Origin of the sequence: Streptomyces marincola, assembly GCF_020410765.1 — a bacterium.
Classification (GTDB): domain Bacteria; phylum Actinomycetota; class Actinomycetes; order Streptomycetales; family Streptomycetaceae; genus Streptomyces; species Streptomyces marincola.
Genome location: NZ_CP084541.1, coordinates 2,470,530 through 2,528,200, shown reverse-complemented (window position 1 = coordinate 2,528,200; position 57,671 = coordinate 2,470,530). Strand labels below are relative to the sequence as shown.

At 74.3% G+C, this 57,671-nt stretch carries 43 protein-coding genes and 1 other RNA gene (2 of these 44 cut by a window edge); 34 read left to right on the top strand and 10 right to left on the bottom strand.

What is annotated here, in order from left to right; genetic code table 11:
* The 3 genes from LC193_RS10615 to LC193_RS10605 form a co-directional block, all read left to right on the top strand.
* Positions 1–41, top strand: partial view of a DUF6912 family protein gene (locus tag LC193_RS10615; RefSeq protein WP_226073592.1) — the end only. The gene continues 463 nt to the left of window position 1, outside the view; only the last 41 of its 504 coding nucleotides appear in the window; its start codon lies off the left edge, out of view; the stop codon is at positions 39–41.
* 34 nt (positions 42–75) lie between these two features.
* Positions 76–801 (top strand): HAD family hydrolase, encoded by a 726-nt coding sequence (locus LC193_RS10610; RefSeq protein WP_226073591.1) that lies wholly within the window; start codon positions 76–78, stop codon positions 799–801.
* 269 nt (positions 802–1,070) lie between these two features.
* A complete protein-coding gene (locus tag LC193_RS10605; RefSeq protein ID WP_226073590.1) occupies positions 1,071–6,035 on the top strand; it encodes an NAD-glutamate dehydrogenase in 4,965 nt (1,654 codons plus the stop codon).
* Between the two features lie 97 nt (positions 6,036–6,132).
* On the opposite strand, the gene LC193_RS10600 is transcribed toward LC193_RS10605, so the two are convergent.
* On the bottom strand, positions 6,133–6,738 hold the full coding sequence (locus tag LC193_RS10600) for a helix-turn-helix domain-containing protein (protein WP_226073589.1): 606 nt from the start codon (positions 6,736–6,738) through the stop codon (positions 6,133–6,135).
* Between the two features lie 191 nt (positions 6,739–6,929).
* Here LC193_RS10600 and LC193_RS10595 point away from each other — a divergent pair, with 191 nt between their 5' ends.
* Positions 6,930–7,904 (top strand): class I SAM-dependent methyltransferase, encoded by a 975-nt coding sequence (locus LC193_RS10595; RefSeq protein ID WP_226073588.1) that lies wholly within the window; start codon positions 6,930–6,932, stop codon positions 7,902–7,904.
* 50 nt (positions 7,905–7,954) lie between these two features.
* Here LC193_RS10595 and LC193_RS10590 read toward each other — a convergent pair whose 3' ends face one another.
* The 4 genes from LC193_RS10590 to LC193_RS10575 form a co-directional block, all read right to left on the bottom strand.
* Entirely contained in the window at positions 7,955–8,884 is a 930-nt protein-coding gene (locus LC193_RS10590) for a carbohydrate ABC transporter permease (RefSeq protein ID WP_404819386.1), read from the bottom strand.
* On the bottom strand, positions 8,881–10,182 hold the full coding sequence (locus tag LC193_RS10585) for an ABC transporter permease (protein ID WP_226073586.1): 1,302 nt from the start codon (positions 10,180–10,182) through the stop codon (positions 8,881–8,883). The genes LC193_RS10590 and LC193_RS10585 overlap by 4 nt, the downstream gene beginning before the upstream one ends.
* A 6-nt stretch (positions 10,183–10,188) precedes the next feature.
* On the bottom strand, positions 10,189–11,574 hold the full coding sequence (locus tag LC193_RS10580) for an ABC transporter substrate-binding protein (protein WP_226073585.1): 1,386 nt from the start codon (positions 11,572–11,574) through the stop codon (positions 10,189–10,191).
* Between the two features lie 522 nt (positions 11,575–12,096).
* Entirely contained in the window at positions 12,097–14,664 is a 2,568-nt protein-coding gene (locus LC193_RS10575) for an FtsK/SpoIIIE domain-containing protein (protein WP_226073584.1), read from the bottom strand.
* 409 nt (positions 14,665–15,073) lie between these two features.
* Between LC193_RS10575 and LC193_RS10570 the strand changes: the two genes are divergently transcribed.
* The 4 genes from LC193_RS10570 (at position 15,074) to LC193_RS10555 (ending at position 20,401) form a co-directional block, all read left to right on the top strand.
* Complete coding sequence (locus tag LC193_RS10570) at positions 15,074–16,828, top strand: serine/threonine-protein kinase (protein ID WP_226073583.1); 1,755 nt, start codon at positions 15,074–15,076, stop codon at positions 16,826–16,828.
* 115 nt (positions 16,829–16,943) lie between these two features.
* Entirely contained in the window at positions 16,944–18,224 is a 1,281-nt protein-coding gene (locus tag LC193_RS10565) for a serine/threonine-protein kinase (RefSeq protein ID WP_226073582.1), read from the top strand.
* A 23-nt stretch (positions 18,225–18,247) separates the two neighbouring features.
* A complete protein-coding gene (prfB, locus tag LC193_RS10560; RefSeq protein ID WP_226073581.1) occupies positions 18,248–19,354 on the top strand; it encodes a peptide chain release factor 2 in 1,107 nt (368 codons plus the stop codon).
* A 258-nt stretch (positions 19,355–19,612) separates the two neighbouring features.
* Positions 19,613–20,401 (top strand): LPXTG cell wall anchor domain-containing protein, encoded by a 789-nt coding sequence (locus LC193_RS10555; RefSeq protein WP_226073580.1) that lies wholly within the window; start codon positions 19,613–19,615, stop codon positions 20,399–20,401.
* Between the two features lie 103 nt (positions 20,402–20,504).
* Here the strand turns inward: LC193_RS10555 and LC193_RS10550 are convergent, their stop codons facing one another.
* Positions 20,505–20,699 (bottom strand): hypothetical protein, encoded by a 195-nt coding sequence (locus tag LC193_RS10550; protein ID WP_086160266.1) that lies wholly within the window; start codon positions 20,697–20,699, stop codon positions 20,505–20,507.
* A 189-nt stretch (positions 20,700–20,888) separates the two neighbouring features.
* Here LC193_RS10550 and ftsE point away from each other — a divergent pair, with 189 nt between their 5' ends.
* The 6 genes from ftsE (at position 20,889) to LC193_RS10520 (ending at position 27,188) form a co-directional block, all read left to right on the top strand.
* Positions 20,889–21,578 (top strand): cell division ATP-binding protein FtsE, encoded by a 690-nt coding sequence (gene ftsE, locus LC193_RS10545; protein ID WP_086160267.1) that lies wholly within the window; start codon positions 20,889–20,891, stop codon positions 21,576–21,578.
* A 72-nt stretch (positions 21,579–21,650) separates the two neighbouring features.
* Positions 21,651–22,565, top strand: a complete 915-nt coding sequence (ftsX, locus tag LC193_RS10540) for a permease-like cell division protein FtsX (RefSeq protein ID WP_086160268.1) — start codon at positions 21,651–21,653, stop codon at positions 22,563–22,565.
* A 79-nt stretch (positions 22,566–22,644) separates the two neighbouring features.
* Positions 22,645–23,763: a S41 family peptidase gene (locus LC193_RS10535; protein ID WP_226073579.1), complete on the top strand. Its 1,119-nt coding sequence runs from the start codon at positions 22,645–22,647 to the stop codon at positions 23,761–23,763.
* A 43-nt stretch (positions 23,764–23,806) separates the two neighbouring features.
* Positions 23,807–24,292 carry an SsrA-binding protein SmpB gene (gene smpB / locus LC193_RS10530; protein ID WP_086160270.1) on the top strand — a complete coding sequence of 162 codons (486 nt, stop codon included), beginning with the start codon at positions 23,807–23,809 and terminating at the stop codon, positions 24,290–24,292.
* A 77-nt stretch (positions 24,293–24,369) separates the two neighbouring features.
* Positions 24,370–24,740, top strand: a transfer-messenger RNA (tmRNA) gene (gene ssrA / locus LC193_RS10525).
* 546 nt (positions 24,741–25,286) lie between these two features.
* Positions 25,287–27,188: a penicillin-binding transpeptidase domain-containing protein gene (locus tag LC193_RS10520; RefSeq protein WP_226073578.1), complete on the top strand. Its 1,902-nt coding sequence runs from the start codon at positions 25,287–25,289 to the stop codon at positions 27,186–27,188.
* On the opposite strand, the gene LC193_RS10515 is transcribed toward LC193_RS10520, so the two are convergent.
* Positions 27,175–28,533, bottom strand: a complete 1,359-nt coding sequence (locus LC193_RS10515; protein WP_226073577.1) for an MFS transporter — start codon at positions 28,531–28,533, stop codon at positions 27,175–27,177. The genes LC193_RS10520 and LC193_RS10515 overlap by 14 nt on opposite strands.
* Before the next feature lie 222 nt (positions 28,534–28,755).
* Here LC193_RS10515 and LC193_RS10510 point away from each other — a divergent pair, with 222 nt between their 5' ends.
* On the top strand, positions 28,756–29,715 hold the full coding sequence (locus LC193_RS10510) for a LysR family transcriptional regulator (RefSeq protein WP_226073576.1): 960 nt from the start codon (positions 28,756–28,758) through the stop codon (positions 29,713–29,715).
* 15 nt (positions 29,716–29,730) lie between these two features.
* On the opposite strand, the gene LC193_RS10505 is transcribed toward LC193_RS10510, so the two are convergent.
* Both LC193_RS10505 and LC193_RS10500 read right to left on the bottom strand, forming a co-directional pair.
* The gene (locus LC193_RS10505; RefSeq protein ID WP_226073575.1) at positions 29,731–30,945 is read right to left on the bottom strand and encodes a helix-turn-helix domain-containing protein; all 1,215 of its coding nucleotides are present in this window, start codon (positions 30,943–30,945) and stop codon (positions 29,731–29,733) included.
* A gap of 23 nt (positions 30,946–30,968) precedes the next feature.
* On the bottom strand, positions 30,969–31,895 hold the full coding sequence (locus LC193_RS10500; protein ID WP_226073574.1) for a helix-turn-helix domain-containing protein: 927 nt from the start codon (positions 31,893–31,895) through the stop codon (positions 30,969–30,971).
* 214 nt (positions 31,896–32,109) lie between these two features.
* Here LC193_RS10500 and LC193_RS28970 point away from each other — a divergent pair, with 214 nt between their 5' ends.
* The 8 genes from LC193_RS28970 to LC193_RS10465 all read left to right on the top strand — a co-directional run bounded on the left by LC193_RS28970 (position 32,110) and on the right by LC193_RS10465 (position 42,801).
* Positions 32,110–32,244: a hypothetical protein gene (locus LC193_RS28970; protein WP_264086266.1), complete on the top strand. Its 135-nt coding sequence runs from the start codon at positions 32,110–32,112 to the stop codon at positions 32,242–32,244.
* Positions 32,245–32,277: 33 nt separating this feature from the next.
* The gene (locus LC193_RS10495; RefSeq protein WP_226073572.1) at positions 32,278–33,519 is read left to right on the top strand and encodes an ATP-grasp domain-containing protein; all 1,242 of its coding nucleotides are present in this window, start codon (positions 32,278–32,280) and stop codon (positions 33,517–33,519) included.
* Between the two features lie 70 nt (positions 33,520–33,589).
* A complete protein-coding gene (locus tag LC193_RS10490) occupies positions 33,590–34,543 on the top strand; it encodes a DUF1015 family protein (RefSeq protein WP_226073570.1) in 954 nt (317 codons plus the stop codon).
* A gap of 339 nt (positions 34,544–34,882) precedes the next feature.
* A complete protein-coding gene (locus LC193_RS10485) occupies positions 34,883–36,280 on the top strand; it encodes a nitrate/nitrite transporter (protein WP_226073568.1) in 1,398 nt (465 codons plus the stop codon).
* 109 nt (positions 36,281–36,389) lie between these two features.
* Positions 36,390–37,703 (top strand): uroporphyrinogen-III synthase, encoded by a 1,314-nt coding sequence (locus LC193_RS10480; RefSeq protein WP_226073565.1) that lies wholly within the window; start codon positions 36,390–36,392, stop codon positions 37,701–37,703.
* 218 nt (positions 37,704–37,921) lie between these two features.
* Entirely contained in the window at positions 37,922–40,285 is a 2,364-nt protein-coding gene (locus LC193_RS10475; protein ID WP_226073562.1) for a HelD family protein, read from the top strand.
* A 374-nt stretch (positions 40,286–40,659) separates the two neighbouring features.
* Positions 40,660–42,063 (top strand): NAD-dependent malic enzyme, encoded by a 1,404-nt coding sequence (locus LC193_RS10470; RefSeq protein WP_226073560.1) that lies wholly within the window; start codon positions 40,660–40,662, stop codon positions 42,061–42,063.
* 456 nt (positions 42,064–42,519) lie between these two features.
* Positions 42,520–42,801: an HU family DNA-binding protein gene (locus LC193_RS10465; protein ID WP_077061107.1), complete on the top strand. Its 282-nt coding sequence runs from the start codon at positions 42,520–42,522 to the stop codon at positions 42,799–42,801.
* 135 nt (positions 42,802–42,936) lie between these two features.
* Here the strand turns inward: LC193_RS10465 and murA are convergent, their stop codons facing one another.
* A complete protein-coding gene (gene murA / locus LC193_RS10460) occupies positions 42,937–44,256 on the bottom strand; it encodes a UDP-N-acetylglucosamine 1-carboxyvinyltransferase (RefSeq protein ID WP_226073558.1) in 1,320 nt (439 codons plus the stop codon).
* Between the two features lie 128 nt (positions 44,257–44,384).
* On the opposite strand from murA, the gene LC193_RS10455 reads away from it, so the two are divergent.
* The 11 genes from LC193_RS10455 to LC193_RS28965 form a co-directional block, all read left to right on the top strand.
* A complete protein-coding gene (locus LC193_RS10455; RefSeq protein ID WP_226073556.1) occupies positions 44,385–44,942 on the top strand; it encodes a YqgE/AlgH family protein in 558 nt (185 codons plus the stop codon).
* A gap of 11 nt (positions 44,943–44,953) precedes the next feature.
* Positions 44,954–45,244, top strand: coding sequence for a DUF3039 domain-containing protein (locus LC193_RS10450; RefSeq protein WP_086160282.1), 291 nt, complete (start codon positions 44,954–44,956; stop codon positions 45,242–45,244).
* 244 nt (positions 45,245–45,488) lie between these two features.
* The gene (locus tag LC193_RS10445; RefSeq protein ID WP_226073554.1) at positions 45,489–46,394 is read left to right on the top strand and encodes an FAD binding domain-containing protein; all 906 of its coding nucleotides are present in this window, start codon (positions 45,489–45,491) and stop codon (positions 46,392–46,394) included.
* Positions 46,391–47,677: a (2Fe-2S)-binding protein gene (locus LC193_RS10440; protein ID WP_226073552.1), complete on the top strand. Its 1,287-nt coding sequence runs from the start codon at positions 46,391–46,393 to the stop codon at positions 47,675–47,677. Before LC193_RS10445 ends, LC193_RS10440 begins: the two co-directional genes overlap by 4 nt.
* 35 nt (positions 47,678–47,712) lie before the next feature.
* Positions 47,713–50,022 carry a xanthine dehydrogenase family protein molybdopterin-binding subunit gene (locus tag LC193_RS10435; RefSeq protein ID WP_226078544.1) on the top strand — a complete coding sequence of 770 codons (2,310 nt, stop codon included), beginning with the start codon at positions 47,713–47,715 and terminating at the stop codon, positions 50,020–50,022.
* Positions 50,023–50,203: 181 nt separating this feature from the next.
* Complete coding sequence (locus LC193_RS10430; protein ID WP_226073551.1) at positions 50,204–51,703, top strand: MFS transporter; 1,500 nt, start codon at positions 50,204–50,206, stop codon at positions 51,701–51,703.
* A gap of 169 nt (positions 51,704–51,872) precedes the next feature.
* Positions 51,873–53,675, top strand: coding sequence for a DEAD/DEAH box helicase (locus tag LC193_RS10425; protein ID WP_226073550.1), 1,803 nt, complete (start codon positions 51,873–51,875; stop codon positions 53,673–53,675).
* Positions 53,676–54,114: 439 nt separating this feature from the next.
* On the top strand, positions 54,115–54,759 hold the full coding sequence (locus LC193_RS10420; RefSeq protein WP_226073548.1) for an IclR family transcriptional regulator: 645 nt from the start codon (positions 54,115–54,117) through the stop codon (positions 54,757–54,759).
* A gap of 9 nt (positions 54,760–54,768) precedes the next feature.
* A complete protein-coding gene (locus tag LC193_RS10415; protein WP_226073546.1) occupies positions 54,769–55,599 on the top strand; it encodes a S16 family serine protease in 831 nt (276 codons plus the stop codon).
* 451 nt (positions 55,600–56,050) lie between these two features.
* Positions 56,051–56,587 (top strand): Lrp/AsnC family transcriptional regulator, encoded by a 537-nt coding sequence (locus LC193_RS10410; protein WP_226073544.1) that lies wholly within the window; start codon positions 56,051–56,053, stop codon positions 56,585–56,587.
* A gap of 376 nt (positions 56,588–56,963) precedes the next feature.
* Positions 56,964–57,671, top strand: the start of a protein-coding gene (locus tag LC193_RS28965; protein WP_264086265.1) for an RDD family protein. The gene runs 1,044 nt beyond the window's last position; 708 of the gene's 1,752 nt are visible here — the first part of the coding sequence; the start codon lies at positions 56,964–56,966; the stop codon falls past the right edge of the window.

Below are 57,671 nucleotides of genomic sequence, written 5' to 3'. Positions count from 1 at the left end.
TCCTCTGGTATGGCGTGCAGGAGATCGACGGCCTGGTCTGAGCCGTTGTCGGCGGCGGCGCGTACCGTTCTGCTTATGGGCGCGCACATCGTCTGGGACTGGAACGGGACCCTGCTGCACGACATCGACGTGGTGATCGAGGCCACCAACGCCTCGTTCGCCGAGATCGGCATGCCGGCGATCACGCTGGAGCGGTACCGGGACCTGTACTGCGTGCCGATACCCCGCTTCTACGAGCGGCTGCTGGGGCGGCTGCCCACCGACGAGGAGTGGGTCGTCATGGACAGCACGTTCCACCGGCACTACTTCGCGCGGGCGGACACGGCGGCGCTCGCGGACGGCGCGGCGGGGCTGCTCGCGGACTGGCAGGCCGCGGGGCGCACGCAGTCGGTGTGCTCCCTCGCGCCGCACGAGCGGCTGCTGCCCTGGGTGACGCGCCTGGGCATCCACGCCCGGTTCCTGCGGATCGACGGCAACACGGGCGACAGCATCGTCACCGGCAAGGCGGAGCAGATGGCCAGGCACCTCGCCGCGTTGCCCGGTGTCGACCGCGAGCGCGTGATCGTGATCGGGGACGCGGTCGACGACGCGGTCGCCGCGGCGCACGCCGGGGCGCGCGCGGTGCTGTACACCGGCGGTTCGCACAGCAGGCGCAGCCTGCTCACGGCGGGTGTGCCGGTGGTCGACACGCTCGCGGAGGCCGTCGCCGTGGCCGCGGAGCTGGCGGGGGCGCTCGCGCCGGACAGCACGCCGGGGGCGGCCGCCGGGAGCCGCGCGGAGCCGCCGGACGACGCGCGGTGAGCGGTGGTGACCGGGGCGAGCGGACAGTCCGTTTTTCATCTGGTGATGACCCCGAGGACAAACGCCGCGGGTAGCCTTGCCTCGTGATCAGTGCGATACCGGCCGCGGAGAAGGCCGGAGGCAGCGCCGCCTCCGCTGTGGAGCCGGTGCCTTCCGGGCCGGCCACGCCACTGGTCCGTCCAGCCGGGCGCGACCGGCCCACCGCCGGTGCGGCCCGGTGACCGTTTCTCGACGTCACGCAACGGCGCGCGACACAGGAGCCAGGGGACATGCACAGCAAGCCGGATGAGGCCAAGTCCGAACTACTGACACGGGCCGCCCACGTGGCGGAGCAGAGCACGGTGGGAGGACCGCCCGGGCACGGCATGGACGCCTCGGCGGTCCGGGCCTACCTGGAGCGCTACTACCTCTACGTGCCGTTGGAGGATCTCGACGGCAGGGACCCGGTGGACATCTACGGCGCCGCGATGGCGCACCACCGGCTCGCCGCCAAACGACCGCAGGGCACGGCCGCGGTCCGCGTACTGACCCCGACCGTCGAGGAGTTCGGCTGGGCGTGCAGCCACACGGTGGTCGAGGTGATCACCGACGACATGCCGTTCCTCGTCGACTCCGTCACCGGTGAGCTGTCCCGGCAGGGGCGCGGCATCCACCTCGTCATCCACCCGCAGATCATCGTGCGGCGCGACGTCACGGGACGCCTCGTCGAGGTCCTCGACGCCGGCCGCGACCCGTTCGGCCCCACGGCCACCACGCACGAGCCCGAGGACCTGCCGGACGACGCGGTCGTCGAGAGCTGGATCCACGTCGAGATCGACCGCGAGACCGACCGCGAGGACCTGCTGCAGATCGAGGCCGACCTGCGGCGCGTCCTCGGCGATGTCCGCGAGGCCGTCGAGGACTGGCAGAAGATGCGCGGCACGGCGCTGCGCATCGCGGGCGACCTGCCCGGCGAGCCGCTGCCCGAGCGCATGCGGCGCGAGGAGATCGAGGAGGCGGGGGAGCTGCTGCGGTGGCTCGCCGACGACCACTTCACGTTCCTCGGCTACCGCGAGTACGAGCTGGCCCGCGAGGACAACGGCGGCGAGGGCGACACGCTGCGCGCCGTGCCGGGCACCGGTCTCGGCATCCTGCGCTCCGACCCCAGGCCCGAGGGGGACACCGACGACCCGGCCGCCTCCGCGGCGTTCGGCCGCCTGGCCCCCTCCGCCCGCGCCAAGGCGCGCGAGCCGCGCCTGCTCGTGCTCACCAAGGCCAACAGCCGCGCCACCGTGCACCGCAGGTCCTACCTGGACTACATCGGCGTCAAGCGGTTCGACGCCGAGGGCCGGGTCGTGGGCGAACGCCGGTTCCTCGGGCTGTTCTCCGCCGCCGCGTACACCGGCTCGGTGCGGGGCATCCCCGTCATCCGCCGGGCCGTCGCCGAGGTGCTGGCCGCGGCGGGCTTCGCGCCCGACAGCCACAGCGGGCGCGACCTGCTCCAGATCCTGGAGACCTACCCGCGCGACGAGCTGTTCCAGACACCGGTGCCGACGCTGCGCAGCATCGCCACCGCGGTGCTGCACCTCCAGGAGCGGCGCCGGCTGCGGCTGTTCCTGCGGCAGGAGGAGTACGGCCGCTACTACTCGGCGCTCGTCTACCTGCCGCGCGACCGCTACACCACGTCGGTGCGACTGCGGCTGACCGGCATCCTGATGGAGGAGCTCGACGGCACCAGCGTCGACTTCACCGCGTGGAACACCGAGGGCGTGCTGTCCCGGCTGCACTTCGTGATCCGGGTGGAGCCCGGCACGGAGCTGCCCGCGCCCACCGACGCCGACGTCGACCGCATCGAGGCCCGGCTGGCCGAGGCGTCCCGCAGCTGGAACGACGCGTTCACCGACGCGCTGGTCGCCGAGTGCGGCGAGGAGCAGGCCGCGGAGCTGGGCCGGCGGTTCCACGAGGCGTTCCCCGAGGGGTACAAGGCGGACTTCACGCCGCGCGCGGCCGTCGCCGACGTGCAGTACGTGACCGCGCTGCGCACCGACGCGGAGGGCGACTTCGCGCTCAGCCTCTACGAGCCGGTGAACGCGGGTCCGGGCGAGCGGCGGTTCAAGATCTACCGCACCGGGTCGCCCGTCTCGCTCTCCGCGGTGCTGCCCGTGCTCCAGTGCATGGGCGTCGAGGTCGTCGACGAACGGCCCTACGAGCTGCGCCCGGCCGGCGCGGCGCCCGCGTGGATCTACGACTTCGGGCTCCGCGTTCCCGAGCCGCTGGCCGGCGGGCTCGGCGGCGACGCGCGCGAACGCATCCAGGAGGCGTTCTCGGCCGCCTGGACGGGCGCCGCCGAGAACGACGGGTTCAACGCGCTGGTGCTGTCCGCGGGACTCACCTGGCGGCAGGCCACGGTGCTGCGCGCCTACGCCAAGTACCTGTGGCAGGCCGGCGCCCGGTTCAACCAGGAGACGATGGAGGCCACCCTCAGGAAGAACACGCACACCACGCGGCTGCTGGTGAGCCTGTTCGAGGCCAGGCTCTCGCCGCAGCGGCAGGGCGCGGGCCGCGAGCTGACCGACGGCCTGCTCGAAGAGCTGGACGGCGCGCTCGAACACGTGGCGAACCTGGACGAGGACCGCGTCCTGCGGGCCTTCCTCACCGTCATCAAGGCCACCCTGCGCACCAACTACTTCCAGTCCGACAGCGCCGGCCGCCCGCACGGCTACCTGTCGCTCAAGCTCGAACCGAAGGCCATCCCCGAACTGCCCGAGCCGAGGCCGGCGTTCGAGATCTGGGTGTACTCGCCGCGCGTCGAGGGCGTGCACCTGCGGTTCGGCAAGGTCGCCCGCGGCGGGCTGCGCTGGTCCGACCGCCGCGAGGACTTCCGCACGGAGATCCTGGGCCTGGTCAAGGCCCAGGAGGTCAAGAACACGGTGATCGTGCCCGTCGGCGCCAAGGGCGGGTTCGTCGGCAAACGGCTGCCCGCCCCCGGCACCGACCGCGACGCGTGGCTGGCCGAGGGCATCGCCTGCTACCGCACGTTCATCTCCGGGCTGCTCGACATCACCGACAACCTGGTGGACGGCCAGGTGGTGCCGCCCGACGACGTGGTGCGGCACGACGGGGACGACACCTACCTGGTGGTGGCCGCCGACAAGGGCACCGCCACGTTCTCCGACATCGCCAACGAGGTGGCCGTCTCCTACGGGTTCTGGCTGGGCGACGCGTTCGCCTCCGGCGGCTCCGCCGGCTACGACCACAAGGGCATGGGCATCACCGCGCGCGGCGCGTGGGAGTCCGTCAAGCGGCACTTCCGCGAGCTGGGCCACGACACGCAGCGCGAGGACTTCACCGTCGCCGGCATCGGCGACATGTCGGGTGACGTGTTCGGCAACGGGATGCTGCTGTCCGAGCACATCCGCCTGGTCGCGGCCTTCGACCACCGGCACATCTTCCTCGACCCGGAACCGGACGCCGCCGTCTCCTTCGCCGAGCGCCGGCGGCTGTTCGAGCTGCCGCGCTCCTCGTGGGCCGACTACGACGCGCGGCTGCTCTCCAAGGGCGGCGGCATCCACCCGCGGAGCGCGAAGTCCATCCCGCTCACCCCGCAGGTCCGCGCCGCGCTCGGCATCGAGGGCCGGGCCACGGCGGTGACGCCGCACGAGCTGATGCGCGCGATCCTCACCGCGCCGGTCGACCTGCTGTGGAACGGGGGCATCGGCACGTACGTCAAGGCGTCGGCCGAGTCGCACGCCGACGCGGGGGACAAGGCCAACGACGCGATCCGCGTCAACGGCCGCGACCTGCGGGCCAAGGTCGTCGGCGAGGGCGGCAACCTGGGCCTCACCCAGCGCGGTCGCATCGAGTACGCGCTGGCCGGCGGCCGGTGCAACACCGACGCCATCGACAACAGCGCCGGCGTCGACACCTCCGACCACGAGGTGAACATCAAGATCCTGCTGAACTCCGTGGTCGCCAACGGCGACCTGACCGTCAAGCAGCGCAACGGCCTGCTCGCCCGCATGACGGACGAGGTCGGCGCCCTGGTCCTGCGCAACAACTACGCGCAGAACGTCGCCCTGGCCAACGGCGCCGCCACCGCGCCCGGACTCGTCCTCGCCCACCAGCGTTTCATCCGCAAGCTCGGCGAGGACGGCAGGCTGGACCGCGAGCTGGAGTTCCTGCCCGACGACGACGAGTTCCGCGAGCGCAGGGCGGCCGGGCGCGGCCTGACCGAGCCGGAGCTGGCCGTGCTGCTCGCCTACGCCAAGCTGTCCATCACCGCCGAGCTCGCGGGGACGGACCTGGCGGACGACCCCTACGTCGGGCGGCTGCTGACGGCCTACTTCCCCGCCGAGCTGAACGAACGATTCGCCGACCGCGTCGACGGCCACGCGCTGCGCCGGGAGATCATCACGACGCTGCTGGTCAACGACACGGTGAACGTGGGCGGTTCGTCGTTCGTGCACCGGATGCAGGAGGAGTCGGGCGCCTCGACCGAGGAGATCGTGCGGGCCCACACGGCCGCCCGCGCGATCTTCGGCCTGTCCGGCATCTGGGACACGGTCGAGGGTCTGGACAACCAGGTGGACGCGGCCCTGCTGACCCGGGTCAGGCTGCACAGCCGGCGCCTGGTGGAACGCGGCGCCCGCTGGCTGCTGAACAACCGGCCGCAGCCACTGAAGCTGGCCGACACCATCGACCTGTTCGCCGAGCGCGTCGGCCAGGTGTGGGACGAGCTGCCGAAGCTGCTGCGCGGGCAGGACCTGAAGTGGCATGCCCAGCTGCTTGAGGAGCTGGCCGGGGGCGGGGTGCCCGCGGGCACGGCGGAGCGCGTCGCCGGGTTCTCCGCGGTGTTCCCCGCGCTCGACGTCGTGGCCGTCGCCGACCGCACGGGGCGCAGGCTGCTCGACGTGGCCGAGGTGTACTACCACCTCAGCGACGAGCTGGGGATCTCGGGGCTCCAGGACCGCATCAGCGAGCTGCCGCGCGCCGACCGCTGGCAGTCCATGGCGCGCACGGCGATCCGCGAGGACCTGTACGCGGCGCACCAGCTGATCACCGCCGACGTGTTGGCGGTGGGCGACGCGGACGCGTCGCCCGAGGAGCGGTTCGAGGCCTGGACCCGGCGGAACGCGGCGGTGCTCGGCCGCGCGCGGGGCACGTTGCGGGAGATCCAGTCCTCCGACAGCTTCGACCTGGCGAACCTGTCGGTGGCCATGCGGACGATGCGCACACTGCTGCGCGCCAACCGGTAGGCCGGCGGTCCCGCCGGGCCCGGCGTGCGCCGGGTCCCGGCGGCTGCGTTCCCCGCCGGTGCGTGCCGGGCCCGGCGGGAACGTCACGGGCCGGGGGTCAGCGGCGCTCCGGGCGGGCGCGGACGTGCATGCGTTCGCCCTGCGGGCCGAACAGGCTGAGCACCTCGACGGGATTGCGGTCCGCGCTGCCGAACCAGTGCGGCAGCCTCGTGTCGAACTCCGCCGCCTCGCCCGCCCCCAGCACCAGGTCGTGCTGGGCGAGGATCAGGCGCAGCCGCCCCGCCAGCACGTACAGCCACTCGTAGCCCTCGTGCGTCCTGGCCTCGTGCGGGGGCGCGTCCTTGGACTCCGGCTCCGGCGGAATGATCATCTTGAACGCCTGGAGGCCGCCGGGCTGGCGGGTCAGCGGCAGGATCGTCCTGCCGTGCACCCGGCGCGGCGCGATCCGCACCCGCGGGTCGCCCGTCTCCGGCGCGCCGATCAGCTCCTCCAGCGGGACCCGGTGGGCCTGGGCGATCGGCAGGAGCAGTTCGAGGCTGGGTTTGCGCTGCCCGGATTCCAGGCGGGACAGGGTGCTCTTGGAGATGCCGGTGACCTCGGCCAGCGCGGCGAGTGTCACGCCGCGCTCCGTGCGCGCGCTCCGCAGCCGGGGCCCCACCCCGGCCAGGACCGTGCCGATATCCGTGGGCCGCTCGTTCGTCATGCCCCCATTCCACCCCGCGTGTCCCGCAAATGGCAACAGCAGTTGCCGCCGGGCCGGGCGGTGGCGCATGCTCCGACGATGACGACGACGGCGGCGTCGCGCCGCCGACGGCATCGCACGACCCGCGACACGTACCAGGCAGTTCCGACTGTTCCCGACAGTTTCCGACAGCAGTGGTGAGGAGCACCCCGATGCACGCGCATCATGACGGTCACGCCGCCGGCGCCCCGGACGGCGCCGAGGGCACGCACCCCCCGCACGGCCACGGCCACGGCCATGGGCACGGCCACGGCCATGGCCACGACACCGAAATCGACTGGGAGGCGATGGGGGACCGGCTGGAGCGGCAGGCCGGCCTGGAGGCCGGGGCCATGGCCGAGGCCGTCTCCTGGCTCGCCGGGCGGGTGCCGGGCGCGCGCCGCGTGCTCGACGTGGGCAGCGGCCCGGGGAGCGCGGCCCTGCTGTTCGCCGAGCGGCTGCCCGAGGCCGAGGTGGTGGCCGTCGACGGCACCGAGGCCCTGCTGGCGCGGGCCCGGGCCGGCGCGGCGGCGCGCGGGGTCGCCGGCCGGCTGGTGACCCGGCGGGCCGAACTGCCCGAGGCACTGGGGGAACTCGGCGCGGCCGACTTGATCTGGTCCGCGCGGTTCGTGCACCACCTGGGGGACCAGCGGGCCGCGCTCGCGGGTCTCGCCGAACTGCTGCGCCCCGGCGGCGTGCTCGCGGTGGTCGAGGGCGGGCTGCCGGCGCGGTACCTGCCGCGCGACATCGGAGTCGGCCGCCCCGGGCTCGTGACCCGGCTCGACGCGGCGGAGGAGGAGTGGTTCGCGGCGATGCGCGGCGACCTGCCCGGCCACGCCGAGGCCGTCGAGGACTGGCCGGAGATGCTGCGGCAGGCGGGCCTTTCCGGGGCGGCGAGCCGTTCGTTCCTGGTCGACCTGCCCGCGCCGCTGGGCGACGCGGCGCGGGCCCACGTGCACGAGCGGCTGTCCCGGATGCGCGAGGCCGGGGCCCGGCCGGACGCGTCCGGGGCCGCGCCGCTCTCCGCCGAGGACCGCGACGCCCTCGGCGTGCTGCTCGACCCCGAGTCGCCGCTCGGCATCCTCACGCGCCCGGACGCGTTCTACCTGTCGGCGTTCACCGTGCACACGGCCCGGCGGCCCGCGTAGGCCGAGTGCCCCGGGCGGGCGGCGGCCCGGCCGGGGCACTCACCCGGACGTCACTTGACGGCGCCGGACATCACGCCGGAGACGAACTGCCGCTGGAAGGCGAAGAAGATGGCCAGCGGGATGAGCATCGTGAGGAACGCGCCCGGCGCGAGCACGTCGAAGTTGCTGCCGAACTGCCGCATCTCCTGCTGGAGCGCCACCGTCATCGGCGGCGATCCTGAGTCCGCGAAGATCAGCGCGATCAGCATGTCGTTCCAGACCCACATGAACTGGAAGATGGCCAGCGCGGCGATGGCGGGCCCGCCGAGCGGCAGCACGACCCGGGTGAACAGCCGCAGTTCCCCGGCGCCGTCCAGCCGCGCCGCCTCAAGCAGCTCGCGGGGTATCTCCGCGAAGAAGTTGCGCAGCAGGAAGATCGCGAACGGCAGCCCGAACGCCGTGTGGAAGACGACCACGCCCAGGCTGGTCTCGAAGATCCCGAGGGTGTTGAACATCCGCGCCACCGGGATCAGCGCCACCTGGACCGGCACGACGAGCAGAGCCACGACGACCATGAACCACCAGTCGCGGCCGGGGAAGTCCAGCCACGCGAACGCGTAGGCGGCCAGTGCGCCGAGCACGACCACCAGCACCGTCGAGGGCACGGTGATGGCCACGCTGGTCCAGATCGATCCGGTGAAGTTGTCGTTCGACAGCAAGGCGTCGTAGTTCGACCAGGTCAACTGGTCGAGGTCTGTCAGAACGTCCCACCAACCGGTCGACGCGATGTCCCGCGCGTCGCGGAACGAGGACGCGAACAGGCCGGCGGTGGGCAGCAGCCAGACCACGGCGAGCACGACGAGGACCACGCGCACCCCGCCGCCCGCGGCCAGGGCGGCCAGCCGCGACACGACCGGCCGCCGGGGCGGGCCCGCCGATTCCCCGGCCGGGGTGGCCCGGCCGGGTCCTGCCGATGGAGCCGTCTTGGTGGGAGTGGTCACCGCTGGTTCTCCCGTCGCAGCCTGCGGACGTTGACGATCATGACCGGCAGCACGAGGACCAGCAGGAACACGGCGATGGCGCTGCCGACCCCCTGATGCGCGTCGGTGCCGAAGGACGACAGATACAGCTGGAGGGCCAGCACGTTGGCCTCGTCCTGGGTCGAGGTGGGCGCGATGACGTAGACCAGGTCGAAGATCTTCAGGACGTTGATCATCAGGGTCACCATGACCACCGCGAGGACCGGCGCGAGCAGCGGGACGGTGATGCGCCGGAACACCTGCCACTCGTTCGCGCCGTCCACGCGCGCGGCCTCCAGCGTCTCCCGCGGCACCCCGGCCAGGCCCGCGGCGATCAGGACCATCGCGAACCCGGCCCACATCCAGACGTAACTGCCGATGATGGCCGGGGTGATGAGGCTGGGCCCGAGCCACTCGGCGCCGTTCCACGGCGCGGTGAAGTCGGAGGCCGCCAGGCGCAACTGGGCGCCGTCGGCCTCCGCCGGCAGGCTGAACGTTCCGTCGTCGGCCGTCTCGGTCTCGGCGACCACGTCACCGTCGGCGACCGCCTGCACGGTGATGCCGGAAAGCCCCTGCTCCCCGGGGTCGACCGCGCCGTCCGTGCCGCCGCCGCCGCGCGTGAAGTCCATCCATACCGTGCCGGTGACCGCGTCGCCCGCCGCCCGCGGCACCGCGGCGGGCGAGGCGTCCGCGAGCTCCGGCTGCGGCACGGCGACCAGCGGCAGCATGGCGGGCGTGCCGGCCTCGGCCGGGGCGGTCAGCAGGTAGGAGCCGTCCTCCTGCACCCGCAGCGGGCCGTCGGGGCGCGGCTGCGCGTCGGGCCACGCGGGGCGGTCGGCGAAGGTGTCGTGCACCGTGGTCATGACCGCGTTGGCCACGCCCCGGTCCGGATTCTGCTCGTAGACCAGTCGGAAGATGATCCCGGCGGCGAGCATCGAGATCGCCATCGGCATGAAGATGATCAGCTTGAACGCGGTGGCCCAGCGGATGCGTTCGGTCAGCACGGCGAAGACCAGGCCGAGCGCGGTCGCCACGGTGGGGGCCACGACGATCCAGATCAGGTTGTTCTGGAGGGCTGTTCTGATGCCGTCGTTCGTGAACAGTTCCCTGAAGTTGTCGAGCCCGACGAACGAGTCGCCCGAGGCGTCGAACAGACTGCGCCACATCGAGTACCCGATGGGGTAGACGACCAGCGCGCCGAGCAGCAGCAGCGCGGGCAGCAGAAAGCTCGCGACCGCCCAGGGCCGTGCCCTGATCACCGCCACCTTGCCGGATGCCATGGGAAGTCAGTCTCCGTCCGTCTGGTCGCCGTAGGCGTCGGCCGCCTGGGACTCCAGGTACCGCTGCGCGCCCTCGATGTCCTCCGGGTCGCGCAGGAAGTCCTGGAGGCCGCGCCACATTCCCTGCCCGGTCGTGCCGCCGAACGCGGCGGGGGTCTGGTCGGACATGTCGAAACGGAACTCGTCGCCCGCCGCGATCAGCGCCTCCGCGATGCCGCGCTGCACGTCGTTGGGGTAGGCGTCCAGCGCGAGCGACTTGTTGGGCGAGATGAAGCCGCCGGGCTCCGCCCAGATGCGCGCCGCGTCCGGGGAGGCGAGGAACGCGAGCAGCGCCTCCTGCGCCTCGCTCGCCTCGCCGTCCGGCGCCACGGCCACCGCGGCGTCCCCGGCGCTGACCACCGGCGCCTCGCCGCCGCCGACCGCGGGGAACGGGAAGACCAGCGCGTCCTCACCGATCTCCGCGTCCGTGCTGTCGGTGATGACGGCGCCGACGAAGTCGGCCTCGAAGACCATGCCGGCGTCGGGGGCCGTGAGGTTGATGAACGTCTGGGTGACGGAGTCGGGGAACAGGGTCTGGAGCGAGCCGTTCGTGCCGTTCGCCAGCAGCCGGGGCTCGCCGAACACCTCGGCGAGCGAGGCCAGGGCCTCCGCGACGCTCTCGTGCGTCCACGGGATCTCGTGCGCGGCCAGCTGGTCGTACAACTCGGGCCCGGCCTGGGAGAGGTAGATGTTCTCGAACCAGTCGGTCAGGGTCCAGCCGTCGCCGCCCGCTACCGAGAGCGGTGTGGTGCCCGACTCCCACAGCGTCCATGCCGTCGTGACGAACTCGTCCCAGGTCGTCGGGGGCTCGACGCCCGCGTAGTCGAACGCCGTGGCGCTGTACCAGATCAGGGACTTGTTGGCCGCCTTCACATAGACGCCGTACTGCTCGCCCTCGTGGGAGCCGAGGTCCTGCCAGCCCTGCGTGTAGTTGGCGTCCAGTTGTTCGAGAACGCTGTCGCCGAGCGGTGCGATCCAGCCATTCTCCGCGAACTCCCGCAGCACACCGGGCTGCGGCACCATCACCACGTCGGGCGGCGCGCCGCCCTCGATCTTGGTGCCGACGAACTGCGACACGTTGTCGCCGCTGGGCACGAAGCTGACCGAGGCGCCGGTCCTGGCCTCGAACTCGTCGAGCACCCGCACGAAGTTGTCGCGCTCGACGCCGGTCCAGACCGCCGAGACCTCCAGGTCCTGGCCGCTCAGGTCGGGCAGTTCGATGGTCGGGGGCACATCGCTCGCCGCCCCGTCCTCCTCGTCGGCGCACGCGGTCAGCGCCAGCGCCCCCGTGGCGATGACCGCCACCGTCGCGCGCGTCGCCCGCCACCGGGACACCCGGTCCGAACCGTGCATGAACACCGCCCTCACCCCTCCGGTGCGGCCATGCCCCTACCAGGCGCAGGGCTTGCAACGCCGCATGTCCTACGCCAGGTTTCCTACGCCGCGCCGAAAGAACGGGCAAGACTGTGGTCGGCGCACGTCCCCTTTGTGATCGTCATGTTACCGAGCGGGCATGATCATGATCGGAAAAATCCGGAACCGGAGGTCACGGCGTTGCGCGAGGGCCGGGTGGCGCCGGGGAGCACGCGCGGGGCGCCCGGCGCGGGGCGTTCGCGAGGGGCGCCGGGGACGCCCGCGGCCCGGCGGAGGGGGCGGGACGGAAGGGAACGGCCGGGAGGAAGCGGACGGCCCGTGCGGCTCGGCCCGTGGCGGAAAGAGACGGGCGGGCCGCGCCGCCGACGCGCGTGCCGACGGCGGAAAGCCGCCTGCGCACGGCCCGGTACCCGGCCGCGCTCCGGGCGCGGGCGGCATCACGGCCCGGAGCGCGGCCGGGCCGCGCCGCGCGGGGCCAGGCGATGATCCGAACGACAGGACCTACACCGGAGTCGCGGTGGCCGCCCGGTCGGCGTGGTCGGTACGGGCGGCCCTGGCCGCCGCGCTGGCCAGCAGGGCGATGTCCGTCGGCCCGTTCCCCAGCTCGCGCACCGGACGGCGCGCCGGCGGGTCGCCGGCGCGCTCCCAGTCGAGCCGGGCCACCGTGGGCCGCAGCGTCGAGGTCCTGGGAATGCGCGCGGTCACGCGTCCGGCCTGGAACGGGACGGCCTCAGCCGCTTCCCCGAGGCCGGCCGCCGACGGCACCAACTCGGCCCGGCCCTGCGGCTTCCCGCTCAGCACCACGCGCGCCGCCGCGCCCGGCAGGTCGCCCGCGGCGACGAGCCGTACGCCGAGCCGGTGCCCCTCGCGGACCGCCATCTCCAGCGCCCGCACCACGGAACCGGCCGCGGGGCGGCCGGGAGCGCCGAGCGCGGGAGCCGTCAGCGCGTCGAGGTCGTCGACCAGGAGCACCAGCCAGGGCAGCGCGCCGGTCTCGGCCGCCTGCCCTTCGCTCCCCGCGGCCGACCGCAGGGCCACCAGGCGTCCGCCGGCGCGGCGGGCCGCCGAGAACTCCCGCTCGCCGAGCAGCGCCGCGCGCCGCTTCAGCTCCTCGCGGAGCGCCTGCGCGAACGCGCGCATGCGCACCGGGTCGGTCGCCGTCACGTAGGAGGTGACGTGCGGCAGCTCCGCGCAGGGGCGCAGCCCCTCGCCGGCCCCCTCGACCAGCAGCAGCGACAGCGCGTCGGGCGCGTGCGCCGCGGCCAGCGCCGCGGCGAGGCCGGAGAGCAGCTCGGTGCGCCCGGAGCCCGGGCCGCCCGTGACGGCGAGCGGGCCCGGCGCGGGCGCGAGGTCGAACGAGACCGGGCCCCGTGCGCCGGTGCCGAGGACCAGCGGCAACCCGGAGTGCCGCGACCACCGTTCGCGCAGGGCGGTGGGCGTGACCCGGGACAGGCCGAGCGCGTCGAGGAGCCGGCAGCTCGCGGGCAGGGGGGAGGCCGCGGGCGTGGCCGCCCCGTCCCCCGGCTCCTCCGCGACCGGCGCGAGCGCCCGCGCGAACCGTTCCGCCCAGGCGGCCGAGACCGCGTCCGCGCCGGCCGTCGGGCCGGTGTCGCCCGCGGGCCCGCTGAGCCGCAGCGCCGTGGACACCGGGCCGCTGAGCACGGCGACCGTGCCGCAGGCGTCGAGCAGCGGCGTGCCCGCGGTGGCTCTGGCCAGCGTCGCCGCCGCGGGCACGCCCTCGGGCGGCACCGCGGCGGCGGGCGGTATCGCGCCCAGCACGAGCAGGTGGATGCCGGCGGCCGGGCCCTGGGCCGCGAGCCGCGCGAGCGCGTCGCGCGCCTGCGCGTCGCCCGGGTCGCCGTCGACCAGCACCACCGTGCGCCGGTCCGGGCGCGGGCGGGCGAGGGATTCGGTCAGCTCCCGGGTGCGCGCGGCCGCCTGGCGCGGGTCGAAGGCGAGCAGCAGCCGGCAGTCCTGCCCCTCGGCGGGGCGCACGTGCGGCAGCCAGCCGAGCCAGGACCAGTCGTCGGCGCGGCCGGGCGCGACGGCCACGAGCTGGAGCGCGCCCGGCGGATGGAGGCCGGCGAGCTGGGCGAGGACGGAACGGGCCACGCCCGTGATCCGCCCCCTCGGACCCGCCAGGCCCAGGGAGCCCGCCAGGGGCAGCGCCACGGTGACGGGCGGCAGCATGTCGGGCGCCTGCTGGACGGTGCCGAGCCTGACCGTGTACGCGTCCGGATGCGCCGCGTCGCGCTCCCACAGCCTGGGCCCGGCCTCTATGGCGGTCAGCAGCAGGCCGGCCGGGTCGGGCCAGCGGGACTCGGCATGCGCTGTGGACGTGGTGGGCGCGGTGGAGGCGGTGGACGTGGCGGGCGGCGCGACGGGGGGCGGCGGCTCGGCCGGCGGGCCCTGTCCCGCGCGTCTGCCCAGCGCCCAGCCGGCGAGTCCGCGCCGGCCGCCGGCGGGCGCGGGCGGCGGGCCGGGCGGCGGGGCCTGCGGCTCGGCCGAGGCGATCACGCGCAGCACCGACTCGCCCAGCCGCAGCAGGGCGCCGGAACGGGCGGGCACGGGCCGCGGGCCCACCGGTGCCCCGTTGAGCAGGGTGCCGTTGGTCGAGCCGAGGTCGCGCACCGTGACCGAGCCGTCGGGGGACAGCGCGACGGCGCAGTGGGCGCGGGAGACGTCCGGGTCGTCGAGCGGGATGTCGGCCTCGGCCGAGCGCCCGATCCTGGCCTCCCCGCCGCGCAGCAGGTGCACGCCGCCCGCGTCGGGGCCCGCGACGACCAGGAGGGTGGCCCGCGTCGGTCCGCCGACGGGCTCGCCGACCGGGCGGTGGAACGCGAGCACCGCGCCGTCGACGAGGGGCGGGGCGCCGAGCACCGCCTGCGGGTCCACCCGCACGCCCTCGCAGAACACCGCGCCGGGCGGCGCGGTCCCCGGCGCGGCGGCGGCGGCGAGCGAACCGAGGACGCCGGCGAGCGCGGTGCCCGCGGGCGCGGTGACCTCCACGTCCGTGCCGGTGGCGGCATCGCCGTGTGCGAGCACGGTCAACCTGATGTGAAGCGGCATCGACCCTCCCGGTCACCTCGCCAGCACGGCTGCCACGGTTCCGACCACACGAGTCGCATCGGATGCTGATGCTGAAAGCATCCTCGCACCCGCCGCTGACAGTTCGTCGGGCCATCGGCGGGCAATGATCTTGATTGGTCGTATCTGACCACAACCGATCTGACCAGAACTGAACGGTACGGCGGGCCGATCCGGCTCCGGCGCGGCAGGACCGCCGTTCCGTCCCGCCCGCGTGCTCGCGTTCGGCCACCGCGCGACACCCCACGGTAACCAGCGGCAACCATCCGCCGCCACGGGTGCGTCCACCGGGATGCGCGCCCCGTTCCCGCGCCCCCCGCCGCGCGGGACGGCGCCACTACAGTAGGTGGCTCGGGTTGCGTCACCATCAGCGAAGCATCAGGGAGCACACGTGCGGCCGGTAGGCAGCAAGTACCTGCTTGAACAGCCGCTCGGGCGCGGCGCCACCGGGACGGTGTGGCGGGGGCGCCAGCGGGAGGCCGCGGGTGAGGAGGCCGCCGTGGCGGGCCGGCCGGGCGAGCTGGTCGCGGTCAAGGTCCTCAGGGAGGAACTGGCCGGCGACCCGGACGTCGTCATGCGCTTCCTGCGCGAGCGCGCCGTCCTGCTCCGGCTCGCGGGCGACGGCCACGACAACATCGTCCGCACGCGCGACCTGGTCGTCGAGGGCGACATGATCGCACTGGTCATGGACCTGATCGACGGCCCCGACCTGCACCGCTACCTGTACGAGAACGGGCCGCTGACGCACATCGCCGCCGCGCTGCTGACCGCCCAGATCGCGGACGCGCTGGCCGCCGCGCACGCCAAGGGCGTGGTCCACCGCGACCTGAAGCCCGCGAACGTGCTGCTCACCGGCGTGGACGACGACACCAGGCCGCTGCGCCCGATGCTCACCGACTTCGGTATCGCGCGCCTCGCCGACTCCCCGGGCGTCACCCGCGCCCACGAGTTCGTCGGCAGCCCCTCCTACGTCGCCCCAGAGTCGGCCGAGGGCCGCCCGCAGACCTCGGCCGTCGACATCTACAGCGCCGGGGTGGTGCTGTACGAACTCATCACCGGGCACCCGCCGTTCAGCGGCAGCAACACCCTCCAGGTGCTCCAGCGCCACATCGGCGAGGAGCCGAGGCGGCCGGACGGCCTGCCGGACCCGCTGTGGACCGTGCTCGACCACTGCCTGCGCAAGAACCCGGCGCAGCGCCCGTCCGCCACCGCGCTCGCGAAGGCCCTGCGCACCGTCGCGGCCGGCATCAACGAGAACGCCAGCGAGCGCCAGCGCGACAGCGCGCTCGGGGTGAGCGCGCTGCTGGTGCCCGACCCGTCGCCCGTGCGCGTGAGCGGGACCGGCGTCGCGCCGCCAGGAGCGGCCGAGCCCACGCAGGCGCTGCCCGGCGGCTCGGGCGGCGGGGGCGGGGCCGCCGACCCGTTCGCGGCCACCAACGTGCTGCCGTCGCAGGGGTCGCCCGACCCCGGCCTCGGCGCGACCCGCGCGATGCCGACGGGGGCCGGCGGCGGACCGGAGGGGCAGGGCGGACCCGCGGCCCAGGGCGGGCCTGACGGGCCGCACCCCTGGCGCGACCAGATGCGGGCGGCGCGCGACCGCAACGAGCCCACCCGGGTGCAGCCCGTCGACCCGGGGCAGGACCCGCTCCACCGCGCGCCCCGCAGGCAGCAGCAACGGCGCCCCGCCCCGCCGCCGCAGCAGTACGGCCACCCGCAGCAGCCGCCGCAGCGCTACCAGCCGCAGCCGCCGCCCCAGCAGTACCAGCAGCAGCAGTACCAGCCGCCGCCGCAGCCGCAGCAGTACCAGCGGCCCGTGCCGCCGCCCTACGCCGAGCCGCAGCCGCGCCGCCGCGAGGAGCGCCCGCGCCGCGAGCCTCCGGAGCCGCGCCGGTCACGCAGCGCGAACCCCATGCGGATCCCGGGGCTCGGCTGCCTGAAGGGCTGCCTGTTCATGGTGCTGATCCTGGTGATCATCTGCATTCTTGTGTGGAACTTCACACCGTTGCAGGACTGGATTGCCGACGGCCGGAGTTTCTGGGACACGGTCACTCAGTGGTTCGACGACGTTCGCGAATGGCTCGGGCTCATCGAGGAGGTCGACCAGCAGCGCCAGGAGATCCAGGAGAACATCCCGAATATGGAATGACCTCGGAGATTTATCGACTTACCGGGGTGGAATTTCGGCGGGGCATCTGAATAAACCCGGGCAACCCGGGCGCCCGTCCGCCGGCGGTGTCTCAGCGGCGTCGTAGCCTCACGCCATGGCACGGAACATCGGCAGCCACTACACCACCCACCGCGTGCTCGGCCGCGGCAGCGCCGGAACGGTGTGGCTCGGCGAGGGTCCGGAGGGCCCCGTCGCCGTGAAGGTGCTGCGCGAGGATCTCGCCGCGGACCCCGACCTCGCCGAGCGCTTCGCCCACGAGCGGCACGCGCTCCTCGGCCTCGAACACCCGAACATCGTCGGCGTCAGGGACCTCGTCATAGGGGGTCCCGACGCCCGCGACATCGCCCTGGTGATGGACCTGGTCCGCGGCCCCGACCTGCGCAGCCACCTGGAGCGCGAGCGCCGCCTCGCCCCGCGCGACGCGGTCGCGATCACCGCGGACGTGGCCGGCGCCCTCGCCGTCGCGCACGCCGCCGGCATCGTGCACCGCGACGTCAAGCCGGAGAACATCCTGCTCGACACGACCGGTCCCGGCACCCGCGCGCTGCTCACCGACTTCGGCGTCGCCAAGCTCATCGACGAGCCGCGGCACGGCGGCAAGGGCGGCGTCGTCGGCACCCCCGACTACGTGGCGCCCGAGATCGTCGAGGGGCTGCCGCCGCGCGCCGCCGTGGACATCTACGCGCTGGTCACCGTGCTGTACGAGCTGCTCGCCGGGTTCACGCCGTTCGGCGGCGGCCACCCGGGCGCCGTGCTGAGGCGGCAGGTCACGGAGAAGGCGGCCGAGCTGCCCGGCATCCCGGGGGAGCTGTGGGAGCTGATCCAGCAGTGCCTCGCCAAGGCCCCGGCCTCGCGGCTGCGCGCCGTCGAGCTGGCCTCGCGGCTGCGCGAGCTGCTGCCGCGCCTCGACGGCCTCCCGCCGCTCGACATCGGGGACCCGGATTCCGGGGACGGCTCGCCGCGGGCCGCCGCGGCGGCGGGCGCGAACGCGGCGGGGGACGCCGGGGCCGAGGCACCGGGCACGCCGCCCAGGGCGGCCGTTCCCCTGGTCCGCGGCGCGGCGCCCGACTCGGAACGGGTCACGCACACCCGCATGAGAGTGCCCGACGCGGCGGAGCTCGCCGGGGGCGCGCACGGTACGGCGCGCACCATTCGCGCGCCCGGGCAACCACGGGCGGGTTCGGCGCGGCACGGCGCCGCGGCGCGCCGCAGACGGCGCCTCGCGGCGACCGCGGCGGCGGTCGTCGGGGCGGGAGCCGTGGGCGGCTGGCTGCTGTTCTCCGGCGGCGGCGACAGCGCCGACGGCCGCGCTCCCGTGCCGCCCGCGGTGGTGGTTCCCGGCGGAGAGCGGCCCGACGAGCCGGTCGTTCCCTGAGCGCCAGCGGTTAGGCTGGAGGTGTGGCAGTCGTCGACGTTTCCGAAGCTCTGAAGTCCCTCACCTCCACCATGCAGTCGATCGAGGCAGTGATCGACCTCGACCGGCTGCGGGCGGACATCGCCGCTCTGGAGGAGCAGGCCGCCGCGCCCACCCTGTGGGACGACCCCGAGCGCGCCCAGCAGGTCACCAGCCGCCTGTCCCTCCTCCAGGGCCAGCTGCGCAAGACCGAGGAGCTGCACGGCCGCATCGACGATGTGGAGGTGCTGTTCGAGCTGGCCGAGGCGGAGAACGACGCCGAGACCCGCCGGGAGGCGGAGGCCGAGCTGGAGTCGGTGCGCAAGGCCGTCGCGGAGCTTGAGGTCCGCACGCTGCTGTCCGGCGAGTACGACCAGCGCGAGGCCATGGTGTCCATCCGCGCGGAGGCCGGCGGCGTGGACGCGGCGGACTTCGCCGAGCAGCTCCAGCGCATGTACCTGCGCTGGGCCGAGCGCCGCGGCTACCCGACGGACGTGCTCGACACCTCCTTCGCGGAAGAGGCGGGGATCAAGTCGACGACGTTCACCGTCAAGGCCCCGTACGCCTACGGCACCCTGTCGGTGGAGCAGGGCACCCACCGGATGGTCCGCATCTCCCCGTTCGACAACCAGGGGCGCAGGCAGACGTCGTTCGCGGGCGTCGAGGTGCTGCCGGTGGTGGAGCAGACCGACCACATCGAGGTGCCGGAGAACGAGATCCGGGTGGACGTGTTCAGGTCCTCCGGCCCCGGCGGCCAGTCCGTCAACACGACGGACTCGGCGGTGCGGATCACCCACCTGCCGACCGGCATCGTCGTCTCCTGCCAGAACGAGAAGTCGCAGATCCAGAACCGGGCCGCGGCCATGCGGGTGCTCCAGGCCCGCCTGCTGGCGCACCAGCGGGCCGAGGAGCAGGCCAAGATGGACGCCCTCAAGGGCGACGGCGGCAACTCCTGGGGCAACCAGATGCGCAGCTACGTTCTCCAGCCCTACCAGATGGTCAAGGACCTGCGCACGGAACACGAAGTCGGAAACCCGCAGGCCGTTTTGGACGGGGATATCGACGACTTCCTCGAAGCCGGAATCCGGTGGCGGAAACAGCGCGAGAAGTAACCTTCACGCAACGTCCACTGCGCGCAGGGCATTTGGTGGGCATTGCGCTTGACGGCGGTCCGTTCAGCAGGAAAGCTGTTCGCTTGGTATGCCTATGAACGCGGGCGCGCGGTGTGCGGAGGGCCGGTGAGTCTCGTATGGGAGGCCCCGTGGCACCCGTCGCCCAGCGGCAGGCTGCCCCACATACAGGGACACAGTTCCCAACGAACAGCTACAGGGGGTAGCGAATACATGGCCAGTCCCAAGACCCGGGCCAACATGGCGCGCATCGCGGCGGCGGCGGTCTTCGCGGCGGGGGCGTCCCTCGCCGTCGTCGGCACCGCGTCGGCGAGCGATGACCCGCAGCCGCAGACCCTGGCGGGCAACCCCGACGGCGACGACGGCGGCGTCATCTCCGGTCTGATCGAAGGCAACGAAGGCGGCGGCGAACAGGGCGGCGGCGAACAGGGCGGCGGCGAGCAAGGCGGCGGCGAGCAAGGCGGCGGCGAGCAAGGCGGCGGCGAACAGGGCGGCGGCGAACAGGGCGGCGGCGAACAGGGCGGCGGCGAACAGGGCGGCGGCGAACAGGGCGGCGGCGAACAGGGCGGCGGCGAACAGGGCGGCGGCGAACAGGGCGGCGGCGAGCAAGGCGGCGGCGAACAGGGCGGCGGCGAACAGGGCGGCGGCGAGCAAGGCGGCGGCGAACAGGGCGGCGGCGAGCAAGGCGGCGGCGAACAGGGCGGCGGCGAGCAAGGCGGCCAGGACGGTGACGACGACGGCGACGACGACAACAGCGTCCAGGGTGTCACCGAAGGCGGTTCGACCGGCGGCCTGAACCCCGACGGCGAGAACAACCGCCCGATCGAGCAGAACAACCCGAGCGAGGACCTCACCGACCAGGTGCAGACCCCCGTCGGGGACCAGGGCGACGGCCCGGAGCTGGCCGAAACCGGTGCTTCCACCAACCAGACGCTGCTGATCGTCGGTGCCGCGACCATGATCGCGGGCGGCGTGGCCTTCCGCTACCTGCCGCGGCTGATCAACAAGGACGGCGCCACCCCCGCCTGATCGCGGGTCGGCGACACCGTGCTCAGCACAGTGTGACGGGCCCGGAGCACACCGTTGCTCCGGGCCCGTTCGTCGTGCCGCGCGGGATCACCGCGCGGAAATCTCAGGCCGGCCGGGTCACCAGGAAGGCGACGGCGGCCAGTGCCAGCAGGAGCGCGATCAACGCCCCTGGGCTGCCCAGGGTGCCCCAGGGGCCGCGCTCCTGGCGCAGCCGGGCCAGCTCCGCCCGGCACACCGGGCACCGGCCCTCGCTCACCCGCCCCGCGCAGTTGGCGCACACCAGCCAGTCGGCGGTCATGCGATCGTCTCCTCTCGTCCTCCCCCTCGTTGTCCACTGTGCCAGGCTCCGGCATGAACCGCAGAACCCGGACCGGGACAAAGGGGATGGCTTGGGCCGCAGCCTGCGGAGCGCGCGCCGCTTCGCGTATGGTCAGCCCCAGCGCGGAGGGAGTCCTTCGCATGTACCCGGCCACGACATGGTGTAACCGTGATCCGTTTCGACAACGTCTCCAAGACGTATCCCCGGCAGAACGCGCCGGCGCTGCACGACGTCACGCTGGAGATCCAGCGCGGGGAGTTCGTCTTCCTCGTCGGTTCCTCCGGCTCGGGCAAGTCCACGTTCCTGCGCCTGGTCCTGCGCGAGGAGCGGGCCAGCACCGGCACCGTGCATGTGCTCGGCAAGGACCTCGGCCGGCTCTCCAACTGGAAAGTGCCCCAGGTGCGCCGCAAGCTGGGCACCGTCTTCCAGGACTTCCGCCTGCTGCCGAACAAGACGGTGGGCGAGAACGTCGCGTTCGCGCTCGAAGTCATCGGCAAGCCGCGCGGCCAGATCCGCAAGACGGTGCCCGAGGTGCTCGACCTCGTGGGCCTCGGCGGCAAGGACGACCGCATGCCCGGTGAGTTGTCCGGTGGTGAGCAGCAACGTGTCGCCATCGCCCGGGCGTTCGTCAACCGGCCCATGCTGCTGATCGCCGACGAGCCGACGGGCAACCTGGACCCGCAGACGTCCGTGGGCATCATGAAGCTCCTCGACCGCATCAACCGCACCGGTACCACCGTGGTGATGGCGACCCACGACGCGCAGATCGTTGACCAGATGCGCAAGCGCGTGATCGAGCTTGAACGGGGCCGACTGGTCCGCGACCAGTCGCGCGGCGTCTACGGCTACCAGCACTGACCGGTTCCGCCCGGGGCCGGTTCCGCCCGGGCCCGGCCGCGGTCGCTACCGACCGAGCACTGAAAGGACGCCATGCGCGCCAACTTCGTCCTGTCGGAGATCGGCGTCGGTCTTCGCCGCAACCTCACGATGACCTTCGCCGTCATCGTCTCCGTCGCCCTCTCGCTGGCGCTGCTCGGCGGCTCGCTGCTCGCCCGCAAGCAGGTCAACAGCATGGAGGACTACTGGTACGACCGGGTCGAGGTCTCGATCTTCCTCTGCAACGCCAACGACGCCGAGTCCGGCGACCCGGCCTGCACCCGCGGCGCGGTCACGGAGGAGCAGCGGGAGAACCTGCGCGCGGAGCTTGAGGAGAACCAGCTCGTCGAGGAGGTCTACCACGAGACGGCCGAGGAGGCGTACGAGCACTACCAGGAGCAGCAGCAGAACTCGCCGATCGCGGCGGTCGTGACGCCCGATCAGATGCAGGAGTCGCTGCGGGTCAAGCTCACGGACCCGACGAAGTACGAGGTGATCTCCTCGGCGTTCGCCGGGCGGGACGGCGTCCAGTCGGTGACGGACCAGCGCTCGTTGCTCGAAAACCTGTTCAACCTGCTGAACGGCGTCAACTACGCCGCGCTCGGGCTCATGGTCCTCATGCTGGTCGTGGCGCTGCTGCTCATCGTCAACACCGTCCGGGTCTCCGCGTTCAGCCGGCGGCGGGAGACGGGCATCATGCGGCTGGTCGGCGCGTCCAGCTTCTACATCCAGATGCCGTTCATCCTGGAGGCCACGATCGCGGGCCTGCTCGGCGCCTTGTTCGCCTGCGTCCTGCTGCTGGGCGTCAAGTACTTCGCCATCAACAACTTCCTCGCCGAACGCATCCCCGCGATCGACTTCATCGGCTGGGACGCGGTGATCTCCGTCCTGCCCTGGGTGCTCGTGGTGGGGGCGCTGATGCCCTCGGTGGCAGCCTTCTTCGCGCTGCGCAAGTACCTGAAGGTGTAAGAGGGGTGTGACTTTTCCCCCGCACCGCCGCGTTGTTCATCTCGCGTACGCCCCGGGGTTGTGTCCTACACTCCGCACCATGTCACGTCCGTGTCACGACAAGCCGTCCCGCGCCGCACGGCGCGGGACGGCTCTCGCGTTCGTCTTCGCGGGAGTGCTCATGACCGGTGCGGCCACCGGCGCGTGGCCGGACGCCGCCGGCGGCACCGAGCCGCGGGCGGACCGGGACGCCGCGGGAACGGGGGACGCCGGGGAACTCGTGAGCGAGAGCGGGGACCGCTGGGCGTCCGCCTATTCCGCCGAGGAGTACGCGGCGCTGGCGCAGGGCCTCGACGGCGAGTACGTCGGCACCGGCATAGCGGTCGTCAGGACCTCGGCGGGCCGCATCGAGGTCAGCGAGGTCCACGCGGGCAGCCCCGCGGAGCGGGCCGGCGTGCGGGCCGGTGACGAGATCCGCACGATCGACGGCGTGGCCCTCGACGGCGGGCCCGTCACGGACGCGGTCGGCCGGCTGCGCGGCAGCGACCGGCCCGCCGAGGCCGGTCCGGGCAGCACGGTCCTGCTCGGCCTCGCGCGCGGGGGGCGCGCCTGGACGGCCGAGGTGGAACGGGCCCGGCTTTCCGTCGAGCCCGTGACGGTCGACCGCGGCGTGCCGGGCGCTGCCCGCGTGCACGTCAGCACGTTCACGCGCGGCTCGGCCGAAGCGCTGCGGGCCGCGGTCGCCGCGCTGCCGCCCGAGGACGGCGTCGTCCTCGACCTGCGCGGCAACGGCGGCGGGCTGCTGGCCGAGGCCGCCGAGGCCGCGGGCGTCTTCCTCGACGGCGGGCTCGTCGCCACCTACGACGTGCACGGCCGCCAGGAGGCGCTGCACGCCGAGCCGGGCGGCGACACCGCGCGCCCCCTGGTGGTGCTCGTCGACGGCGGCACGATGAGCTCGGCCGAGATGCTGACCGGCGCGCTCCAGGACCGCAACCGCGCGGTGGTCGTCGGCTCCCGGACGTTCGGCAAGGGAACGGTCCAGATGCCGAGCGAGCAGCCGGACGGCTCCGTCGCCGAGTTGACGGTCGGCCACTACGCCACGCCCTCGGGCCGGACGGTCGACGACGGCGGGATCGTTCCCGATCTGCCGGTCGCCTCGGGCGAGGACGCCGAGGCGGAGGCGTACGCCGTGCTGGACGGGCTCGCGTCCGGCGGATAACTCGCGGGCCCGCGGCGGCCCCGGCCAGTAGAGTGGACGGGTCATGGCTAAGGGGAAACAGGACGGGCGCAAGCTCATCGCGCAGAACAAGAAGGCGCGGCACGACTACGAGATCCTGGACACGTACGAGTGCGGGATGGTCCTGACCGGCACCGAGGTGAAGTCGCTGCGCCAGGGGCGCGCCTCGCTGGTCGACGGATTCGCGCAGCTCGACGGGGCCGAGGTGTGGTTGCACAACGTGCACATCCCGGAGTACGCGCAGGGCACGTGGACGAACCACAGCGCCAGGCGCAAGCGGAAGCTGCTGCTGCACCGTGCCGAGATCGACAAGCTGATCGGCAAGACGCAGGAGACGGGCCTCACACTCGTGCCGCTCTCGCTGTACTTCAAGAGCGGCCGGGCCAAGGTCGAGGTCGCGCTGGCGCGCGGCAAGCGCGAGTACGACAAGCGGCAGACGCTGCGGGAGAAGCAGGACCGCAGGGAGGCCGAGCGCGCGATGTCGGCAGCTCGCCGCAGGCAGCGGGCCTGACGTATACTGGAGAGCGGACCGCTGAGGCCGCCACTGGGCGGGGAATGTCCGAAGCGGGCTGTTTGTTAACAAAACATGGGGATGATCGGTTTCGACAGCGGATGTCGAAGCAGGGGAAGCGAGCCGAGGAACGCGGCAATGATCTCGTTAACCACGTGTCGCAAAAAAATAATCGCCAATCAAAAGCGCGATTCCTTCGCCCTCGCTGCCTGAGCAGCGACCTGCGAAGTGTCAGCCCGGGGGCGTTCCCGCCCCGGTGTCTGGCATCAGCTAGGGAACTCACCAACGGCTTCGGTCACGGGAGCCTGAGGGACAACACACAGTGACTGAGCCCGTCGGAGACTTGTCCGCGTGATCTCCGGGGCCGAGAAAATCGCAGCGGACTGCGCTCGGAGAAGCCCTCCTTCCGCTCCGTTGGACGCGGGTTCGATTCCCGCCATCTCCACGAAGGCGACAGGCGACGTGTGCCCGCGGACAGCGCGGACCACGTCGCCTTCGTCGTTTGTGCTCGGCTTCGCCTCGCGGGCGGGGGCTTCGCCACCCGCGCCCCCCTTTGGCGACAGGCGGCGTGTGCCCGCGGACAGCGCGGACCGCGTCGCTTTCGTCGTTTGTGCTCGGCTTCGCCTCGCGGGCGGGGGCTTCGCCACCCGCGCCCCCCTTTGGCGACAGGCGGCGTGTGCCCGCGGACAGCGCGGACCGCGTCGCCTTCGTCGTTTGTGCTCGGCTTCGCCTCGCGGGCGGGGGCTTCGCCACCCGCGCCCCCCTTTGGCGACAGGCGGCGTGTGCCCGCGGACAGCGCGGACCACGTCGCCTTCGTCGTTTGTGCTCGGCTTCGCCTCGCGGGCGGGGGCTTCGCCACCCGCGCCCCGTGCCCCGCACCCCTACCGGTCCGTGCCGTTTCGTGTTGTGGCTGCGGTCAGTTGTCCGCTTTTGGGACGTGTGTCACAGGAGGCTTCGCTACTCTCTGTCAGTGCCCGGGGGTAAGGTGCGACGCATGGGAGGGAATCGTGCGCGCCGGAGCGCGCTCATCGGAGGCACGGCCGTGGCCGTCGTGCTGGCAGTGGTCGTCGTTCTGCTGGTGCGGGGCGGCGGCGAGGACGACGACCGGGCCGAGCGGGCCGCCGAGGAGGCCGAGGCGTTCCTCGACGCCTGGGCGGCCGGTGATCTGGAGGCCGCGGCCGGGCTGACCGACGATCCCGAGGCCGCCGCGTCGCTGCTCGACTCCGTGCGGAGCAACATGCGGGCCGAGTCCGCGGCCTTCGAGGTCTCGGGCGAGCCCGCGGACACGGACGGTGAGGACGCGGAGGACGCGGTCACGGTGCCCTTCACCGCCACGTTCACGCTGCCGGGCGCGGGGGAGTGGTCCTACGACTCCTCCGCCGTGATGGTCCCAGCCGGCGGTGACGGTGGCGGTGGCGGTGGCGAGGAGTGGACCGTGCGCTGGGGGTCCGACCTGGTGCACCCCGAGCTGGCCGAGGGGCAGACGCTGGTGCTGTCGGTCGAGGAGGCGGAACGGGCACCGGTGCTCGCGGCCGACGACAGCGAGCTGGCCGGCCCCTCACCCGTGTGGGACATCAGCGTCTGGCCCGCGCGGCTGACCGATGCGGACGCGGCCTACGAGGCGCTCGAAGGGCTGGACGCCGGCATCGACACCGGCGCGCTCGCCGACCGGGTCGAGGCGGCCGAGCCCGATCAGGCCGTGCCGGTGATCACGCTGCGGGACGCCGACTTCCAGGAGCACGCGGACACCCTCCGCGCCGTGGAGGGGCTCCAGCTCCAGGAGGGCACCCGCACCCTGCCGCACGCCGCCAGGTCCCTGGTCGGCGCCGTCGACCCGGACACCGGCAGCGGCACCGCGGGGCTCCAGGAGCGGTACGACGAGCAGTTGGCCGGCACCCCGGCCGCGGCCGTCGTGATCGCGGACCGCGAGTCGGGCGCGGCCGTCACCACCCTGCACGAGCAGGAGGGCGGCGAGCCGGGCGAGCCGGTGCGCACCACGCTCGACCCGCGGGTGCAGCAGGCCGCCGAGACGGCGCTCGCCGATCTGGGGCGCGACGGCGCGATCGTCGCCGTCCAGCCGTCGACGGGCCACGTCCTGGCGTCGGCCGACTGGCCGGCCGACGGGTTCAACCGCGCGTTGCAAGGGCAGTTGGCGCCCGGCTCCACGTTCAAGGTGCTGACCGCCGCGGCCCTGCTTGAGGACGGCGCGACGCCGGACGAGGTGCTCGGCTGTCCCCAGTACGTGACGGTCGACGGCCAGCGTTTCGAGAACCAGGACGAGTTCGAGCTCGGCCCCGGCACGACCTTGCGCGAGGCGTTCACGTCCTCCTGCAACACCGCGTTCATCGACAACCGCGACCGGTTCGGGCACGACAGGATGAGCGAGGTCGCGCAGGCGTTCGGCATAGGCGGCACGTGGGACGTCGGTGCCGCGACCTTCGACGGCAGCGTGCCCGCCACCGAGACGCAGAACCAGCTGGCCGCCTCCCTCATCGGGCAGGACCGGGTGCAGGCCAGCCCGCTGGTGATGGCGTCCGTCGCGGCCACCGTCGCGGAGGGCGCGTTCCGGCAGCCGGTGCTGGTGCCCGACGCGGTGGAGCAGCGGTACGAGGCCGAGGGCGCGCTGAGCCAGGACACGCTGGAGGCGCTGCGGTCGATGATGCGGGACACCGTCACGGACGGCTCGGCCACCGCGCTGAACGGGGTGCCCGGCGTTCCGCACGGCAAGACCGGCACGGCCGAGTTCCACGCGGAGGACGGCGAACTGTCCACGAACGCCTGGATCATCGGCTACCTGGCCGAACGGGACCTGGCCTTCGCGGTGATGCTGGAGGACGGCGGCTCGGGCGGCTCGGACGCAGGACCGCTCGCCGCCGACTTCCTCAACGCGCTGTAGCACGGCCGCGGGTGACGGCGGCGACGGACGCGGCCAGGCAGGCCGCCGACATGGGCAGGAGGTAGGCGGCGACCGCGCCGTGGGCGTCCACGAGCGCGCCGCCGCTCGCGGATCCGACGGCGATGCCGCCGAGCAGCGCGGCCACCGCGAGCGTCATGCCCTCGTTCAGCCGCTCGGCCGGCGTCACCCGCTGGATCAGCGTCATGCCGGTGACCATCGTCGGTGCCGTCGCCATCCCGGCGATCAGCAGCACGGGCGCGAGCACGGCGAGCGACTCGGCGCGCGCGGCCAGGGGCAGCAACGACATCAGGACCGCCATGGCCGCCACGCACCGCGTGAAGCGCGCCCTGGCGTCCCCGCGCGGGCGCAGCAGGCCGAACAGCAGTCCCGCGACCGCGGACCCGGCGGCCTGCGCCGCGAGCACCGCGCCCGCCCACGCCTGCTGGCCGCGTTCGTCGGCGAACGCCACGGTCACCACCTCCATCGCGCCGAACAGCGAGCCGACGCACAGGAACGTGACCAGCAGCGGCGGTATGCCGCGGGTGCGCAGCGGGGGCGGCCCGGGGGCGGCGCGCCGGACGGCGGGCGGTTCGGTCTCGCGCCGCGCTGCGAACGCCAGCGTGCCGCCGAGCATCAGCAGCGCCGCCGTCAGCGTCCCCGCCTCGGGGAACAGCGCCGTGCACAGCACGGCGGCCAGCATCGGGCCGCCCATGAAGCACAGTTCGTCCATGGCCTGTTCGAGCGCGTTCGCCGTGTGGCGGGCCTCGACCGCCTCGGCCGCCGTGCCGCGGTGCAGGTGGGCCCACCGGGCGCGTGACATGGCCCCGAGATTGGGCTGCGCGGCCGTGAGGAGCTGGGCGCAGAACCAGCCCCACACCGGGGCGTCGAGCGTCACGCACGCGATCAGGCCCAGGTGTCCCGTGGCGGTCACGGCGGCGGCCGGCACGGCGACCCGCGCCTGGCCGTACCGGTCCACCAGCCGGGCGATCAGCGGCGCGCACACGGTGGAGGCCACGAGCCCCGTGGCCACCACGGCGCCCGCGAGCGCGTACGAGTCGCGGTGGGCCGTGAGCATGATGACGGCGGCGACACCGAACATGCCCGCGGGCAGCCGGGCCAGCAGCCCCGGCAGCACGAAGGCCCGGGTGCCGGGCGTGGCGAACAGCCGCGCGTAGGGCGCGAGGCGCCCGGCGGCGCGGCCGTCGCGGGACGGCCGCGCCCTCGGGACGCCCCGGGCGGGCGGGGCGGGGGCCGCCGCCGGGTCGGCGGGTGCGGCGGCCACCAACTGCCCGCCGGTGACGGTCAGCAGCAGGCGCGGCGGCGCGGAGTCGGTCGGATGCGGCATGCGCACCACCCTCGCCGCGTTCCCCCGAGCGGGTCCAACACCTGATCGGGCGGCATTCACACGCGTGCGCGGTGAATCGACGTACGGCGTCCGTTGCATCGACGACGCCCTCGCACGCACACGCGTGCGCGGTGCGTCGCCAGCGCCGGTCATCACCCGCGGCCTCGGCCTCCGACGCACACGCGTGCGCGGTGCGTCGGACGTGGCGGGGAGAATGGGACCGTGCCGCACGACACCGACCCGCGGCTGCTGCGCGCGTTCGTGGCGGTCGCGGAAGAACTGCACTTCACCCGGGCCGCCGCCCGGCTCCTGGTCGCGCAGCAGGCCCTGAGCCGGGACATCAAGCGGCTGGAACGGGAGTGGCGCACGCCGCTGTTCACGCGCGACACCCGGCACGTGGCCCTCACCGCCGAGGCCCGCCGGCTGCTGCCCGCGGTCCGCCGCGTGCTTGCCGCCCACGACGAGCTGGCGGGCGAGGTGGACAGGGACGAGGCCCGCCCGCTGGTCGTCGACGTCGCCGCCCGGGTCGCGACGGGGCACCGGGTGCTGGTCGCGGCACGGGAGGCCGCGCCGCGGCTCGAATTCGTCGCGCGGTTCCACAGCGGCCTGGCCCGCGCCGCGGCCGAGATCGAAGCCGGCGTGCTCGACGTGTCGTTCGGCCGCGTCGCGGGGCTCGCGCCCGCGCTGCGCGCCGGGCTCGACCACCACCTCGTGCGCTGGGAGCGCCTGGCCGTGCTCCTGCCCGACGCGCACCCGCTGGCCGCGCTGCCGCGGGTGCCCCTGGCCGCGCTCGCCGGCAGCACTCTGTACGCGGCGGCGGGCAACGAGGAGACCACGGAGTGGACGGACTACGCGCACCGCCTGTTCGAGGGGAGGGACATCCGGGTGGCGCCGCCGTTCCCGAAGATCGAGGGCGAGGCGGAGTTCAACCGGGTCGTGGTCAAGCAGGGGTGGACGGTGCTGGCGAGCGAGGAGTTCGTCGGCGTGCCGGGCATGACGCTGCGCCCGCTCGTCGACCCGGTGCCGCTGTCACCCGTCGCCATGGTGTGGCGCCGCGGACTGCGCCACCCGGGGCTCGCGGCCCTGATCGCCGCGGCACGCGAACTGGCGGCGGCGCGAGGCTGGTTGCGGCGGCCCGACGGGTACTGGATGCCGGAGGCCGATATGCGTCTGCACGGCTGAGCCCGGTGGCCGGGCTCAGGTGAGCCAGCCGTTGCGGGCGGCGAGCACGCCGGCCTGGAACCGGTTGGCCGCCCCGAGCCGGGTCATGAGCTGGGCCGCGACGCGGCTCACGGAGCGCTGCGAGATCCCGAGGCGGGCGGCGATGTCGTCGTTCGTCAGGCCGCCCGCGAGCAGGAGCAGCACCTCGCGTTCGAGACCGGCCGGGGGTTCCCCCGGGCCCGTGCCCTCCTCCTCGGTGAACTCGCTGCCCTCCGCCCATGTGTGGTCGAAGATCCGGCACAGGAACGTCAGCACGCCTGGGTCGCGGATGAGCGCGGCCCCGGCCGCCGAGCGCGCCGGGTCGAGCGGCAGTACGGCGCACGCGCGGTCGTAGATCTGCATCCGGGAGGGCAGCACCCCCGCGCTGCGCACCCGTGCTCCCGCGGCCTGGATGGTGCGCACGTACTGCACGGTGCCCCGGTGCCGCCGCGCGCTGTGCTGGAACAGCGACCTGACGCGGATGCCGCGGGCCAGCAGTTCCAGATCGAGCGGCGTCGCGGCCCTGATCGCCGTGTCCGACTGCCCGCCGCCCGGCACCAGCGCGTCCAGCGACTCGGCGCAGGTGCGGGCCAGGTCGTCGATGACGGCCCTGATGTTGTCGATGCCCTCGACGACTTCGATGCTGCTGCGCGCCGAACGCAGGCTGCGCGCCTCCACGTAGTCGCCCGACAGGGCCAGCAGTTGCTCGCGGGTGGCCGCCATCGCGATGCGCTGCTCGAACACCTCCTGCTCCAGCGGGGCGAGCAGCGACTCGGCCGCGCTCTCCGGGGAGACCGCCACCCAGCCGCCGCCCGGCGAGGGCTGGAGCAGGCCGAGGTGGGAGAGCCGGTCCTCGGCGCGCGCCACCTCCGCCGCGGTGAGCGCGGCGCGCGCCGCCAACTGCTCGGCACTGTCGGTCGGATGCGTCACCCGCAGTTGGTAGACGCGCAGCGTCGCCGGATCGAGGTCCTCGTCCTCCCACGCCGCCGTCGGCGCGGTGCCGACCGCCCCGCCGTCCTGCCGCGCGCCGCCGACCGCCGGGCCGCTGCCCGGCGGGCCGTCGAACGCCGGGGCCGGCGCCCGGTCGAACGCCGCGCCGGCCACGCCGTTGGCCTCCCCGCCGATCGCACCGCCGCCCTCGCCGTTCGCCTCGCCGGCCGGGTGTCCGGCCCCGGGCCGGGCCCGGTTCCCTCCCGCGCTGCCGTCCGCCACGGAGCGGCCCCCTTCCGTCCCGTTCAGGAGAGCCAGCCGTTCAGGGCCGCCCGCGCGCCCGCCTGGAATCTGCTCTCGGCGCCGAGCCGGTCCATCAGCCGGGCCACGATGCGGCTCACCGACCGCGGCGACATGCCCAGTTGGTGCGCGATGGCCTCGTCCTTCTTGCCCGCGGCCATCATCAGCAGCACGTCGCGGTCGACCCCCGTCGGCTCGGCGCCCGACCGCTGCTCCGACTCGGCGAAGTCCAGGGCGCGATCCCAGTAGTGCTCGAACAGCTGCTGGAGGAAGTTGAGCACGGCCGGGTCGCGGACCAGGGCCACGCCCGCGGCCGTCTGCTGCGGATCGAGCGGCAGCACCGCGCAACTGCGGTCGTAGATCAGCAGGTGCGAGGGCAGCGCGCTGGCGGTACGCACCTCGGCGCCCGCGCCCGCGAGCGTTTCGAGGAACTGCATGCTCGTCCAGTGCTTGCGCGCCGCGTGCTGGAACACGCGGCGAGTGCGCACCCCGCGTTCCAACTGCTCCAGATCCAGCGGGGTCGAGGCGCGGATCGCCTCCTCGGTGGGGCGGCTCGCGGTCAGCGCGTCGATGGATTTCACACAGGTGCGGGCCAGGTCGTCGATGACGGCCCTGATGTTGTCGATGCCTTCGACGACTTCGATGATGGTCTTCGCCGAACGCATACTGCGCGCCTCCAGGTAGTCCCCGGAAAGCGAGTGGAGGCGGGCGCGTGTCGTGGCCATGGCGATGCGCCGTTGCAGGATGTCCTGCTCAAGCGGAGCGAGGAGCGCGTCCGCCGCGCTCTCCGGGCTGATGGCGACCCGCCCGCCGCCCGGCGAGGGCCGGAGCAGGCCGAGGGCGAAGAGGCGCGCCTCGGCGTCGGCCACCTCCTCGGCGCTGAGGCCGGACCTGGCCGCTATCCGTTCCACGGAATCCGTGGGGTGGATCACACGGAGGCGATAAACTCGGGTGGCCGCTGCGTCTATTTCGCCGGATTCGTGCACGCTCTTCTTCCTTGAACGACAACAGCCAGCCCCTTGGCGTCAACCTGACAGGCGAGATGATGCCACAGCGACTCTATCGACTTCCTGGTGAAAGCTCGTGAGCATGATTGGGCCAACATGCCACTCATGTTCGCCTATGTGGACACGGAAGAGGGAACCCGTGAAGAAGTTTGTTCTCAGCGTCGTCGCAGCTTTCCTGATCACGGCGGGCACCGCCGGGGTCGCCAGCGCGGAGTCCTCGCACGACGCGGCCGGCGCGCCGAAGTCGGTCGGCCCGCTGAACACCTGGTTCTGATCCGGCCGTCCGCGAGGGTGAGGAGGCGGCACGATGACGCCCGAGGCTCCCTTGGCGGTCCTGCTCAGTCCACGTCGCGCCGTCGTCGAGGCGGCCCGCGGCGTCGGTGCGCGCACCCTGCTGCTCGCCCCCGACCTGTCGGCGCCCGCCGTCAGGGAGGCCGTGGCGGTGGCCGATGAGGCCCTCACCGTGGACTGGTCCGACCACCCGCGACTGATGATGGCCATCGGTCACCTCGCCCACCTCCCCGCCAGGGCAGCGGTCTTCGGCTTCACGGAGCCGAGCGCGCTCAGCGCCGCTCGTGCGAACGAGGCGCTGCGCTTCCCCGGCAACCCCCATGCGGCCGTCGCGTACCTCACGGACAAGGCTACCCTGCGTGGCAAGGTCAACCAGCTCACCGGTGCCCCCGTCCGGTTCGAGCACTGCGACCGCGCCGCCCACCTGGTCGCCGTTTCCGAACGCGTCGGCTTCCCGTGCGTGGCCAAGCCGCGCACCGGCTCCGGCGGCCAGGACGTCCACCTGCTGCGCTCAGCCGCGGACGCGATGCTCCTGGCCGCCGAGCTGCCCTACGAACCGGCCCTGATCGTCGAGGAGTACCTCGACGGGCCCGAGTACAGCGTCGAGGCGCACTCGGCGGCGGGCCGCCACACGGTGCTCGCCGTGACCAGGAAGTACAACGCGTGCGACGAGGACTGCGCGGCCACCGGCTACGATCTGCCCGCCGATCTCGACCCGGCCACCGTCCGTGAGATCCACGACCTCGTCATCGCGACCCTCACCACAGCGGGCCAGCGCAGCGGCCCGTCGCAGACCGAGGTGGTCCTGACCGCGCGGGGGCCGCGGCTCATCGAGTCGCACGCCCACCCGGGCGCCGACCACGTCAGTGATCTGCTGCTGCTCGCCACGGGAACGGACATCGCCGCGCTGACGATCGCGTCCGTCCTCCAACTGCCGGCGCCCGCGCCGCGGCGGGGCGGCGGGCACGCGGGCACGCGGTTCCTGCGCCTTCCGCCCGGCCGCGTCCAGGCCGTGGAAGGCGTCGAGGAGGCGCGGGCCGTGCCGGGGGTGACGAACGTCGAGGTGCACGTTCTCCCCGGCAGCCATGTTCCGGAGACCACCAGCCGGGTCGCCGGACATGGCTTCCACCACGGCTTCGTCACCGCGGTCGCCGACGGGCCGCAGGAACTCGAAGCCGTGCTGCGCAAGGCGCAGGACACCCTGCGGCCCGTCGTGGTGCCGGAACAGGCGAAGGAGGAGGAGCACTCTGCCGCCTGAGCAGTTCCCCGAGTTGGTCCCGCCGAGGACCCCGGCCCCACGGACTGACCTGCTCCTCCCCTTCCACGGCGTGCTCGCCCGCCCGCTGGGCCGCCCCAGCTACTACGTGCTGGAACGCCGCGACGTGCTCGGCCGTGTCGAACAGCGCGGTGTCATCGGTGCCCTGGGCCTGCACGGGGTGGAGAGCGGGCACGTGCTGCGCCACCAGCAGGTCGCGGACGCGGATGTGCGCTTCCAGGCGCGGTTGCTGAAGGAACGCGGCGGCAGCATCGAGCCCCTGCTGCTCGCGGCGCCCGACCTGAGCCCGTTCGAGGCGTGCATCGAGCAGACGATCGCGGGCCCGGCCGACCAGGAGCTGGTCACGCCCGAGGGCGGCACGCAGCGCCTGTGGGCCTGCGCCGCCACCTGGACCGCGCATCCGCCGGCCCTGCCGCCGGTGCTGCTCGCCGACGGCCACCACCGGCTTGAGGCCGCGCGGCGGCTGCACCGCGCCCACCCGGGCGCGGTGGCGGACCGGCTGCTCGCCCTGGTGGTCGACCACAGGCACTACCCGCTGACGCTGGCCGCCACGCACCGGGTCGTGCCCGGCCTCGACATCGAACGGGCCGTGCGCACCGCGGCGGGCATCGCGCGCGTCGACCTGCACCCGCCCGGCGCCCCGCCCGCGCCGCGGCCCGGCACGTTCCTGCTCACCGGCGGCGGCCGGGTGTGGTCGCTGTCCGAGATATCGCCCGCGGCGATGGCGGGCCGGCTGCGCTTCCTGCCGCCCGAGTGGGTGGAGCTGCCCGCGGCCATCAGCGACCACGTGCTGATCCCCGTGCTGTGCGAGGACCAGGGCATCCAGGCGGCGCCCCGCTACACCAGCGACCACCCGGGCCCGGGCGAGGTCGGGCTCATCCTCCCGCCGCCGACCTGGGAGCAGATCTGGTCGGGCGCGGCCAGCGGCGCCGGCATGCCGCCCAAGAGCACGTCCCTGGGGCCGCTGCCCCTGCCGGGCAGGATCGGCCGCCTGCCGTCCGCCTGAGCCCGTCCGCCGCCGTCCGTTGCGCCCCGCCAGCGCCCCCTGCGAGCCCGCCGGCGTCCGCGCGTGCGCGGTCCGCGCCCGGCGCCCGCGGCTGCCCGCGCTCCGGCGCGCGCGGCCCGGCGCCTCACCCGGCCGGGCGAGCGCGGCCCGGCGGGTCCCCCGGCCGCCCGGCGCCGCCCGCCGCGCGGCCGTCCGACGGGGCCGCGCCGGGCCGCTCACGGCGGGTCCCGCCCCCTGGTGAGAGCAAGGTTTCGTTCGTGTCACCTCACGCCACAGGGCCGAAACGCGGCCTCCCTACCTTCGGGCGGAGCACGACCCCCGACCATCGCTGGAGGCGCCATGACAGTTCCCGAGCCCGCCGCCACCCGACGAGGGGGCCGCTGGATCGACGAGTGGGACCCGGAGGACGAGCGCTTCTGGCGCGAGAAGGGCGAGCGGATCGCCCGCCGCAACCTCCTCTTCTCGATCATCTCCGAGCACATCGGCTTCTCCATCTGGACCCTGTGGTCGGTGCTCGTGCTGTTCATGGGGCCCGAGTACGGCATCGACGCGGCCGGGAAGTTCTTCCTGGTCTCGGTGGCCACGCTGGTCGGGGCCGTGGTCCGGGTGCCCTACACGTTCGCCGTGGCCAGGTTCGGCGGGCGGAACTGGACGGTGGTGTCCGCGTCGATGCTCCTGCTGCCGACGGCGGCGGCGTTCCTCGTGATGGAGCCGGGCACCTCCTACACGACGTTCATGCTGGTCGCGATGCTCACCGGCGTCGGCGGCGGCAACTTCGCGTCCTCCATGACCAACATCAACTCCTTCTTCCCGCTCCGCAAGAAGGGCTGGGCCCTGGGCCTGAACGCGGGCGGCGGCAACATCGGCGTGCCGGTGATCCAGCTGGTCGGCCTGCTGGTCATCGCGACCGCGGGCGACGGCGAGCCGCGGGTGCTGCTCGCGGTCTACACGCCGCTGATCGTCCTGGCCGCGTTCCTCGCCTGGCGTTACATGGACAACCTCGCACCGGTCAGGAACGACACCGGCGCCGCCCGGGAATCGGTCAGGGACGGTCACACCTGGATCATGTCGTTCCTGTACATCGGCACGTTCGGCTCGTTCATCGGCTACAGCTTCGCCTTCGGCCTGGTGCTCCAGAACCAGTTCGACCGCACGCCGCTCCAGGCCGCGTCGATCACGTTCATCGGGCCGCTGCTCGGCTCCCTCATCCGGCCGCTCGGCGGGTACTGGGCGGACCGGTTCGGCGGGGCCCGCATCACCCTGGCCACCTTCGCGGGCATGGCGGCGGCGACCGGTGTGGTGATCGTCGCCTCGGCGGCCGAGTCGCTGCCGGTGTTCCTCGTCGGGTTCATCGCCCTGTTCGTGCTCAGCGGCCTCGGCAACGGCTCGACGTACAAGATGATCCCCGGGATCTACCGGGCCAAGGCGCTGGCCAAGGGCCTGACCGGCGAGGACGCCGACGCCTGGGGCCGCCGCCTGTCCGGCGCGGCCATCGGGCTCATCGGCGCCGTCGGCGCGCTGGGCGGGCTCGGCATCAACCTGGCCTTCCGGCAGTCGTTCCAGGCCACCGGCACGGGCACGGGGGCGTTCGCCTCGTTCCTCGTCTTCTACGCCGCGTGTTTCGCGGTCACCTGGGCCGTATACCTGCGCCGCCCCGCGCGCCCGGCGGGGCCTGTCGCGCGCGGCGCGGGCACCGGCGAGGGCGCCGAGGAACGGCACGCGTACGTGGGAGTGTGAGCGGCGCGGCGGTGAGCGGGCGTAACGCCCGGGAAATCATGGAGCACCGAGCCTGTCATCGAGCGTTGACAGGCTCGGCGGCACGGCACCACGACCCTGGGCGGAGCGGATGGGCACAGCGGACACGGCGGCGACCCGGCGGAAGGACCCTGGCGACGAGGCGCGACGGCACGAACGGCAGCGGCCGGGCGAACCGGGGCGGCGGGACCCGGCGGGAGAACGGCCCCGGGACGGGGACCTGAACGCTGCGGGGGGCGCGCGGCCGGCCGACGCCGCGCGCCCCGGGCGCACGACGGACATCAGGCCGCTCGACGGCTTCACCGTGGGCGTCACCGCGGCCCGGCGCGCCGACGAGCTGTCCGCGCTGCTGCGGCGGCGCGGCGCCGAGGTCCAGCACGCCGCCGCGCTGCGCATCGTTCCGCTGCCCGACGACGACCAGCTCCTCGACGCCACCCGCGCCCTCATCGGCCACGCCCCCGACATCGTCGTGGCCACCACGGCCATCGGCTTCCGCGGCTGGATCGAGGCGGCCGACGGCTGGGGGCTCGGCGAGGAGCTGCTGCGGACCCTCGGCACCGCCGAGGTGCTGGCCCGCGGCCCGAAGGTGCGCGGGGCCGTGCGGGCCGCGGGGCTGACCGAGGACTGGTCGCCCGCTTCCGAGTCCATGGCCGAGGTCCTCCAGCGGATGCTGGAGGAGGGAGTGGCCGGGCGCCGGGTCGCCCTCCAGATGCACGGCGAGCCGCTGCCCGGCTTCATCGAGGCGCTGCGCGAGGCGGGCGCCGAGGTCGTCGACGTGCCCGTCTACCGGTGGATGCCTCCCGAGGACCTGGCGCCGCTCGACCGGTTCATCGACGCGGTCGTGAGCCGTTCGCTTGACGCCGTGACGTTCACCAGCGCCCCGGCCGCGGCCTCGGTGCTGCGGCGGGCCGAGCAGCGCGGCGTGCGCGACGACCTGCTCGCCGCGCTGCGCAACGACGTGCTCGCCGCCTGCGTCGGCCCGGTCACCGCACTGCCGCTCCAGGCCCACGACGTGCCCACCCGCCAGCCCGAGCGGTTCAGGCTCGGCCCGCTCGTCCAGCTGCTGTGCACCGAACTCCCGCGCCGCGCACAGCCCTTGCCCGTCGCGGGACGGTCGCTCGAAATCCGCGGGCACGCCGTGGTCGTCGACGGCGAGCTGCGGCCCGTCCCCCCGGCCGGCATGGCGATGCTGCGGCTGCTCGCCCGGCGTCCCGGCTGGGTCGTGCCGCGCGCGGAACTGCTGCGCGCGCTGCCGGGCGCGGGCCGCGACGAACACGCCGTGGAGAGCGCGATGGCCAGGCTGCGCACCGCCCTCGGCGTGCCCGCGCTGATCCACACCGTCGTCAAACGCGGGTACCGGCTGGCGCTGGACGCGGCGCCCGGCGGGGAGAAGTACGGGGACTGAGGGCGCGGGCGGCCGTCACGGACCGCCGCGGCTGTCGGAGGGTGCGGGTACTCTTCGGTTCCCCCGGTGGTCCGTGCCGATCCGCGGTGCTCCGCGGCGGGCGCCGGGGAGCGTGGGGCACCGGCCGCCGGGCGCACGTGTCAGGGCCGCGCGCGCGGCCCCGGCCTGACGTACGGTGGACCGCTGCCCTGCCGACCGTCAGAAGGGGGCCGAAAGCGTTGGACGTGCGGGACCGGGAGATTCGCGACGAGCAGCGGCATCTCGACACCGTCTACCGGCGGCTGGCCGAGAAGATCGACGAGGCCGAATACCTGATGGCGGACGCCGCGAGCCGGGTCCAGATCGGTACTCCGGGGGCGCTCGCGGAGCGCGATGCGCAGGTGTTCACCGCCGGGCGCCACCTGGCGCGCCTGAACAACGAGTTCGAGGACTTCCTCTTCGGCCGCATCGACCTCCTCGCGGGCAAGGACGGCACCCGCGGCCCCGACGGCGCCCAGACCTCGGTCGAACCCGCGGACGACGCGGTGCGCGAGGAGGACGGCGCCCGGGTCGCGGACATCGCGGAGACCCTGCACATCGGCCGGCTCGGCGTGCTCGACGCCGACTACGTGCCGCTGGTCATCGACTGGCGGGCGCCGGCCGCCGCGCCGTTCTACCGGGCCACACCGGTCGCGCCCGGCCGGGTCGTGCGCCGGCGCGTCATCCGCAGCAGGGGCCGCCGCGTGCTCGGGGTCGAGGACGACCTGCTGCGCCCGGAGTTGCGGGCGCTGTGCGACGGCGCGGAGCTGCCGGTGATCGGCGACGGCGCGCTGATGGCGGCGCTCGGCCGGGCCCGCGGCCACCGCATGACGGACATCGTCGCCTCCATCCAGGCCGAGCAGGACGAGGTGATCCGCGCGCCCGCCGGGTCGGTCACGGAGGTCACCGGCGGCCCCGGCACCGGCAAGACCGCCGTCGCCCTGCACCGCGCCGCCTACCTGCTCTACCAGAACCGGCGCAAGTACGCGGGCGGCATCCTCGTCGTCAGCCCCACCCCGCTGCTCGTCTCGTACACCGAGGGCGTGCTGCCCGCGCTCGGCGAGGAGGGCCAGGTCGCCATCCGCGCGCTCGGCTCGCTGGTCGACGGGGTCACGGCCGACGCCTACGACGACCAGGCCGTGGCCCACGTGAAGGGCTCGGCCGTCATGGCGCGCGTGCTGCACCGGGCGGCGCGCGGTGTGCTCCAGGCGCCCGGGGCGCCGAAACAGCTGCGCGTGGTCGCCTTCGGCCGCCGCGTCGAGCTGGACAAGGCCGCGCTCGACCGCGTCAGGCAGCAGGCCCTCGGCGGCACGGCACCCGTCAACCTGCTGCGCCCGCGCGCCAGAAGGCTGCTGCTCGACGCGCTGTGGGAGGCGTCGCCCGCCGCCGGGCGCTACCCCGACGCGGCGCTGGCGGCCGAGGCGCGCGAGGCGTTCAACGAGGACATCGGGACCGAGGAGTCCTTCCTCGCCTTCCTCGACGCCTGGTGGCCGGAGATCACCCCGCTCACCGTGCTCCGCGCGATGGCGGACGAACGGCGGCTGGCCCGCTGGGCGCGGCGGCTGCTGCCGCACGGCCGCGTCCAGGCGGTCGCGCGCTCGCTGCGCCGCGTGACGCCCGAGGGCGGCGGGCTCTCCGCGCACGACGTGGCGCTGCTCGACGAGCTGCGCGGCATCCTCGGCACACCGCCGAAGCCGGTGCGCCCGCGCGAGGCCGACCCGCTCGACCAGTTGACCGGGCTCGCTGAGGTCACCACGTACGCGGACCGGATGGCCGGGGCGCGGCAGGCGCGGGAACGCGAGACGGAGCGGGTCGACTACGCGCACGTCATCGTCGACGAGGCGCAGGACCTCACGCCGATGCAGTGGCGGATGGTCGGCCGCAGGGGCAGACAGGCGACCTGGACGATCGTCGGTGACCCGGCGCAGAGTTCGTGGTACGCGCCCGAGGAGGCGGCGGCGGAGAAGGACGCGGTGCTGGGCGGCCGGTCCCGCAGGACGTTCGAGCTCACGGTCAACTACCGCAACCCCGCCGAGATCGCGCGCGTCGCCGACGTCGTGCGCCGGCGCGCCGCGGCGGACGCGCGCCCGCCGCGCGCGGTGCGCGAGACCGGCGTGGAGCCGCGGTTCACCACGGTCCTGGCGCCGGGCGAGGACGCGTGGTGGGGCGGGGAGACGGCCGACGCCGTGCGCGCGGAGGCCGGCCGGCTGCTCGGCGATGTGCCTGGCACGGTCGGGGTGATCGTTCCCATGGCCCGCAGGGAGCTGGCGGCCGGCTGGTTCGCGGACGGCGGCGAAGGGCGCACCGGCGGCGACGAACGGCTCGTGGTGCTCGGCAGCCTGGAGGCCAAGGGGCTCGAATACGACGCCACCCTGGTCGTCGCGCCCGCCGAGATCGCCGGCGAGTCCCCGGCGGGCCCCCGCGTGCTCTACGTGGCGCTCACCCGCGCCACGCAGCGCCTGACGGTGCTCTCGGGACCGGCCGACCGGCCCGGCGCCGACGGGGTGCCCGCGCTGCTCGTTCCCGCGGGGGACGGGCCGCCCGTCCCGGCGGATGCCTCCTGACCGGCTCTGACCTGCGTCTTGTTGCCGGTTGACCAGGGGCGTGAGTGCGGTAGCCTGGAATTGGCGCCGGCCCGTTCCATGCCCCCGGGCCCAACCATAGTCGCTACGAGCGACCACTTGCCGCGAGGCGAGCTGGCGGGTCGGCGTCCTCAGCTTCCGCCCGCGGGTCCCCCGCGGGCGTATGTTCGTGCTCTCCGGCTTCCCCCGGCCCGCCCCCGCCGCTCACCGCACTTCCCGCTGGTCGTACGTTTAGTCGTACTTGTGGTCGTAATGGTCTCGCGGGCCTCCCGATCCGGCTTTCGTCGTACCGGTCGCCTCTCGTAAGGTGACAGCGACTTGGGGGGCGATATCGGGAAAGTGAAGGAAGTCGACTCATGGCAACGGCGCCCAGTGTCTCGTATTCGATGACCGTCCGGCTGGAGGTTCCGGTCAGCGGCACGGCCGTGAGCCAGCTCACCACCGTCGTGGAATCCTCCGGTGGTTCGGTGACCGGCCTCGACGTCACCGCGTCCGGGCACGAGAAACTACGGATCGACGTCACGATCGCGGCGACGTCGACCGCGCACGCGGACGAGATCGTCACCAAACTGCGCGGGATCGAGGGGGTCGCGCTCGGCAAGGTCTCCGACCGGACGTTCCTCATGCATCTCGGCGGCAAGATCGAGATGGCGTCCAAGCATCCGATTCGCAATCGCGATGACCTGTCGATGATCTACACGCCGGGCGTCGCGCGCGTGTGCACGCAGATCGCCGCGCATCCCGAGGACGCCAGGCGGCTGACGATCAAGCGCAACAGCGTCGCGGTCGTCACCGACGGCTCCGCCGTGCTCGGCCTCGGCAACATCGGCCCGCACGCCGCGCTTCCGGTGATGGAGGGCAAGGCCGCGCTGTTCAAGCGGTTCGCCGGCATCGACGCCTGGCCGCTGTGCCTGGACACCCAGGACACCGACGCCATCGTGGAGATCGTGAAGGCCATCGCGCCCGGCTTCGCGGGCATCAACCTGGAGGACATCTCGGCGCCGCGCTGCTTCGAGATCGAGGCCAGGCTGCGCGAGGCGCTGGACATCCCGGTCTTCCACGACGACCAGCACGGCACCGCGATCGTCGTGCTCGCCGCGCTGCACAACGCGTTGCGCGTGGTCGGCAAGCAACTCGGCTCGGTCCGCGTGGTGATGTCGGGGGCGGGCGCGGCCGGCACGGCGATCCTCAAGCTGCTGATCGCGGCCGGGGTCAAGCACACGGTGGTGGCCGACATCCACGGCGTGGTGCACGCCGGGCGCAGCGATCTCGTCGCGGCGGACGGCGATTCGCCGCTGCGCTGGATCGCGGACAACACCAACCCCGAGGGCGTCACCGGGACGTTGCGGGAAGCCGTGGTGGGCGCGGACGTGTTCATCGGCGTCTCGGCGCCCGACGTCCTCGGCGCCGAGGACGTGGCCGCGATGGCGGACCAGGCCATCGTCTTCGCGCTCGCCAACCCCGACCCGGAGATCGACCCGGCCGTCGCCCGGCAGACGGCAGCCGTGGTGGCCACCGGCCGCTCCGACTTCCCCAACCAGATCAACAACGTGCTGGTGTTCCCCGGCGTCTTCCGCGGCCTGCTCGACGCCCAGTCGAAGACCGTGAGCAGCGACATGATGCTGGCCGCCGCGCGCGCCCTGGCCGATGTCGTGGGCGAGGACGAGCTGAACGCCAACTACATCGTGCCCAGCGTCTTCAACGAGAAGGTCTCGGGCGCCGTCGCGGGCGCGGTCAGGTCGGCCGCCCAGGCCTCCTGACCCGCCGGGCGCACCGCGCCCGGCACCGCGACCGCGCGGACGGCGCGGGGCGGCCCCGGCCGCCCCGCGCCCGCGCGCGTGTGAATGGCCCGGGCCGCGACCGCGCGACGCGGCGCGGGGGGCGCCCCCTGCCCCGCTCCCGGTGGATGCCGCGGCCGTGTCCACCAAGATCCGGACGGCAGGGCCTAGGCGAGTCGATTGCGGGCGCCGCGCGGCTGCCCCTTAGGGTGACCAGGAGGCAAAGCCTCGGGAACGTTGCCGGCGAGGAGACGAGCACTCTTCGTGTGACCCCGCTGGTGCTGATTGGCCTTCCCGCCACTGGTGGGGGCAGGATGCGTACCCGGGCGAGGGGTTTTACGGAAGACGGACCCGGTACCCGGGACTGTCGGTGGGCCCTGGCAGCATCGGCTTCGATCTCACGCCTCGTTGGCAAGATGAACACGGGAGTACGAAATTATGAACCGCAGTGAGCTGGTGGCCGCTCTGTCCGAGCGCGCCGAGGTGACTCGGAAGGACGCCGACGCTGTGCTGGCGGCCTTTGCCGAGACGGTCGGGGAGGTCGTTGCCAAGGGGGACGAGAAGGTCACCATTCCGGGTTTCCTGACCTTCGAGCGGACCCACCGCGCCGCCAGGACCGCCCGTAACCCGCAGACGGGCGAGCCCATCCAGATCCCCGCCGGGTACAGCGTGAAGGTGTCGGCGGGCTCGAAGCTCAAGGAGGCCGCCAAGGGCAACTGACCCGAGGCGCGCACACCGCGAGGGGTGGTCCTCCGTCCGGAGGGCCACCCCTTCTCGTCATGTGCCGTCGTGCCGTCGCGCCCGGCGGCCCCACGTGCTCCCTGCCGTGTTCCCGGTCGGGAACGCCTCCGGGGCCTACGGGCGTTCGACCTTGGCGCCGAGGTCCTCCAGCTTCCTGGCGAAGTTCTCGTAGCCGCGGTCGATCAGGCCGATCCCGTGCACGCGCGAGGTGCCCTGCGCCGCGAGCGCGGCGATCAGGTAGGAGAACCCGCCGCGCAGGTCGGGGATGACCAGGTCGGAGCCCTGGAGCGGCGTCGGCCCCGAGACGACGGCCGAGTGCAGGAAGTTCCGCTGCCCGAACCGGCAGGGCGTGCCGCCCAGGCACTCCCGGTACAGCTGGATGCGCGCGCCCATCTGGTTCAGCGCGCTGGTGAAGCCGAGCCGCGACTCGTACACCGTCTCGTGCACGATCGACAGGCCGGACGCCTGCGTCAGCGCGACCACGAGCGGCTGCTGCCAGTCGGTCTGGAAGCCCGGGTGCACGTCCGTTTCGAGGGCGATGGCGTTCAGCGGCCCCCCGGGGTGCCAGAAGCGGATGCCCGCGTCGTCAACCTCGAACTCGCCGCCCACCTTCCGGAACACGTTGAGGAAGGTCATCATCTCCCGCTGGCTCGCGCCGTGCACGTACACGCTGCCCTTGGTGGCCAGCGCCGCGCTCGCCCACGAGGCGGCCTCAAGGCGGTCGGGGAGCGCGCGGTGCGTGTAGCCGCCGAGCCGTTCCACGCCGGTGATCCGGATCGTGCGGTCGGTGTCCATCGAGATGATCGCGCCCATCTTCTGGAGCACGCAGATCAGGTCCTCGATCTCCGGCTCGACGGCCGCGTTCGACAGCTCCGTGACGCCCTCGGCGAGCACCGCGGTCAGCAGCACCTGCTCGGTCGAGCCCACCGAGGGGTAGGGCAGCCTGATCTTGCAGCCGCGCAGGCCGCGCGGCGCCTCCAGGTACTGCCCGTCCGCCCGCTTCTCGATCACCGCGCCGAACTGCCGCAGCACGTCGAAGTGGAAGTCGACCGGCCGGCCGCCGATGTCGCAGCCGCCAAGACCGGGGATGAACGCGTGCCCGAGCCGGTGCAGCAGCGGCCCGCAGAACAGGATCGGGATGCGGGAGGAGCCCGCGTGCGCGTCGATGTCCGCGACGTTCGCGCTCTCGACGCGCGAGGGGTCGAGCACCAGCTCGCCCGGCTCCTCCCCGCTGCGGACCGTCACGCCGTGCAACTGGAGCAGTCCGCGCACCACGCCCACGTCGCGGATGTCCGGCACGTTGCGCAGCCTGCTCGGCGCGCTGCCGAGCAGCGCGGCCACCATCGCCTTGGGGACCAGGTTCTTCGCCCCGCGGACCCGGATCTCGCCCTCGATCGGGGTGCCGCCGTGGACAAGGAGTACGTCGTCGGTCATGGGACTCACGATCTGAAACGAAGGGATGCGCGACCAACCGGAATGGTAGTGCGCCGGTCACGGCCGCCTCCCGGGGCGGGCCCGGAAGAGCGTTCCCGAGTACCCCGCTCATGCGGAATCATGGCCCCATGACCGAGGCGTCCTCGCTCACCGGCCGACTGCTGGTGGCCACCCCGGCACTGTCCGACCCCAATTTCGACCGCTCCGTGGTGCTGATGCTCGACCACGACCGCGAGGGCGCTCTCGGCGTCGTCCTCAACCGCCCGACCCCCGTCGGGGTCTCCGAGGTGCTCCAGCCCTGGGCCGAGCTGGCCGGCGAGCCCGGTGTCGTCTTCCAGGGCGGCCCCGTCGCCCTGGACGCGGCCCTCGCGCTCGCCGTCGTGCCGCGCGGCGGGCCGCTCGGCTGGCGCCGCGTGCACGGCTCGATCGGCCTCGTCGACCTCGACGCCCCTCCCGAGGTGCTCGCCGCCGAGGTGGGCAGCCTGCGGGTCTTCGCCGGATACGCGGGCTGGGGCCCCGACCAGCTGGAGAGCGAGCTGGACGAGGGGGCCTGGTACGTCGTGGACTCCGAGCCCGGCGACGTCTCGGCGCCGGAGCCCGAAGGGCTGTGGCGTGCCGTTCTGCGTCGGCAGCACGGCACTCTGGCCCTGCTCGCCACATACCCGGACGACCCGTCGCTCAATTAGGCTGGGTACCCATGAGCACTCTTGAGCCCGAGCGCGGGGCGGGCACCGGCACGCTCGTCGAGCCCACCCCGCAGACGACGCACGGCGATGGCGACCACGAGCGCTTCGCCCACTATGTCCAGAAGGACAAGATCATGGCGAGCGCGATGGACGGCACGCCCGTCGTCGCGCTCTGCGGCAAGGTCTGGGTGCCGGGCCGGGACCCCAAGAAGTACCCGGTGTGCCCCACCTGCAAGGAGATCTACGAGTCCATGGGCTCGTTCGGCGGCGGCAAGGACGGCGGCAAGGGCGGCAAGAAGTAGCCCGCACGCCCCGCCCGGCCGGTCCCGGGCCCCGGTCCCGCCGCGACGGCGGGCCGGGGCGTTCCTGTATGCCCTGATCGTGTGAGTTGCCCGCGGCGCGTGTCCCGCGGCTCCCACCCCCGGTGGACGGCCGGGCCACCCCCGCGTCGGCGGGGCGGGAATCTATGCCAGAGTTGCCACGTCGCGGCCCGGAGCACGTACCGTACGGCTCGGCGGCCGGGACGACCGGAAAGGGGCAGCTGGATTGAGCACGCACGCACCGCATGCACCGGGTACGGACCGGCTCGTCGCGCTCCCGGCCACGCTCGACGAAGCGGTGGCCGCGCTGGCGGAAGTGCCCGCGGCCGTGCCCGTCGCCGGAGGCACCGACCTGATGGCGGGCGTCAACGCCGGGTTGCTGCGCCCGGCCGCCCTCGTCGGTCTCTCCCGGCTCGCCGAACTGCGCGGCTGGGCCTACCAGGACGGGCACGCCCTGCTCGGCGCGTGCCTGACCCACTCCCGCATGAGCCGGCCCGACTTCGCCGCGCTGATCCCCGCGCTGGCCGCCGCGTCGAGATCCGCCGGCCCCCCGCAGGTGCGCAACGCCGGGACGCTGGGCGGCAACATCATCTCCGCGGCCCCCGCCGGGGACACGCTGCCGGTGCTCGCCGCCCTGGAGGCGACCCTGCTCATCGCGGGCCCGGACGGCGAGGGCAGGCAGATCCCCGTCGGCAACCTGCTGGCCGGCCGGGACCGGCTGCGGCCGGGTGAACTGCTCGCCCACGTGCGGGTGCCGCTGCTGCACGCGACCCAGACGTTCCTGAAGGCGACCAGCCGCACGGGGCCTGGCCGTTCCGTCGCCTCGGTGGCCGTGGTGCTCGACCCGGTGCACCGGGAGGTGCGCTGCGCGGTCGGCGCCGTCGCGCCCATGCCGCTGCGCCCGCTGGACGCCGAGCGCTGGGTGGCCTCGCTCATCGACTGGGACGGGCGGCGGGGGCTGGCGCCCGAGGCGCTCGCCGCGTTCGGCGACTACGTCGGCATGGCGTGCATTCCCGACCCGGAAGTTCCGGCCGATGGCGGCGATCCCGTCCAACTACCCCCCGCCGTGCTGCATTTGAGGCGTACCGTGGCAACACTCGCCCGCCGTGGACTCGGAAGGGCCCTCGCATGAGCAACGATCAGCAGCCGGAGCCGCGCGCCTTCGGCCCGCAACCGGGCTGGGGCGGCGAGTACGACGCGGAGGCCACGGCGTTCATAGAGCTGCCGGGCGGCTACCCGGAGGGCTCGGGCGGCGAGCCGCTCGCGGCCCCTGGGCACGGCTTCCAGCCCCCCGAGATCGCCAGCCCCGCGGCCACGCCGGTCACCGCCGAGGCCACCATGGACCCGGGCGCGACCGGGCAGTGGACGATGCCGTTCACCTCACCGGGTGGTCAGAGCGCGGCCGGCGCCCCGAGCGCGCCCGGCGCGCACGCCGGGGCGGGCGACGCGTTCGCCGGCGGCCTGCCCGCGGGCGCCGCCGGCGCGGGCCAGCCGCCCGGCGCGCGGGCCGCCGCGATGGGCCAGGGCGCCGCCGCGGCCCTGGCCGGCGCGCGGCGCCCGCCCGGCGGGGCGCCCCCGCCCGGCCGGGGCGACGACGGACCGCGGGACGACGCGCACGCCCCCGCGCCGTGGCCGGCGCAGGACCCGGCGCCGCGGCCTGCCCAGGACCCGGCCCCGTGGCCGGCGCAGGACCCGGGCGAGCCTCACCCGGCGGAGGCGGGCGAGACGGAGCTCGCGCCGCCGGTCGAGGCGGTGCCGGGCGGCAGCCGCAGCGAGCACCCCGAGGTGGCGTACGTGCTCCACGTCAACGGCGTGGAGCGGCCCGTCTCCGGCGCGTGGATCGGCGAGTCCCTGCTGTACGTGCTGCGCGAGCGGCTCGGGCTGGCCGGCGCGAAGGACGGCTGCTCGCAGGGCGAGTGCGGCGCGTGCTCGGTGCAGGTGGACGGGCGGCTCGTCGCCGCCTGCCTGGTGCCCGCCGCGACGGCGGCGGGCAGCGAGATCCGCACCGTCGAGGGCCTGAGCGCCGACGGATCGCCGTCCGACGTGCAACGGGCGCTCGCGGCCGGAGCGGTCCAGTGCGGCTTCTGCCTGCCGGGCATGGCCATGACCGTGCACGACCTGCTTCAGGGCAACCACACCCCGAGCGAGCTGGAGACCCGGCAGGCCCTGTGCGGCAACCTGTGCCGGTGCTCCGGCTACCGGGGCGTGCTCGACGCGGTGCGCGCGGTGGTCGAGGAGCGTTCGGGCGCCCGTTCCGGCAGCGGCGACGGGCAGGGGGCCGAGGGCGCCGGGGCGGCGGGGGCCGCCGCCGGGGCGGGCGCCCAGGACCAGGGCGACGAGGCAGGCCACGGCGGGCCGCAGGAGCGCGCGCCCCGCATTCCGCACCAGTCAGGGCCCCCGGCAGGAGGCATGTGATGAACGACCAGGCCACCGACGCCGCCGCCGTGACGATGGTCTCGCCGGGCACGCCGCCCGCGGCCAGGGACCAGGACCGCCGCGAGGCGCGGCACGGCCTCGGTACCTCGCTGCCGCCGGCCGAGGCGGAGGCCAAGGTGCTCGGCACCCACCCGTACACCGCGGACCTGTGGGCCGAGGGGCTGCTGTGGGCCGCCGTGCTGCGCTCGCCGCACCCGCACGCGCGCATCAGGAACATCGACGTCTCGGAGGCGGCCGGCATGCCCGGCGTGCGCACGGTCGTGACGCACGCGGACGTGACCGGCGACGCGGGCCTCGGCCGCACGGTCACCGACCGGCCGCCGCTGGCCGCCGACCTGGTCAGGTACCACGGCGAGCCGGTGGCCGCCGTGGCGGCCGACCACCCGGAGACCGCCCGCCTGGCCGCCGCGGCGATCGTCGTCGAGTACGAGGTGCTCGACGCGGTGACCGACCCGGAGAAGGCGTTCGAGGCGCCGCCCCTGCACCCCGACGGCAACCTGATCCGGCACATCCCGCTGCGGCACGGCGACCCCGGCGCCACCGGCGAGATCGTCGTCGAGGGCCTGTACCGCATCGGCCGCCAGGACCCGGCGCCGATCGGCGCCGAGTCGGGCCTCGCGGTGCCGCGGCCCGACGGCGGGGTTGAGGTCTACACCGCGAGCACCGACCCGCACGGCGACCGCGACCGGCTCGCCGCCTGCCTCGGCCTCGCCCAGGAGCAGGTCAAGATCTACGTGACCGGCGTGCCCGGCGCCCTCGGCGACCGGGAGGACCTCGGCTTCCAACTGCCGCTCGCGCTCCTCGCGATCCGCAGCGGCAGCCCGGTCAAGCTGACGGCGACCCGCGAGGAGTCGTTCCTCGGGCACGCGCACCGGCACCCGACGCTGCTGCGCTACTGGCACCACGCCGACCGCGAGGGGAAGCTGGTCAAGGTCGAGGCGCAGGTGCTGATGGACGCCGGCGCGTACGCGGACGACTCGGCGGAGGCGCTGGCCGCGGCGGTGTCGTTCGCGGCCGGCCCCTACGTCGTGCCGAACGCCGCGGTCGACGGCTGGGTCGTGCGCACCAACAACCCGCCCGCCGGGTACGTGCGCGGCGAGGGCGCGATGCAGGTGTGCGCCGCGTACGAGGGGCAGATGGACAAGCTCGCGGCGCGCCTCGGCCTCGACCCGGCCGAGGTGCGGGCGCGCAACGTGCTGGGCACGGGCGACCCGCTGCCCACCGGCCAGGCCGTCACCTGCCCGGCGCCGGTCGCCGAACTGCTCGCCGCCGTCCGCGAGGCGCCGCTGCCGGCGCTGCCCAAGGACGGGCCGGTGGAGGACTGGCTGCTGCCCGGCGGCCCCGACGGCGCGGCGGACCCGGGCGCGGTGCGCCGGGGCGTCGGCTACGCGCTCGGCATGGTGCACATGCTCGGCGCGGAGGGCGCCGACGAGGTGTCGACGGCGACGGTCAAGGTCGAGGGCTCGGTGGCCACCGTGCTGTGCGCCGCGGTGGAGACCGGACAGGGGTTCGCCACGCTGGCGCGGCAGATCGTGCAGGACGTCCTGGGCGTGGACGAGGTGCACGTGGCGCCGGTCGACACCGACCTGCCGGCGGCGGGGCCGGGCGGCAGGGGCCGCCACACGTGGGTCTCGGGCGGCGCGGTCGAGCGGGCGGCGAAGATGGTCCGCACCCAGCTGCTCCAGCCGCTCGCGGCGAACTTCGGGATGTCGGCCGAGCTGCTGTCGATCGCCGACGGCAAGATCACCTCCTACGACGGGGTGCTGAGCACGACGGTGCGCGAGGCGCTTGAGGGCAAGGAGCTGTGGGCGACCGCGCAGTGCCGCCCGCACCCCACCGAGCCGCTGGACGAGGCGGGCCGGGGGGACGCGTTCGTGGGCCTCGCGTTCGCCGCGGTGCGGGCCGTGGTGGACGTGGACGTCGAGCTGGGCGCCGTGCGGGTGGTCGAGATGGCCATCGCGCAGGACGTCGGCCGGGTGCTGAACCCGCGGCAGCTCAGGGCCCGGATCGAGGCGGGCGTGACGCAGGGCGTGGGCGCCGCGCTCACCGAGCACCTGCGCGTCGTGCGCGGTGTCGTGCGCCGGGCGGATCTGTCGGGGTACGCGCTGCCCACGGCGTTGGACGCGCCTGACGTGCGCATCGTGCGCCTGATCGAGGAGCGGGACGTCGTCGCGCCGTTCGGAGCCAAGGCGGTCAGCGCCGTGCCCGTGGTGGTGTCGCCCGCCGCGGTGGCGGCGGCGGTCAGGGCGGCGACCGGCCGCCCGGTGAACCGGCTGCCCATCCGGCCGCAGGCCGCGGTGGGCGTGCCGACCGGCGCCGGCTGACCGGCAGTTGAACGGGGCGGCTGAACGGCGGCGGTCGAGCGGCGGTTGAACGCGCGCCCGCCCCACAGGCGCCGAAGGGACCGCTTCCTGGCCTCGGCCCGGGGGACCGGGACCAAGGGCCGGAGGGACATCCGCCCGGGGCCCGTGGGCATCCGGGCGCTGGGGTCCTTACCGTGAACGCATGACCGAGACCGATGCCGACGCTTCCACCGGCGCGCCCACCGGGGCGGCGGTGACGCCGCCTCCGGAGCGGGACGGCGGGGTGCTCAGCGCGCCCTACCGGGCGCTCACGCTCGGGTGCGTGAGCACGATCCTGCTGATCGCGTTCGAGGCCATGGCCGTGGGCACGGCCATGCCTGCGGCGGCCGAGGCGCTCGACGGGCTGGCGCTGTACGCGTTCGCGTTCTCGGCCTTCTTCACCACCAGCCTGCTCGGCATGGTCCTCTCCGGCCAGTGGTGCGACCGGAGCGGGCCGACCGCGCCCGTGCTCGCCGGGGTGGCCGCGTTCTCCTCGGGGCTGCTGCTGTCCGGCGCCGCGCAGTCGATGTGGGTCTTCGTGCTCGGGCGCGCCGCGCAGGGCGTGGGCGGCGGCCTCGTGATCGTCGCGCTGTACGTGACCGTGCGGCGGGCGTACCCCGAGCGGCTGCGCCCGGCGGCGCTCGCGTCGTTCTCGGCGGCCTGGGTGGTGCCCTCCATGGTGGGCCCGGTGATCGCCGGCACCGTGACGGAACGTTTCGGCTGGCGCTGGGTCTTCCTCGGCATCACCGCGCTCGTGATCCTCCCCGTGCTGGTGATGCTGCCCCAGCTGCGGAGGCTGGGCGACGGGCGGGACGGGGAGCAGCCCGCTCCGCGCTTCGACGGCCGGCGGCTGCGGCTCGCCGTGGCGGTCGCGGCCGGTGCCGGGCTGCTCCAGCTCGGCGGGCAGGAGCTGCGCTGGCTCTCCCTGGTCCCGGTGCTCGCGGGCGTCGCGCTGCTCGCGCCGTCCGCGGCGCGGCTGCTGCCCCGCGGCACGTTCCTCGCGGGCCGCGGCCTGCCCTCGGTGATCGCGCTGCGCGGGCTCATATCGGCCGCCTACCTGTCCACGCAGAGCTTCGTGCCGCTGATGCTGGTGACCCAGCGCGGCCTCACCTACACGCAGGCGGGCCTCGCGCTCGCCGCGTCCGGCGGCCTGTGGGCCCTGGGCTCGTTCGCGCAGTCCCGGCCGGGGGCGGAACGCCACCGGTTCCGGCTGGTGCGCCTCGGCACCGTGCTCATCGCGGCCGGTGTCGCGCTGACGCCGCTGGTGCTGTTCGAGGCGGTGCCGGTGTGGACCCCGGCGCTCACCCTCGCCATCGGCTGCTTCGGGATGGGCCTGGTGACCGCCTCGGTCGGCGTGCTGGTGCTGCGGTTGTCAGAGCCGCGCGAGGCGGGCGAGAACGTCGCCTCCCTCCAGGTGTGCGACAGCCTGGGGAACGTGGTGATGCTCACGGTCGTCGGCACGCTCTTCGCCGCCCTGGGCGGGGACGCGACCGCCGTCGGGCACGACGCGGCGGCCACGGCCGAGGCCGGGACGAACGTGGGCCCCGGCGCGTTCGTCGCGGTCTACGCGGCCACGGCCGCCGCCGCGTCGCTCGCCGTCTTCGTCGGCGGGCGCCTGCGCGCGCCGGGGGCGCGCGGCGGGGACGGGGTGCCCGGCGCGTGAACCGGCAAGTGCCGGGCGCGTGAACGGGCGGGTGGCCGGAAGCCGTTGCGGTGTGAGATGAGCCGCAGCGAACGGGCACCCGCGCGGCGGTAGGCTGGCGCGGTCGCGCACCGGCCGGCCGAGCGCCGGGCCCCGCGCAGCCCAGGACCGTCCACCCCTTCCGGAGACCGTGACCACCACCGCCTCGCCCTCCCCGCACTCCTCCCACCTCTCACCCGCCTTCCCCGGCCGCGCCCCCTGGGGCACCGCGAGCAAGCTGCGGGCCTGGCAGCAGGCGGCGATGGAGTCCTATCTCCAGGCCCAGCCCCGTGACTTCCTCGCCGTGGCCACGCCGGGCGCGGGAAAGACGACGTTCGCGCTCACGCTGGCCTCCTGGCTGCTGCACCACCACGTGGTCCAGCAGGTGACGGTGGTGGCACCCACGGAGCACCTGAAGACCCAGTGGGCCGACGCCGCCGCCCGCATAGGCATCAGGCTCGACCCGGAGTACAGCGCGGGGCCCGTGGGCCGCGACTACCACGGCGTCGCGGTGACCTACGCGGGCATCGGCGTCCGGCCGATGCTGCACCGCAACCGCTGCGAGCAGCGCAAGACCCTGGTCATCCTGGACGAGATCCACCACGCGGGGGACTCGCGTTCGTGGGGCGAGGCGTGCCTTGAGGCGTTCGAACCGGCCACGCGCCGGCTGGCGCTGACCGGCACGCCGTTCCGCTCGGACACCAACCCGATCCCGTTCGTCACCTACGCGGAGGGAACGGACGGCGTCCGCAGGTCGGTGGCCGACTACACCTACGGCTACGGCAACGCGCTGGCCGACGGCGTGGTCCGGCCGGTGATCTTCCTCTCCTACAGCGGCAGCATGCGCTGGCGGACGAAGGCGGGCGACGAGGTGGCCGCCCGGCTCGGCGAGCCGATGACGAAGGACGCGACCTCCCAGGCGTGGCGCACCGCGCTCGACCCGAAGGGCGAGTGGATGCCCGCCGTGCTCGGGGCCGCCGACCGGCGGCTCGACGAGGTGCGCAGGTCGGTGCCTGACGCGGGCGGCCTGGTGATCGCCACCGACCAGGACTCGGCCCGCGCCTACGCGAAGCTGCTGCGCGGGATCAGCGGCACGGCGCCCACCGTGGTCCTCTCCGACGACGGCGGCGCCTCCGGCCGCATCGAGGAGTTCAGGCAGTCGCAGGACCGCTGGCTGGTGGCGGTGCGCATGGTGTCCGAAGGCGTGGACGTGCCGCGCCTGGCGGTCGGTGTGTACGCGACGACGATCTCGACGCCGCTGTTCTTCGCGCAGGCCGTGGGGCGTTTCGTGCGGTCGAGGCGGCGCGGCGAGACCGCGTCGGTGTTCCTGCCCACCATTCCGTCGCTGCTCGGCTTCGCCCACGAGCTCGAACTGGAACGCGACCATGTGCTCGACAAGCCCAAGCGCGGGAACGAGGAGGAGGACCCGTACGGGCCCGAGGCCGACCTGCTGAAGGAGGCCGAGCGGGAGCAGGACGAGCCGGACGGCGAGCAGGACCAGCTCCCGTTCGAGGCACTGGAGTCCGAGGCCGTGTTCGACCGGGTGATGTACGACGGGGCCGAGTTCGGGATGCAGGCGCACCCGGGCAGCGAGGAGGAGCAGGACTACCTGGGCATTCCCGGGCTGCTCGAACCCGACCAGGTGCGCATGCTGCTGCACAAGCGGCAGCAGCGGCAGATCGCCCACAGCCGGCGCAAGCCGGACGACGAGGCCGACCTGCTCGAACTGCCCGCGGAGCGGCGGCCCGTGCTCAGCCACAAGGAGATGATGGAGCTGCGCCGCGAGCTGAACTCGCTGGTGGGCGCGTACGCGCACCAGTCGGGCAAGCCGCACGGCGTGATCCACACCGAGTTGCGCAGGGCGTGCGGCGGCCCGCCCACGGCGGAGGCGACGGCGGGGCAGCTGCGGCAGCGGGTGGCGAAGGTCAAGGAGTGGGCCACGCGCATGCGGTGAACGGCTCGCCGGGACCCGCTCGTGCCCGACCGCCCGCGCGTGGTGGCCCGCGCGGGCGCGGACGGGCGCCGGGGCGGGGGACGTTCGTCGCGATCGGCGTCATTTCGACTATGGATCGCTCGGATTGTGGACACCCTCTTCCGCTCAGCGGTGCCGCTGGGTAGGTTTCCGGTCACACAAACGCCCGGAGGCAGCGTCGCCCCGGCGCGCATCCGGACTGTGTGACCTGCTACCGCGACCGGCGGCCCGCTCCGCGTGCTGCCGACGGGACCGGCGGTACGCGCACCATGGCGGCAGCCGCCGGCTCATCGGGAACCCCTCGGCGACGTCCGAGCAGAGATGGGGGCGCCATGAGCGACGCACGCCCGGCTTCCGGGCCGCCGACCGACGTTCACCCCGCCCGGCCGCGTGCGGCCCGGCTCACCGGCAGGGAGGGGGTGTGACCGCGGAGACCTCGCAGACACTCGACCGGGGACTGCGCGTCCTGAAGCTGCTCGCCGAGACCGATCACGGCCTGACCGTGACCGAACTGTCCAAGCAGCTCGGCGTCAACCGCACGGTCGTCTACCGCCTGCTCGCCACGCTCGAACAGCACTCCCTGGTCCGGCGCGACGCCGGCGGCCGGGTCCGCGTCGGGGTCGGCGTGCTCGGGCTCGGCCGCCAGGTCCACCCGCTGGTGCGGGAGGCCGCGCTGCCCGCGCTCCGGTCGCTCGCCGAGGACGTGGGCGCCACGGCGCACCTCACGGTCGTCGACGGCACCGACGCGCTGGCCGTCGCCGTCGTCGAGCCGAGCTGGACCGACTACCACGTCGCCTACCGCACCGGCTACCGGCACGCGCTCGACCGGGGCGCGGCCGGGCGCGCGATACTCACCGGGCGCTGCAAGGACATCGAGAACGAGGACGGGTTCGTGCTGACCCAGGGGGAGCTCGAAGCCGGCGCGTGCGGCGCCGCCGCGCCCCTGCCGGGGGACTGCGGGATCGAGGGCAGCGTCGGGGTGGTCATGCTGAACGAGTCGGTGCCGCCCGAGGTGGGCCCGCGCGTGGTCAGGGCCGCCAGGGAAGTGGCGGCGGTCCTGCGTTAGATTCCCTGCATGTCCGCGACCCCGCCGAAGCAGCAGCCGTCCGCCGCGCCCTCCTCGCCGGCCGGCCGCCGCCCGCTGTGGCTCGCCGCGTGCGCGCTGCTGGTCGTCGCGCTGCTCGCGGTCGCCGCCCTGGCCCCGCTGCCGTACTCGGTGACCCGGCCGGGGCTGACCGCGGACGTCCTGGGCGAGCACGACGGCGAGCCGGTGATCACCATCACCGGCGCCGAGGTGCGCGATCCCGCGGGCGAGCTGCGCATGACGACGATCACCGCCACGTCCCCCGACGCGACCGTGCGCCTGCCCGAGGTGGTCACCGGCTGGTTCGCCGGGGACCGGGCCGTGATGCCCCGCGACTCGGTCTATCCGGTCGGCGACAACCGCGAGGAGATCCAGGAGCACAACGAGGGGCAGATGCGCGCGTCGCAGCACGCGGCGGTCGCCGCGGCCCTCGACTACCTCGGACTCGAAGCGGACGACGTCACGGTCGAGTTGAGCCTGGCCGACGTCGGCGGCCCGAGCGCGGGGCTGCTGCTTTCGCTCGGCATCGTGGACCTGCTGCACGGCGACGGGGCCGGCGGCGACCTGACCGGCGGGCTCACCGTCGCGGGCACGGGCACCATCGAGCCGGACGGAACGGTCGGCTCCGTGGGGGGCGTTCCGCTCAAGACCCAGGCCGCGCGGCGGGACGGCGCGACGGTCTTCCTCGTGCCGCGCGCCGAGTGCGGCGACGCCTCGGCGAACCTGCCCGAGGGCCTGACGCTGCTTCCTGTGACCACACTCGACGGCGCGGTGGCCGACCTGCGGGCGCTCGCGGCCGGCGAGCAGGCGCCGTCCTGCTGAACCGCCCGGCCGGGCACCGCGCGGCGCCCGGCCGGTGGGCGGCGGGCCCGCACGGACCGCCCCCGCGAGTGCAGGTCGCGGGGGCGGCTGTGGGGGGGTGGTGTTCTTACTGTTCCCACGCTCCGCGCGTTCACGCTCGTTCCGGGCGAGGAGAGGCGCGAAGTTCCGTGGCGGAAAGCCGGGAGAAGCGCGCCGTTCGCTCACTTCCCGGTGGCCGTGTGACCGCGAAGCGGGGTCCGCGTGAAGATCCTGTGCCCCGGCCGACGGCCGACGGCCGACGGCCGACGGCCGCCGCCTGCCGCCGGAGCGGGGCGCCGGCGGGAGCGCCAGGTGCCGACCGGGCCGGGGCTGGCCACCGGCGTGCCCCGCGCCCGAGCATGGTGTCCCGCGGCACGCGCGCGGTGCCGCCCGCGCCGTCCTGCACCGCACCCGCCCCGCCAGGAGGTTCGCCATGGCCATCGACGAACTGGACGCCCGACTGCTCGAACTCCTCGCCAGGGAGCCGCGCATCGGCGTGCTCGAAGTGTCCCGCCGCCTCGGCGTGGCACGGGGCACGGCGCAGGCGCGGCTGGAGAAGCTGCGGACCGGGGGCGTGATCCGCGGCTTCGGGCCCGACGTCGACCCCGCCGCACTGGGGTTCCCTGTCACCGCGTTCGCCACGCTGGAGATCAAGCAGGGGCGGGGCGAGGAGGTGCGCCGGCACCTCGGCGGCGTGCCCGAGGTGCTGGAACTGCACACCATCACGGGCGAGGGCGACATGCTGTGCCGGCTGGTGGCGCGGTCCAACGCCGATCTCCAGCGGGTGATCGACCAGGTGGTCGGCTTCGACGGCATCGTCAGGTCATCCACCGCCATCGTCATGGAGAACCCGGTGCCGCTGCGGGTGATGCCGCTGGTCAGGCACGCCGCGGGCCGCCGGCCCCCGGGCGCGGCGCGCGCGGCGGGCCGCGCGCGCGGGGCCGCGGGGGAGCCGGGACCGCGCGGCTGAGGGCCGCGCGGCCGGGCGGCGGCCGGGCGGGGGCGGCGCGGGTGCGGTGCTGGCCGGCCGGCAGGCCGCCGAGGGGCCGCGCGCCGCCGAAGGCGTGCGTGCCGGTGCGCCAACGGTCCGGGTGCCGGTGCGCCAACGGACCGCGCGCGCCGGACCGTTGCCGCGGCGGCCCGGTCGGCGCACTGTCCCAGGTGTGTCCCAGTCCTGCCACGGACGCGTCCGCGGGCGGCCGTGCGGGGGGCGGGCGGCTCTCGCCGCGCCCGCGAGTTGGCTATGGTCGCTGTCTGGTGGGGACTCGGCCGAAGCGGGGCCCCCACCGACGTAACATGCTTGGTTCAGAGAGAACAGCACTGCACGGACGAGGAGATCGGAACCGATGAGCTCCCCAACCGCAGGCTCCCCGCCCTCATCAGGCAACGCAGGCGGCGGCCCGGGGCCCAACTGGTATCCGGACCCGTCCATTCCCGGCTACATCCGGTACTGGAACGGCACCGCGTGGGTGCCCGGCAGCAGCCGGCCCGAGCCGCGGGAGGGCGAGCCGGTGCCCACGCCGCCGTCCGGCGCGGCGGCCGGCCCGGCCGTCGCGGGGCCGGCGGTTCCGCCCGCCCGGGCCGGTGAGACGCAGCCGTTCTTCTTCGACGAGGACCCGCAGGGCGCGCCCGCCGCACAGGGCGGGGGCGGCGGAAACGCGCTTCCCGAGGTGCGCGGGCGCGGCGAGGTCGCGCGGCAGGAGCCGGCCGGCGCGTGGCCGGCCGCGGGCGCCGGGGCGCAGCCGCCGGCGGCGGGGCAGCCCGCGCGCAGCTCCCCGGAGCGGGGGCAGGCGCGGGCCGCGCAGCAGCAGGCCGGGAGCCGGGCCGCGTGGGGCTCGGACGAGGACGTCAGCACCTCGCCGGTGGCCGCGGCGGGCCGGGTCGACCCGCGCGGGCAGTTCCGCCGGCCCTCGGCGGACAGCTCGCCTTCGCCCGCCTCGCCCGCCCCGCCCGCCTCGCCCGCCTCGCCCGCCTCGCCCGCCCCGCCCGCCGAGCAGCCCGCGGCCCGGCCGCAGCCGCCCGAGCCGGCTCCCAAGGAGGAGACGACGACCCTG

Excerpts from the sequence above, each read along its gene's own strand:
- LC193_RS10610 (WP_226073591.1), top strand. The coding sequence starts at position 76 with ATGGGCGCGCACATCGTCTGGGACTGGAACGGGACCCTGCTGCACGAC.
- LC193_RS10605 (WP_226073590.1), top strand. The coding sequence starts at position 1,071 with ATGCACAGCAAGCCGGATGAGGCCAAGTCCGAACTACTGACACGGGCC.
- LC193_RS10600 (WP_226073589.1), bottom strand. The coding sequence starts at position 6,738 with ATGACGAACGAGCGGCCCACGGATATCGGCACGGTCCTGGCCGGGGTG.
- LC193_RS10595 (WP_226073588.1), top strand. The coding sequence starts at position 6,930 with ATGCACGCGCATCATGACGGTCACGCCGCCGGCGCCCCGGACGGCGCC.
- LC193_RS10585 (WP_226073586.1), bottom strand. The coding sequence starts at position 10,182 with ATGGCATCCGGCAAGGTGGCGGTGATCAGGGCACGGCCCTGGGCGGTC.
- LC193_RS10580 (WP_226073585.1), bottom strand. The coding sequence starts at position 11,574 with ATGCACGGTTCGGACCGGGTGTCCCGGTGGCGGGCGACGCGCGCGACG.
- LC193_RS10575 (WP_226073584.1), bottom strand. The coding sequence starts at position 14,664 with ATGCCGCTTCACATCAGGTTGACCGTGCTCGCACACGGCGATGCCGCC.
- LC193_RS10565 (WP_226073582.1), top strand. The coding sequence starts at position 16,944 with ATGGCACGGAACATCGGCAGCCACTACACCACCCACCGCGTGCTCGGC.
- LC193_RS10555 (WP_226073580.1), top strand. The coding sequence starts at position 19,613 with ATGGCGCGCATCGCGGCGGCGGCGGTCTTCGCGGCGGGGGCGTCCCTC.
- LC193_RS10550 (WP_086160266.1), bottom strand. The coding sequence starts at position 20,699 with ATGACCGCCGACTGGCTGGTGTGCGCCAACTGCGCGGGGCGGGTGAGC.
- ftsX (WP_086160268.1), top strand. The coding sequence starts at position 21,651 with ATGCGCGCCAACTTCGTCCTGTCGGAGATCGGCGTCGGTCTTCGCCGC.
- LC193_RS10535 (WP_226073579.1), top strand. The coding sequence starts at position 22,645 with ATGTCACGTCCGTGTCACGACAAGCCGTCCCGCGCCGCACGGCGCGGG.
- smpB (WP_086160270.1), top strand. The coding sequence starts at position 23,807 with ATGGCTAAGGGGAAACAGGACGGGCGCAAGCTCATCGCGCAGAACAAG.
- LC193_RS10520 (WP_226073578.1), top strand. The coding sequence starts at position 25,287 with ATGGGAGGGAATCGTGCGCGCCGGAGCGCGCTCATCGGAGGCACGGCC.
- LC193_RS10515 (WP_226073577.1), bottom strand. The coding sequence starts at position 28,533 with ATGCCGCATCCGACCGACTCCGCGCCGCCGCGCCTGCTGCTGACCGTC.
- LC193_RS10495 (WP_226073572.1), top strand. The coding sequence starts at position 32,278 with ATGACGCCCGAGGCTCCCTTGGCGGTCCTGCTCAGTCCACGTCGCGCC.
- LC193_RS10485 (WP_226073568.1), top strand. The coding sequence starts at position 34,883 with ATGACAGTTCCCGAGCCCGCCGCCACCCGACGAGGGGGCCGCTGGATC.
- LC193_RS10480 (WP_226073565.1), top strand. The coding sequence starts at position 36,390 with ATGGGCACAGCGGACACGGCGGCGACCCGGCGGAAGGACCCTGGCGAC.
- LC193_RS10470 (WP_226073560.1), top strand. The coding sequence starts at position 40,660 with ATGGCAACGGCGCCCAGTGTCTCGTATTCGATGACCGTCCGGCTGGAG.
- LC193_RS10465 (WP_077061107.1), top strand. The coding sequence starts at position 42,520 with ATGAACCGCAGTGAGCTGGTGGCCGCTCTGTCCGAGCGCGCCGAGGTG.
- murA (WP_226073558.1), bottom strand. The coding sequence starts at position 44,256 with ATGACCGACGACGTACTCCTTGTCCACGGCGGCACCCCGATCGAGGGC.
- LC193_RS10455 (WP_226073556.1), top strand. The coding sequence starts at position 44,385 with ATGACCGAGGCGTCCTCGCTCACCGGCCGACTGCTGGTGGCCACCCCG.
- LC193_RS10450 (WP_086160282.1), top strand. The coding sequence starts at position 44,954 with ATGAGCACTCTTGAGCCCGAGCGCGGGGCGGGCACCGGCACGCTCGTC.
- LC193_RS10440 (WP_226073552.1), top strand. The coding sequence starts at position 46,391 with ATGAGCAACGATCAGCAGCCGGAGCCGCGCGCCTTCGGCCCGCAACCG.
- LC193_RS10435 (WP_226078544.1), top strand. The coding sequence starts at position 47,713 with ATGGTCTCGCCGGGCACGCCGCCCGCGGCCAGGGACCAGGACCGCCGC.
- LC193_RS10430 (WP_226073551.1), top strand. The coding sequence starts at position 50,204 with ATGACCGAGACCGATGCCGACGCTTCCACCGGCGCGCCCACCGGGGCG.
- LC193_RS10415 (WP_226073546.1), top strand. The coding sequence starts at position 54,769 with ATGTCCGCGACCCCGCCGAAGCAGCAGCCGTCCGCCGCGCCCTCCTCG.
- LC193_RS10410 (WP_226073544.1), top strand. The coding sequence starts at position 56,051 with ATGGCCATCGACGAACTGGACGCCCGACTGCTCGAACTCCTCGCCAGG.